52 protein-coding genes, 3 pseudogenes and 1 riboswitch (2 of these 56 running past the window's edge) are annotated in these 57,671 nt (G+C 55.6%); of the genes and pseudogenes, 31 read left to right on the forward strand and 24 right to left on the reverse strand.

All coding sequences use genetic code 11. From position 1 onward, the window contains the following. Positions 1-461 carry the 5' portion of a YnfC family lipoprotein gene (locus tag ECL_RS10745; RefSeq protein ID WP_077681884.1) on the reverse strand. The gene continues 250 nt to the left of window position 1, outside the view, so only the first 461 of its 711 coding nucleotides appear in the window; it begins with the start codon at positions 459-461; its stop codon lies off the left edge, out of view. Positions 462-566: 105 nt separating this feature from the next. On the opposite strand from ECL_RS10745, the gene ECL_RS10750 reads away from it, so the two are divergent. From ECL_RS10750 to dmsD, 5 genes are all read left to right on the forward strand, one after another. Then, positions 567-860 carry a DUF1161 domain-containing protein gene (locus ECL_RS10750; RefSeq protein ID WP_013096796.1) on the forward strand — a complete coding sequence of 98 codons (294 nt, stop codon included), beginning with the start codon at positions 567-569 and terminating at the stop codon, positions 858-860. 146 nt (positions 861-1,006) lie between these two features. After that, a complete protein-coding gene (gene ynfE / locus ECL_RS10755) occupies positions 1,007-3,445 on the forward strand; it encodes a selenate/tellurate reductase subunit YnfE (RefSeq protein WP_013096797.1) in 2,439 nt (812 codons plus the stop codon). 10 nt (positions 3,446-3,455) lie between these two features. Further along, positions 3,456-4,073: a DMSO/selenate family reductase complex B subunit gene (locus ECL_RS10760; RefSeq protein WP_013096798.1), complete on the forward strand. Its 618-nt coding sequence runs from the start codon at positions 3,456-3,458 to the stop codon at positions 4,071-4,073. 1 nt (position 4,074) lies between these two features. After that, a complete protein-coding gene (locus ECL_RS10765) occupies positions 4,075-4,929 on the forward strand; it encodes a dimethyl sulfoxide reductase anchor subunit family protein (protein ID WP_013096799.1) in 855 nt (284 codons plus the stop codon). A 42-nt stretch (positions 4,930-4,971) separates the two neighbouring features. Further along, the gene (dmsD, locus tag ECL_RS10770; RefSeq protein WP_013096800.1) at positions 4,972-5,586 is read left to right on the forward strand and encodes a Tat proofreading chaperone DmsD; all 615 of its coding nucleotides are present in this window, start codon (positions 4,972-4,974) and stop codon (positions 5,584-5,586) included. A 14-nt stretch (positions 5,587-5,600) separates the two neighbouring features. On the opposite strand, the gene atzF is transcribed toward dmsD, so the two are convergent. From atzF to ECL_RS10805, 7 genes are all read right to left on the reverse strand, one after another. After that, on the reverse strand, positions 5,601-7,400 hold the full coding sequence (atzF, locus tag ECL_RS10775) for an allophanate hydrolase (protein WP_013096801.1): 1,800 nt from the start codon (positions 7,398-7,400) through the stop codon (positions 5,601-5,603). Further along, positions 7,397-10,999, reverse strand: a complete 3,603-nt coding sequence (gene uca / locus ECL_RS10780) for an urea carboxylase (protein WP_013096802.1) — start codon at positions 10,997-10,999, stop codon at positions 7,397-7,399. The genes atzF and uca overlap by 4 nt, the downstream gene beginning before the upstream one ends. A gap of 151 nt (positions 11,000-11,150) precedes the next feature. Continuing rightward, a complete protein-coding gene (locus ECL_RS10785) occupies positions 11,151-11,783 on the reverse strand; it encodes an urea amidolyase associated protein UAAP2 (RefSeq protein WP_013096803.1) in 633 nt (210 codons plus the stop codon). A gap of 10 nt (positions 11,784-11,793) precedes the next feature. Further along, positions 11,794-12,501, reverse strand: coding sequence for an urea amidolyase associated protein UAAP1 (locus ECL_RS10790; RefSeq protein WP_044159424.1), 708 nt, complete (start codon positions 12,499-12,501; stop codon positions 11,794-11,796). Between the two features lie 11 nt (positions 12,502-12,512). Then, complete coding sequence (locus tag ECL_RS10795; protein ID WP_013096805.1) at positions 12,513-13,289, reverse strand: ABC transporter ATP-binding protein; 777 nt, start codon at positions 13,287-13,289, stop codon at positions 12,513-12,515. Next, positions 13,286-14,101 (reverse strand): ABC transporter permease, encoded by an 816-nt coding sequence (locus ECL_RS10800; RefSeq protein ID WP_013096806.1) that lies wholly within the window; start codon positions 14,099-14,101, stop codon positions 13,286-13,288. The genes ECL_RS10795 and ECL_RS10800 overlap by 4 nt, the downstream gene beginning before the upstream one ends. A gap of 17 nt (positions 14,102-14,118) precedes the next feature. Further along, positions 14,119-15,177, reverse strand: coding sequence for a putative urea ABC transporter substrate-binding protein (locus ECL_RS10805; RefSeq protein ID WP_013096807.1), 1,059 nt, complete (start codon positions 15,175-15,177; stop codon positions 14,119-14,121). Between the two features lie 57 nt (positions 15,178-15,234). Then, a riboswitch (guanidine-I (ykkC/yxkD leader) is annotated at positions 15,235-15,333 on the reverse strand. A gap of 225 nt (positions 15,334-15,558) precedes the next feature. On the opposite strand from ECL_RS10805, the gene ECL_RS10810 reads away from it, so the two are divergent. Then, positions 15,559-17,517 carry an SIR2 family protein gene (locus tag ECL_RS10810; RefSeq protein ID WP_013096808.1) on the forward strand — a complete coding sequence of 653 codons (1,959 nt, stop codon included), beginning with the start codon at positions 15,559-15,561 and terminating at the stop codon, positions 17,515-17,517. An 83-nt stretch (positions 17,518-17,600) separates the two neighbouring features. Here ECL_RS10810 and ECL_RS10815 read toward each other — a convergent pair whose 3' ends face one another. Then, positions 17,601-18,788 (reverse strand): OmpP1/FadL family transporter, encoded by a 1,188-nt coding sequence (locus ECL_RS10815; protein ID WP_013096809.1) that lies wholly within the window; start codon positions 18,786-18,788, stop codon positions 17,601-17,603. 403 nt (positions 18,789-19,191) lie between these two features. On the opposite strand from ECL_RS10815, the gene ECL_RS10820 reads away from it, so the two are divergent. The 3 genes from ECL_RS10820 to ECL_RS10830 all read left to right on the forward strand — a co-directional run bounded on the left by ECL_RS10820 (position 19,192) and on the right by ECL_RS10830 (position 22,715). Beyond that, complete coding sequence (locus ECL_RS10820) at positions 19,192-20,670, forward strand: DUF1254 domain-containing protein (protein WP_013096811.1); 1,479 nt, start codon at positions 19,192-19,194, stop codon at positions 20,668-20,670. 10 nt (positions 20,671-20,680) lie between these two features. Beyond that, positions 20,681-22,147: a DUF1254 domain-containing protein gene (locus tag ECL_RS10825; RefSeq protein WP_013096812.1), complete on the forward strand. Its 1,467-nt coding sequence runs from the start codon at positions 20,681-20,683 to the stop codon at positions 22,145-22,147. Positions 22,148-22,418: 271 nt separating this feature from the next. Continuing rightward, positions 22,419-22,715 carry a hypothetical protein gene (locus ECL_RS10830; RefSeq protein ID WP_072072177.1) on the forward strand — a complete coding sequence of 99 codons (297 nt, stop codon included), beginning with the start codon at positions 22,419-22,421 and terminating at the stop codon, positions 22,713-22,715. Positions 22,716-22,770: 55 nt separating this feature from the next. On the opposite strand, the pseudogene ECL_RS28050 reads toward ECL_RS10830, so the two are convergent. Then, positions 22,771-22,944: pseudogene (locus ECL_RS28050) on the reverse strand (DUF4225 domain-containing protein); the annotation flags it as partial. 431 nt (positions 22,945-23,375) lie between these two features. Between ECL_RS28050 and ECL_RS10835 the strand changes: the two are divergent. Then, positions 23,376-24,506 (forward strand): RES family NAD+ phosphorylase, encoded by a 1,131-nt coding sequence (locus ECL_RS10835; protein ID WP_013096816.1) that lies wholly within the window; start codon positions 23,376-23,378, stop codon positions 24,504-24,506. A gap of 262 nt (positions 24,507-24,768) precedes the next feature. Here the strand turns inward: ECL_RS10835 and ECL_RS10840 are convergent, their stop codons facing one another. Both ECL_RS10840 and ECL_RS10845 read right to left on the reverse strand, forming a co-directional pair. Next, entirely contained in the window at positions 24,769-25,152 is a 384-nt protein-coding gene (locus tag ECL_RS10840; protein ID WP_013096817.1) for a hypothetical protein, read from the reverse strand. 315 nt (positions 25,153-25,467) lie between these two features. Continuing rightward, the gene (locus ECL_RS10845; RefSeq protein WP_013096818.1) at positions 25,468-25,923 is read right to left on the reverse strand and encodes a hypothetical protein; all 456 of its coding nucleotides are present in this window, start codon (positions 25,921-25,923) and stop codon (positions 25,468-25,470) included. A 429-nt stretch (positions 25,924-26,352) separates the two neighbouring features. Here ECL_RS10845 and ECL_RS10850 point away from each other — a divergent pair, with 429 nt between their 5' ends. The 6 genes from ECL_RS10850 to osmV all read left to right on the forward strand — a co-directional run bounded on the left by ECL_RS10850 (position 26,353) and on the right by osmV (position 31,577). Beyond that, positions 26,353-26,976, forward strand: coding sequence for a glutathione S-transferase family protein (locus ECL_RS10850; RefSeq protein WP_013096819.1), 624 nt, complete (start codon positions 26,353-26,355; stop codon positions 26,974-26,976). A gap of 155 nt (positions 26,977-27,131) precedes the next feature. Continuing rightward, on the forward strand, positions 27,132-27,875 hold the full coding sequence (locus ECL_RS10855) for a YoaK family protein (RefSeq protein WP_014831711.1): 744 nt from the start codon (positions 27,132-27,134) through the stop codon (positions 27,873-27,875). A 269-nt stretch (positions 27,876-28,144) separates the two neighbouring features. Then, positions 28,145-28,855, forward strand: coding sequence for an osmoprotectant ABC transporter permease OsmY (gene osmY / locus ECL_RS10860; protein ID WP_013096821.1), 711 nt, complete (start codon positions 28,145-28,147; stop codon positions 28,853-28,855). Positions 28,856-28,873: 18 nt separating this feature from the next. Further along, positions 28,874-29,773: an osmoprotectant ABC transporter substrate-binding protein OsmX gene (gene osmX, locus ECL_RS10865; RefSeq protein ID WP_013096822.1), complete on the forward strand. Its 900-nt coding sequence runs from the start codon at positions 28,874-28,876 to the stop codon at positions 29,771-29,773. An 8-nt stretch (positions 29,774-29,781) separates the two neighbouring features. After that, the gene (osmW, locus tag ECL_RS10870) at positions 29,782-30,429 is read left to right on the forward strand and encodes an osmoprotectant ABC transporter permease OsmW (RefSeq protein WP_006808875.1); all 648 of its coding nucleotides are present in this window, start codon (positions 29,782-29,784) and stop codon (positions 30,427-30,429) included. Next, positions 30,429-31,577 (forward strand): osmoprotectant ABC transporter ATP-binding protein OsmV, encoded by a 1,149-nt coding sequence (osmV, locus tag ECL_RS10875; RefSeq protein ID WP_013096823.1) that lies wholly within the window; start codon positions 30,429-30,431, stop codon positions 31,575-31,577. Before osmW ends, osmV begins: the two co-directional genes overlap by 1 nt. A 42-nt stretch (positions 31,578-31,619) precedes the next feature. On the opposite strand, the gene ECL_RS10880 is transcribed toward osmV, so the two are convergent. Together ECL_RS10880 and ECL_RS10885 are read right to left on the reverse strand one after the other, a co-directional pair. Next, positions 31,620-32,087, reverse strand: coding sequence for a DUF6392 family protein (locus tag ECL_RS10880; RefSeq protein WP_044158498.1), 468 nt, complete (start codon positions 32,085-32,087; stop codon positions 31,620-31,622). Then, positions 32,084-33,781 (reverse strand): S-type pyocin domain-containing protein, encoded by a 1,698-nt coding sequence (locus tag ECL_RS10885; protein ID WP_013096824.1) that lies wholly within the window; start codon positions 33,779-33,781, stop codon positions 32,084-32,086. The genes ECL_RS10880 and ECL_RS10885 overlap by 4 nt, the downstream gene beginning before the upstream one ends. Before the next feature lie 255 nt (positions 33,782-34,036). Between ECL_RS10885 and clcB the strand changes: the two genes are divergently transcribed. Next, the gene (gene clcB, locus ECL_RS10890; protein ID WP_013096825.1) at positions 34,037-35,347 is read left to right on the forward strand and encodes a voltage-gated ClC-type chloride channel ClcB; all 1,311 of its coding nucleotides are present in this window, start codon (positions 34,037-34,039) and stop codon (positions 35,345-35,347) included. Here clcB and bioD read toward each other — a convergent pair. From bioD to ECL_RS10905, 3 genes are all read right to left on the reverse strand, one after another. Next, positions 35,282-35,977 (reverse strand): dethiobiotin synthase, encoded by a 696-nt coding sequence (bioD, locus tag ECL_RS10895; protein WP_013096826.1) that lies wholly within the window; start codon positions 35,975-35,977, stop codon positions 35,282-35,284. The two genes, clcB and bioD, sit on opposite strands and share 66 nt — an antisense overlap. Positions 35,978-36,107: 130 nt before the next feature. Continuing rightward, complete coding sequence (gene mlc, locus ECL_RS10900) at positions 36,108-37,328, reverse strand: sugar metabolism global transcriptional regulator Mlc (RefSeq protein WP_013096827.1); 1,221 nt, start codon at positions 37,326-37,328, stop codon at positions 36,108-36,110. A gap of 121 nt (positions 37,329-37,449) precedes the next feature. After that, a complete protein-coding gene (locus ECL_RS10905) occupies positions 37,450-38,355 on the reverse strand; it encodes a LysR family transcriptional regulator (protein ID WP_013096828.1) in 906 nt (301 codons plus the stop codon). A gap of 121 nt (positions 38,356-38,476) precedes the next feature. Here ECL_RS10905 and ECL_RS10910 point away from each other — a divergent pair, with 121 nt between their 5' ends. Next, complete coding sequence (locus ECL_RS10910; protein ID WP_013096829.1) at positions 38,477-39,730, forward strand: MFS transporter; 1,254 nt, start codon at positions 38,477-38,479, stop codon at positions 39,728-39,730. Between the two features lie 76 nt (positions 39,731-39,806). Here the strand turns inward: ECL_RS10910 and ECL_RS10915 are convergent, their stop codons facing one another. Both ECL_RS10915 and ECL_RS10920 read right to left on the reverse strand, forming a co-directional pair. Then, positions 39,807-41,198 carry an APC family permease gene (locus tag ECL_RS10915; protein WP_013096830.1) on the reverse strand — a complete coding sequence of 464 codons (1,392 nt, stop codon included), beginning with the start codon at positions 41,196-41,198 and terminating at the stop codon, positions 39,807-39,809. 356 nt (positions 41,199-41,554) lie between these two features. Further along, positions 41,555-42,973, reverse strand: a complete 1,419-nt coding sequence (locus ECL_RS10920) for a glutamine synthetase family protein (RefSeq protein ID WP_013096832.1) — start codon at positions 42,971-42,973, stop codon at positions 41,555-41,557. A 226-nt stretch (positions 42,974-43,199) separates the two neighbouring features. Between ECL_RS10920 and puuD the strand changes: the two are divergent. The 9 genes and pseudogenes from puuD (at position 43,200) to ECL_RS10960 (ending at position 52,033) form a co-directional block, all read left to right on the forward strand. After that, positions 43,200-43,953: pseudogene (puuD, locus tag ECL_RS10925) on the forward strand (gamma-glutamyl-gamma-aminobutyrate hydrolase). Positions 43,954-43,978: 25 nt separating this feature from the next. Further along, positions 43,979-44,536, forward strand: a complete 558-nt coding sequence (gene puuR, locus ECL_RS10930; RefSeq protein ID WP_013096835.1) for an HTH-type transcriptional regulator PuuR — start codon at positions 43,979-43,981, stop codon at positions 44,534-44,536. Between the two features lie 157 nt (positions 44,537-44,693). Continuing rightward, entirely contained in the window at positions 44,694-46,187 is a 1,494-nt protein-coding gene (gene puuC / locus ECL_RS10935; RefSeq protein ID WP_013096836.1) for an aldehyde dehydrogenase PuuC, read from the forward strand. Continuing rightward, positions 46,184-47,464, forward strand: a complete 1,281-nt coding sequence (locus ECL_RS10940; RefSeq protein WP_013096837.1) for an NAD(P)/FAD-dependent oxidoreductase — start codon at positions 46,184-46,186, stop codon at positions 47,462-47,464. The genes puuC and ECL_RS10940 overlap by 4 nt, the downstream gene beginning before the upstream one ends. Positions 47,465-47,489: 25 nt before the next feature. Then, positions 47,490-48,761: a 4-aminobutyrate transaminase gene (gene puuE / locus ECL_RS10945; RefSeq protein ID WP_029882801.1), complete on the forward strand. Its 1,272-nt coding sequence runs from the start codon at positions 47,490-47,492 to the stop codon at positions 48,759-48,761. Positions 48,762-48,911: 150 nt separating this feature from the next. After that, entirely contained in the window at positions 48,912-50,399 is a 1,488-nt protein-coding gene (locus ECL_RS10950; RefSeq protein ID WP_013096839.1) for a carboxypeptidase M32, read from the forward strand. 149 nt (positions 50,400-50,548) lie between these two features. After that, positions 50,549-50,938: an acid resistance repetitive basic protein Asr gene (gene asr, locus ECL_RS10955; protein WP_013096840.1), complete on the forward strand. Its 390-nt coding sequence runs from the start codon at positions 50,549-50,551 to the stop codon at positions 50,936-50,938. A 90-nt stretch (positions 50,939-51,028) separates the two neighbouring features. Then, on the forward strand, positions 51,029-51,112 hold the full coding sequence (gene ydgU / locus ECL_RS28055; protein ID WP_020688251.1) for a small membrane protein YdgU: 84 nt from the start codon (positions 51,029-51,031) through the stop codon (positions 51,110-51,112). Positions 51,113-51,214: 102 nt separating this feature from the next. Then, positions 51,215-52,033 (forward strand): trypsin-like serine peptidase, encoded by an 819-nt coding sequence (locus ECL_RS10960; RefSeq protein ID WP_013096841.1) that lies wholly within the window; start codon positions 51,215-51,217, stop codon positions 52,031-52,033. A gap of 28 nt (positions 52,034-52,061) precedes the next feature. Here the strand turns inward: ECL_RS10960 and mdtI are convergent, their stop codons facing one another. From mdtI to ECL_RS27990, 3 genes and pseudogenes are all read right to left on the reverse strand, one after another. Continuing rightward, positions 52,062-52,391, reverse strand: a complete 330-nt coding sequence (gene mdtI, locus ECL_RS10965; RefSeq protein WP_013096842.1) for a multidrug/spermidine efflux SMR transporter subunit MdtI — start codon at positions 52,389-52,391, stop codon at positions 52,062-52,064. Then, positions 52,378-52,740, reverse strand: coding sequence for a multidrug/spermidine efflux SMR transporter subunit MdtJ (mdtJ, locus tag ECL_RS10970; protein WP_029882799.1), 363 nt, complete (start codon positions 52,738-52,740; stop codon positions 52,378-52,380). The genes mdtI and mdtJ overlap by 14 nt, the downstream gene beginning before the upstream one ends. A gap of 116 nt (positions 52,741-52,856) precedes the next feature. After that, positions 52,857-53,027 (reverse strand): annotated as a pseudogene (locus ECL_RS27990) (protein YdgV). A gap of 131 nt (positions 53,028-53,158) precedes the next feature. On the opposite strand from ECL_RS27990, the gene ECL_RS10975 reads away from it, so the two are divergent. After that, positions 53,159-54,196 (forward strand): AI-2E family transporter, encoded by a 1,038-nt coding sequence (locus tag ECL_RS10975; RefSeq protein WP_013096844.1) that lies wholly within the window; start codon positions 53,159-53,161, stop codon positions 54,194-54,196. A 17-nt stretch (positions 54,197-54,213) separates the two neighbouring features. Here ECL_RS10975 and ECL_RS10980 read toward each other — a convergent pair whose 3' ends face one another. Continuing rightward, positions 54,214-55,239, reverse strand: a complete 1,026-nt coding sequence (locus tag ECL_RS10980) for an LLM class flavin-dependent oxidoreductase (RefSeq protein WP_013096845.1) — start codon at positions 55,237-55,239, stop codon at positions 54,214-54,216. Between the two features lie 178 nt (positions 55,240-55,417). Between ECL_RS10980 and yajD the strand changes: the two genes are divergently transcribed. Continuing rightward, positions 55,418-55,765 (forward strand): HNH nuclease YajD, encoded by a 348-nt coding sequence (yajD, locus tag ECL_RS10985; protein ID WP_006808895.1) that lies wholly within the window; start codon positions 55,418-55,420, stop codon positions 55,763-55,765. A 129-nt stretch (positions 55,766-55,894) separates the two neighbouring features. Here yajD and ECL_RS10990 read toward each other — a convergent pair whose 3' ends face one another. Next, positions 55,895-56,683 carry a MipA/OmpV family protein gene (locus tag ECL_RS10990; protein WP_013096846.1) on the reverse strand — a complete coding sequence of 263 codons (789 nt, stop codon included), beginning with the start codon at positions 56,681-56,683 and terminating at the stop codon, positions 55,895-55,897. Between the two features lie 90 nt (positions 56,684-56,773). Here ECL_RS10990 and ECL_RS10995 point away from each other — a divergent pair, with 90 nt between their 5' ends. Further along, positions 56,774-57,469 carry a response regulator gene (locus ECL_RS10995; protein ID WP_013096847.1) on the forward strand — a complete coding sequence of 232 codons (696 nt, stop codon included), beginning with the start codon at positions 56,774-56,776 and terminating at the stop codon, positions 57,467-57,469. After that, positions 57,466-57,671: the 5' end (the start) of a sensor histidine kinase gene (locus ECL_RS11000; RefSeq protein ID WP_013096848.1), read on the forward strand. The gene runs 991 nt beyond the window's last position; only the first 206 of its 1,197 coding nucleotides appear in the window; the start codon lies at positions 57,466-57,468; its stop codon lies beyond the right edge, outside the window. The genes ECL_RS10995 and ECL_RS11000 overlap by 4 nt, the downstream gene beginning before the upstream one ends.

Below are 57,671 nucleotides of genomic sequence, written 5' to 3' on the forward strand. Positions count from 1 at the left end.
AGCGGGTAGCCGTCCGCGTCATAGCGATATTTCACTTCCATCTCTTTACCGTGCGCCGCGACCACAAATCCGTTGTCATCGGTATCCCACGTTACACCGGCAGACGGCAGCTCGGCCAGCTGGCATTTGCCCTGCAGTTTCACTTTTCGCTGCTGGGTTTCTGCATCGATGTAGTAGTTGGCATCCAGCACCAGCGCAACGCCGGTATTCGCTTCAAGATCGAGCAGCTCAAGCGTATCAAAGCACCCTTCTGTCGACATCGTCCCGGTCACCCGTTTGGAGACCTCGCCCTTGTCGTTAAACAGCGTCTGGGTAAAGTCTTTGACCGGGCCGCGCAGCGGGTCAAAATCAAACTCATTCGAAAAACTCGCCATCTCAGGCGTGAACGACAGCGGCGCGGAATTGTTGTCGCACCCCACCAGTGTCGCGGCCAGTAGCGTTATCGCTGCGTATTTCTTCACATCATTTACCGATTCAGGGAGATTATTCCCAATCATATTAGCAAATACAGTTGTTTACACGAACCCTGCTAAAATTAATCTACACACAGAGAAAAGGAGCTACAGATGAAACGGTTACCCTGGATTACCGCCCTGCTGTTAATGAGTGCCTCTACCGCCGCGCTGGCGGCACCGGATTCCTGCGAACGCGTAAAAAGCGACATTCAGCAGAAAATCATCAACAACGGCGTGCCGGAATCTGGCTTTACGCTGAACATCGTACCCAACGATCAGGCCGATCGTCCGGATGCGCAGGTTGTTGGGCATTGTGCCAATGATACCTTCAAAATTTTGTACACTCGCACAGGCAGCGGCGCTGCTGCTGGCGCGCAGGAGAGTCCGCAAGGCGAACCGCAGTGATTTTTAACCACTTTCCTTGCGCCAATCCCCCTTGAATTGATGAGGATTAATATTTAATACCTCCAAATAAGTAACACTCACCCCATCATTAGCCCGGTTGTAATCACGGGCGAAAATAATAGTCAATTAAAATGATGGGGTGAGTCATGTCCGATGTCGAACATCACGGTGGAATCAGCCGCCGAACACTCGTTAAGCCCACCGCGATAGGTTCTCTGGCGCTTGCCGCCGGTGGTATCTCGTTGCCGTTTGGATTGAAAAGCGCCGCTGCTGCGGTGCAAAACGCCGTACAGCCTGCTGAAGATAAAGTGGTCTGGGGAGCCTGCTCGGTGAACTGCGGCAGCCGCTGCGCGCTGCGTCTGCATGTCCGTGACGACGAAGTTTACTGGGTGGAAACGGATAATACCGGGGAGGATATCTACGGCAATCATCAGGTGCGCGCCTGTCTTCGCGGACGCTCCATCCGCCGTCGCATTAATCACCCTGACCGCCTTAACTACCCGATGAAGCGCGTGGGCAAACGCGGTGAAGGTAAATTTGAGCGCATCTCCTGGGATGAAGCGCTGGATACCCTGACCCGCAGCCTGAAAAATGTAGTGGAAAAATACGGCAACGAAGCGGTGTACATTAACTACTCCTCCGGCATTGTCGGCGGCAATATCACCCGCTCTTCCCCTTACGCCTCGCTGGTGGCGCGCCTGATGAACTGTTACGGCGGCTTCCTGAGCCACTATGGCACCTACAGTACCGCGCAAATTTCCTGCGCGATGCCGTACACCTACGGCAGCAATGATGGCAACAGCACCTCCGACATTGAAAACACTAAACTGGTGGTGATGTTCGGCAATAATCCGGCGGAAACGCGTATGAGCGGCGGCGGGATCACCTACTACCTCGAACAGGCGCGTGAACGCTCAAATGCGCGGATGATCGTCATCGACCCGCGTTATACCGACACCGCTGCCGGACGTGAAGATGAATGGATCCCGATTCGCCCGGGTACCGATGCCGCACTGGTAGCCGGACTTGCATGGGTATTAATCAACGAAAATCTGGTTGACCAGCCGTTCCTCGATAAATACTGCGTTGGCTATGACGAAAAAACGCTGCCGGAAGGCGCGCCTGCTAATGGGCACTACAAAGCGTATATTCTCGGCCAGGGCGACGATAATACGCCAAAAACCCCGGAGTGGGCCTCGCGCATTACAGGTATTCCTGCGGATCGCATCGTCAAGCTGGCGCGCGAGATTGGCTCGGCAAAACCCGCCTATATTTGCCAGGGCTGGGGACCGCAGCGCCAGGCTAACGGTGAACTGACGTCGCGCGCCATCGCCATGCTGCCGATCTTAACCGGCAACGTGGGTATCAACGGCGGTAACAGCGGCGCGCGCGAATCGACCTATACCATCACCATCGAACGGATGCCGCTGCCGGAAAACCCGGTAAAAACGCAGATCTCCTGCTTTAGCTGGACAGATGCCATCGCCCGCGGCCCGGAAATGACCGCCCTGCGCGACGGTGTGCGTGGCAAGGATAAGCTGGATGTGCCGATCAAGTTCATCTGGAACTATGCCGGTAATACCATCATCAACCAGCACTCCGACATCAACAAAACCCACGATATTCTGCAGGACGAAAGCAAGTGCGAAACCATCGTGGTGATCGACAACTTTATGACTTCTTCGGCGAAATACGCCGACATCCTGCTGCCGGACCTCATGACCGTCGAGCAGGAAGACATCATCCCGAACGATTATGCGGGCAATATGGGCTATCTGATTTTCCTGCAGCCCGTCACCGCGCCGAAGTTTGAGCGTAAGCCCATCTACTGGATCATGAGCGAAGTGGCGAAACGCCTCGGGCCGGACATCCATCAGAAATTCACCGAAGGCCGGACACAGTCGCAGTGGCTGCAGTATCTGTACGCCAAAATGCTGGCGAAAGATCCGCAGCTTCCGTCCTATGACGAACTGAAAAAAATGGGCATTTATAAGCGCAAAGATCCCAACGGACACTTCGTGGCGTATAAAAAATTCCGCGATGATCCGGATGCCCATCCGCTCAAAACCCCGTCAGGCAAGATTGAAATTTACTCCAGCAAGCTGGCAGAGATTGCCGCCACCTGGGAGCTGGAAAAAGATGAAACCATCAGCCCACTGCCGGTGTACGCCTCAACGTTTGACGGCTGGGATGCCCCGGAACGTAAAACATACCCGCTGCAGCTGTTTGGCTTCCACTTCAAGGCGCGCACCCACTCCAGCTACGGCAACGTGGATGTGCTTAAAGCCGCCTGTCGTCAGGAGGTATGGCTCAATCCGGTTGATGCGGCACAACGCGGTATTCAAAACGGCGATATGGTGCGCGTGTTTAACGACCGCGGTGAAGTGCGCATTGCCGCAAAAGTCACCCCGCGCATCATGCCCGGCGTCAGCGCGATGGGCCAGGGGGCCTGGCACGACGCCAACATGAACGGCGATCGGATCGACCATGGCTCATGCATCAACACGTTGACCACCCATCGCCCGTCACCGCTGGCGAAAGGCAACCCGCAGCACACCAATCTGGTGCAGATCGAGAAGGCGTAAGGAGTAACCGATGACAACCCAGTATGGATTTTTTATTGACTCCAGCCGTTGCACCGGGTGCAAAACCTGCGAGCTGGCCTGCAAGGATTACAAAGACCTGACCCCGGACGTCAGCTTCCGCCGGATCTACGAATATGCGGGCGGCGACTGGCAGGAGGATAACGGCGTCTGGCATCAGAACGTCTTTGCCTATTACCTGTCGATTGCCTGTAACCACTGTGAAGATCCGGCCTGCACCAAAGTGTGCCCGAGCGGGGCGATGCACAAGCGTGACGACGGGTTTGTGGTGGTGAATGAGGATGTCTGCATCGGCTGCCGCTACTGCCATATGGCCTGTCCGTACGGTGCGCCGCAGTACAACGCCGCCAAAGGCCACATGACCAAGTGCGACGGCTGCCATGACCGCGTCGCAGAGGGCAAAAAGCCGATTTGCGTGGAGTCCTGTCCGCTGCGCGCGCTGGACTTCGGCCCGATTGACGAGCTGCGTAAAAAACACGGCCAGCTTGCGGCCGTCGCGCCGCTGCCGTCCGCGCACTTCACGAAGCCAAGCATTGTGATTAAACCTAACGCCAACAGCCGCCCGACGGGAGATACCTCCGGCTATCTGGCAAACCCGAAGGAGGTGTGAGATGGGAAGTGGATGGCATGAATGGCCGCTGGTGATCTTCACCGTTTTTGGGCAGTGCGTGGCCGGGGCGTTGCTCGTCAGCGGTCTGGCATGGATGAGGGAGAGTGACGAGGCGGTCAAAGCCCGCATCGTGCGCAGCATGTTCTTTTTATGGCTGGTCATGGGCGTTGGCTTTATCGCATCGGTGATGCACCTGGGCTCCCCGCTCAGGGCGTTTAACTCCCTGAACCGTGTTGGCGCGTCGGCGCTCAGCAACGAGATCGCGGCAGGCTCGGTCTTCTTTGCCGTCGGTGGCTTCTGGTGGCTGGTGTCGGTTATCGGTAAAATGCCGCCCGCATTGGGTAAAGTATGGATGGTGGTGAGCCAGATCCTGGGGATTGTGTTTGTCTGGGCCATGACCCGCGTGTATCAGATCGATACGGTTCCGACCTGGTACACCGGCTACACCACGCTGGCCTTTTTCCTGACGATGGCGCTGGGCGGCCCGCTGTTTGCCGCCCTGCTGCTTCGCGCCGCTGGCACCGCCTTCAGAGGCACGTGTGCCGCATCGGTGAGCGTACTGGCGCTGCTGCTGAGCGTGGCGGTGATTGTGCTGCAGAGTAACGAACTGGCGACGCTACACAGCTCCGTACAACAGGCCAGCGCCCTGCTGCCGGACTATGGCGCATGGCAAGTTGGCCGTATCATACTGGTCGCCGCCGGATTAGGCTGCTGGCTGTGCCCGCTCATCCGGCGCCAGGAGCCGAAAACCCTTGCGCTCTTTGCAGGCCTGGCGCTGGTTGTCGTGGGTGAACTGATCGGCCGCGGTCTGTTCTATGGTCTGCACATGACGGTAGGTATGGCAATTGCCGGTTAACACAGGCGCGCGGGTTCGCCCGCGCGAGCAAGGAAGTTTGTAATGATAGATGTCTCACAGCGTGAAGCGTTCGCGTTCAGCGCCCGGGTACTGGGCGCACTGTTTTATTATTCACCCGACAGCGAGCACGTTGCGCCGCTGGTCAACGCCCTGACCGCTGGCGACTGGGTTACGGACTGGCCGCTGCCGCAGGCGGCGCTGCAGCCCATCGCCGACACCTTTACGGTATCTGCCGATGAGCCCGTCACTGACGCCTGGCAACGGCTGTTTATTGGCCCCTATGCGCTGCCCGCACCGCCGTGGGGTTCCGTATGGCTGGATCGTGAATCCGTGCTGTTTGGGGATTCAACCCTCGCCCTGCGTCAGTGGATGCGGGAAAACCAGATTGCCTTTGAGATGCAGCAGAACGAACCGGAAGATCATTTTGGTACGTTGCTGCTGCTGGCCGCGTGGCTCACTGAGAACGGACGCGAGACGGAACGCGACCAGCTTCTGGCGTGGCACCTGCTGCCGTGGAGCACCCGTTTTCTCTCCGTGTTTGTTGAAAACGCCGGGCACCCGTTCTATAGCGCACTGGGAAAACTCGCGCAGCTGACGCTTGCGGACTGGCAATCTACCTTACTGATCCCGGTCGCAGAAAAACCGCTCTACCGTTAACCGCGCTGGCTTGCTCACGCATGATGAGCAAGCCAGGCTCGCCAGCCACCGAATCGCGTAATCTCCTGTGCTCCCTCTAATCCTGCCTCCTCGCAGATAAACCCGGTCAGCCAGCGCCCGTCCTGAAGTTCGACTTTTCCCAGCCCCAGCGGTGCGGGGATCCCGGCCAGAAACGATCCCATTTCGCTGTGCGGAAGTGCCCACACCTCTACGGCTATTGCGGAACCCTGTTCTGTTGCCCGCACCATGCCCGGTCGTTTGCCGTCTGCCAGGGCAAAGAGCCGATAATGCGGGGCGCTGGTGGTGGCTTCTACATACGTCGCCCCGCGCTGGCGCAGTTGATGATTCAGCGCCAGCCCGTCCAGGTGCGCGCCGCACACCACCAGATACATCCGGTCATCGGTGGCGGTCGAAACAGGTGCATCCCCTTGTATCTCGCGTTCTCCAGGCAGAGGTAATTTCTGGTGACGTTGTAACGCATCGGCCAGACTGAGCAGATACTGGTCGGTAAACGCGCGGCCAAACAGCGTTATGCCGGAAGGCAAGCCGTTGGCCATAAACCCTGCCGGGACCGCCACGGCAGCGTAATCAAGCAGGTTCATAAAGTTGGTGTAAAGCCCAAGCTCAGAGTTGCGTTTGACCGGTTCCTCCGCCAGCTCGGCCAGACTCACCGGGCGCGGATAAGTGGGAGTTAACACGCACTCAAGCCCCGCCAGTATGGCATCGCACTCGCTTTTATAGGCCTGAAGCTGGTACTGCGCTTCAAACGCCGCTACCGCACTCATAGCAGGCGCTTTTTGCAGCACATTGCGGATCACCGGCAGCACCGCGTCCGGCTGTTGCTCAATCAACGCGCCCGCCACGTGGTAGCGCTCGGCCACCCACGGGCCGTCATAGAGCAGTTTTGCTGCCGCCAGGAACGGCGAAAAGTCGATGGTCACCGGCACGCCGCCAAGGGCGATCAGCCTCTCCTTTGCGGTGTGATACAGCGCCTCACTCTCTGCGCAGCCGAGAAACTCCAGCGTGTCCGGCACGCCAAAGCGAAAACCGGCTGCCGGTACGCCAAATGCCTGCGCTCCGTTCCAGGACGGGTTAGCACGGCTGTAGTCATCGTGCGCGTCTTTCGTCGCCGTCAGCGCCAGCAGTTGGCTGGCCTCCGCTGCCGTGCTGGTGAAGAACGTTACGCAGTCCAGCGTGCGGCAGGCGGGCACCACACCCGCTGTCGAGATCAGCCCTTTGGTCGCCTTCAGCCCGACCAGATTATTGAGAGAGGCCGGAACGCGCCCGCTCCCGGCGGTATCGGTGCCCAGGGCAAAGCTCGCCAGCCCCAGCGCCACAGCCAGCGACGAGCCCGCGCTTGAGCCACCGGACGGATACTCCGGATGCACACTGTTGCGACACGCACCAAATGGTGAGCGCGTGCCGTTTAAGCCGGTCGCGAACTGGTCGAGATTGGTTTTCCCCAGCGGGACCGCCCCCAGCGCGATCAGCTGCGACACTATCGTCGCATCCTGCTCTGCCCGGTACGCAAAGGCCGGACAGGCGGCGGTGGTCTCAATACCCGCCAGATCGATATTGTCTTTAATGGCAAACGGCACGCCATAGAGCGGCAACGATGCCGGATCCACGCCGTCCAGCGCGGCCAGATACGGCTCCAGCTCGTCGGGCGTCAGAAGATAAATAAAGGCGTTAAATTCCGGGTTCAGCGCCAGCGCGCGCTCGCGCAGGGCAAGGATAACCGCGCGAGGACGGAGCTGACCGGAACGGTATGCCTGCGCCAGAACATCAAGGCGTAAATCAAAAAGGTGCTTCATGCTGTTTTCTCCAGGACCACCACACACTGACCCACGCGCACCGATGAACCCGGCTGCACGCGCACCAGGCTGACCACCCCGTCCTGGGTTGCGACCAGCGGGATTTCCATCTTCATGGACTCCAGTACCACCAGCACATCGCCTTCGCGCACGGTGTTACCGACTTCAACGTTTACCTGCCACAGGTTGCCCGACACCGGGCTGTCAATCCCGGCCTGTCCGGGTGCCAGCGGCGCGTCTTCGCCGTCCGTTACCAGCACCTCGCTGCTGTCAAAATGGGCCTGACCGTTGGCGGCCCAGCGCTCACGCTCGGCGTCAAACGCGGCCTGCTGATGCGCGCGGAATGCCTCAATCTCCGGCGCCTCGTCGGCCAGGAATTGCTGATACTCCGCCAGCTTCAGCGTGGTGTGTTCGATGCGCAGCGGATAACGTCCCAGCGGGAAATCCCGGCGGATGGTGAGCAACTCTTCGGCAGAGACCGGATAAAAGCGGATCTGGTCGAAGAAGCGCAGTAGCCAGGGCTTGCCGTCAAAATCCTCCACGGCGTGATAGCGATTCCACATCTGTAGCGTGCGTCCGACAAACTGATACCCGCCCGGCCCCTCCATGCCGTAGACGCAAAGGTAGGCCCCGCCAATACCCACCGAGTTTTCCGCCGTCCAGGTGCGTGCCGGGTTGTATTTGGTGGTCACCAGACGATGACGCGGATCGAGCGGTGTCGCGACCGGCGCGCCCAGGTAGACATCTCCCAGCCCCATTACCAGATAGCGAGCATCGAACACCGTTTTATAGACCTCATCGATATTCGCCAGATCGTTGATACGACGGATAAACTCCAGGTTGCTCGGACACCATGGCGCATCCCGGCGCACGGTGGTCATGTATTTGTCGATGGCCTTCTGGCACGCGGGATCGTCCCAGGAGAGCGGCAGCCAGACCACGCGCGACGGCACGTCCAGCGACGCCTGCCCGCATACGTCCTGCCATAGCCCGGCCACCGTCTCCAGCAGCGCTTCCAGACTCAGCGTTTCCGGCTGATAGTGAATCTGCAGGGAGCGGATCCCCGGCGTGAGGTCGATAATCCCCGTCAGCGCGCGCGTTTCCAGCGCCTGCATCAGCGCGTGGGCGCGAAAACGCAACACCAGATCCAGTTCGGGGTCGCCTATCTCCAGCAGCAGATGGGTATCGCCGGATAACCTCGCCACCAGCCGTTTATCGTCCTCCCCCACCTCCAGCACCACCGGCGAGCTCAGCCCGACAGGTTGCCACGGCATGACCTGCGGCGTCAGGCTGGCGATTTGCGCCGCCTGCCCCTGCGCCAGCCGTCGGGCGGTGGAAACGTCCACCGGCATAAAGCGCACTTTATCGCCCGCTTTCAGCTGGCCAACCGCGTGTAGATCCGCCTCAATGACGGTGACCGGGCAGACAAATCCCCCCAGGCTTGGGCCGTCGGGGCCGAGGATCACCGGCATATCGCCGGTGAAATCCACCGCGCCAATGGCGTACGGGTTGTCGTGGATGTTCGAGGGGTGCAGCCCCGCTTCGCCGCCGCTGTCACGTACCCATTCCGGTTTCGGGCCGATCAGACGCACGCCCGTGCGGCTGGAGTTAAAATGTACCTCCCACTCGGTGGCAAAAAAGGTCGCCATATAGCCCGGCGTAAAATACTCCGGCGCACCATGCGGACCGTAAATCACCCGCAGCTCACGCACCCCATCCAGGCTGGTGCGCAGGGCCTGCGGCAGCTCCCCGTCCGCGACAGGTTCGGTCAATGGGGACAGATGCAGCACGTCACCTGTGCGCAGTGCCCGTCCGGCGTGACCGCCAAACTGCCCGAGGGTGAAGGTGCTTTTGCTGCCCAGATAATCCGGTACCTCAAACCCGCCGCGCAGGCAGAGATAGCTGCGTACGCCGTCCCCCTGAATATCGCCCATACGCAGCGTGCTTCCCGCCCGGACGCGGAAAACGCGGTTGTTTGCCAGCGGCTCGCCGTCCAGCGTCAGCGCAATGGCTGCGCCGGTCACCGCCAGCTGCGCGTCGCAGTTGAATTTCAGCGTCGGGCCGCTGAGGGTGATCTCCAGCGCGGCGGCCCCCTCCTCATTGCCCAGCAGACGGTTGCCGAGACGCAGCGCCAGGCTGTCCATCGGCCCGGAGGGCGGCACCCCGACGGCCCAGTAGCCCGTGCGCCCCGGATAATCCTGCACCGTGGTTTGCGTCCCGGCGCTGAGCACCTCCAGCGTGAAGGCCTGATAGTCCAGCGTCTCTAAACAGCGGGTCCACGGCTCGCCACGGGCGAACGGCGGGAAGGTTAAAATCTGCTGCAAATAGCTGCGGTTGGTTTCCACGCCGTAGAGACGCGTCTCTCCCAGCGCGGTGTGCAGGACGCGGATCGCCGCCTCGCGCGTGGGCTGCCAGGCGATGATTTTTGCCAGCATCGGGTCAAAAAACGGCGGTACGTCGCAGCCGGACTCCACCCAGCTGTCGATGCGCAATGTGCGACGGTCGCTTTCCGGGAACACCACTTCGGTGAGTAGCCCTGGCGACGGCTGGAACTGACGGCCCGGATCTTCGGCGTAGACCCGCGCCTGAATGGCGTGTCCTTGTGGTTGCAGGCTGGCACGCAGCTCCGCCAGCGGCGGCAGCGTTCCGGCCGCCAGGTCAATCATCCAGCGAACCAGGTCAACACCCCACACCTGCTCGGTGACGCCGTGCTCTACCTGCAGACGGGTGTTCACTTCAAGGAAGTAAAAGCGGGCCGCGTCGCTGTCGTAGACAAACTCCACGGTACCCGCGCTGCGGTAGTTGACCGCCTGGCCGAGTTTTATCGCCGCCTCGCACAGCGCGGCCTCCATGCCGTCCGGCAGGTTGGGCGCGGGCGTCTCTTCCAGCACCTTCTGGTTACGCCGCTGTACCGAGCAGTCGCGCACGCCGAGGGCAATCACCTCGCCTTTACCGTCACCAAACAGCTGGACTTCCAGGTGACGCGCCCGCTCAATGTATTTTTCGATAAACACGCCCGCGTCGCTAAAGTTATTCTTGCCCAGGCGCACCACGGCATCGAAGGCGTCGCGCAGCTCTTCCGCGTGGTAACAGACGCGCATGCCGATCCCGCCACCACCCGCGGTGCTTTTCAGCATTACCGGGTAGCCCACTTCCGCCGCAGCGTGAACGGCCTCATCGACGTTAGCCAGCAGTCCGGTGCCTTCGAGCATCGGCACGCCGTGCGCTTTCGCCAGCGCACGGGCGGTATGTTTCAGGCCAAACAGGCGCAACTGTTCCGGCGTGGGGCCGACAAACGCAATGCCTGCGGCTTCGCAGGCTTCGGCAAATGCGGCGTTTTCCGACAGAAAACCGTAGCCCGGATGAATGGCCAGCGCACCGCTGGCTCTGGCGGCCGCGATGATCTTTTCGCTCACCAGATAGGTGTTCGCCGCCGGGCCCTCGCCCAGGCTCAGCGCCTCATCCGCTTCCCGGATATGCAGGCTGCTGAGATCGGCTTCGGAGTAGACCGCCACGCCGCGGATCTTCATGGCGCGCAGGGTGCGCAGAATGCGGCAGGCAATCGCCCCGCGGTTTGCAATCAGGAGTGTCGTCAACATAGGTCAGACTCAATCGTGGCGGGTCGTCCCGCCGAAAATCGGCTCACCCATGGTCGTCCATGGGGAAAAAGCGGTTACGGCAGAATGCGTCCGGCGCGGACTGCAAACAGGCGATAAATGGCCTGGCGCAGGCGCTGCCAGCGGGTGGATGTCAGTTCCATACCAGCACCTCTGCTGGCGTCGGGTTCCAGCCGTTGCACGGGTTGTTAAGCTGAGGACAGTTGGAGATCAGCACGATGACGTTGCACTCGGCGCGCAGCTCGACATATTTTCCCGGCGCGGAGATACCGTCCTCAAAGGTCAGCCCGCCCTGCGGAGTCACCGGCACGTTCATGAAGAAGTTAATGTTGGCGGCAATATCGCGCTTTTGCAGGCGGCCATCGTGCAGGCAGGCGCAGAGGAAGTTATCCCGGCAGCTGTGCATATGGCGTTTATCGAGAGCATAACGCACGGTATTGCTCTCCTGCGCGCAGGCGCCGCCGAGGGTATCGTGACGCCCGCAGGTATCAGCCACGATGGTCAGCAGCGGGTTACCGAGGTTGGAGTACAGCACGCTGCCGTGGGTGAGATAAGCGTTGTTCTGGCGGCGCAGCGTGCGCTGTGCGTCGTAGCGCTCACGCGGGTTGTCCGCATTGTAAAACAGCGTGTCCACCGCCTGGTTGCCCTCCAGGTCGAGCAGGCGTAGCGTCTGGCCTTTCTTCACTTCAAACAGATACGGTTCCCCCGCCGGGATAACGTGGCGGAAGCTGGCATGCTGGGGATGTTTTTCGCTGGCAACGGTCATACACGGCTCCTTACAGGGCGAAACGTTGAGTGTTAGTGATGGCGCGTTCGTTTTCCGGGCGCGTCAGGAGGGCGTTAATCGCCCCCTCTTCATCCTCCGCCTGCCGCCAGCTCAGCTGTACCGGGCGCGGGGCGTACTCCCGGGAGGGATCCATCGGGTGCGGTAGCGCGGTCATGACAATCAGCGTGTCCATCGGCGCGAACAGCTCAACGTAGCTGCCCGGCTGCGAATGTCCGCTGTGGAAGCGGAACTGGCCGTTGTCCTCCACGGTGACCTTGCTGAAGAAATTGACCACCATCAGCAGATCTTCCAGGTTGAGATCCCACTTGCCCATCTCCACCAGCAGGTTGTCCGTACCGTTACGGTAGAAACCGTTGCGCAGTTCCTGGTAACGCCCCTGACCGTATTTTTCCGCCACTTCGGCGGCATTCAGCACGCCGCCAAACGGGTCGTGCCAGCCGCAGGTGTCGGCGGTAATGCCCGCCAGTACGCGGCCCATGTCGGAGTAAAAGCAGTGTCCGGCGGTGAGGCGCGCGGTGTGCTGGCCTTTCAGCGTGTCGGGCAGGTTCAGCCGCTCGCTTTTCTCGTGCGGGTTGAGCATCAGCAGGCTGACGTTGGCACTGCCTTGCGTATCTGTCATGCGCAGGATCTGCCCGCGCTTCAGGACAAACGAGAGGTGTCCCCCGCCGGGAAGCGTCTCTTCACGTAAAATCGTCATGGTATTCACTGTTACCCCCTTAAGGCATAAACGTTGTCGGGCGTGGTTCCGCTCAGGGCGGAGAGCCGCGTCTCGTTGAGCGGAATGTCGTAGGTAATGCGCGCGCCGTAGGCATTCGGTGCCTGCGGGTCGAGGCGCACTTTGTCGAACACCAGTAGCCGGGTGCCGAGGTTGAAGCCTTCAGACAGATCGTGGGTGACCATAAAGACGGTCATGCGGGTTTCGCCCCACAGCTGCAGCAACAGGGCGTGCATGTCTTTTCTGATCCCCGGATCCAGCGCACCAAACGGCTCATCGAGCAGCAGCACGCGCGGCTGCATGATGAATGCCTGAGCAATGGCCAGGCGCTGCTGCATGCCGCCGGAGAGCTGGGCGGGATATTTATCCAGCGCGTGCCCGAGGCCGACTTTTTCCAGCATCTCCGCCGACCGTTCACGCACGGCGCGTTTTTTGCCCCCAAACAGCCGCCCGAACAGCGGCGATTGCGGCAGTTCAAGACCGATGGCGACGTTATCCAGCACGCTGAGGTGCGGGAAAACGGAGTAGCGCTGAAACACCACCCCGCGGCTGCTGTCCGGCTCGGCGCGCAGCGGTTTGCCATCGAGGGTGATCACTCCCCGGCTGGGCGCTTCCTGACCAAGCAGCAGACGCAGGAAGGTAGATTTTCCGCAGCCGGACGCCCCCACCATTGAGCAGAACTCGCCCTCTTTCACCTGCAGGTTCAGGCGTTCCAGCACCACATGGTCGCCGTACTCCTGCCAGATATTGTTGATGGTGATAAAGCTCATGCCTTCCCTCCTTCCGCCCAGGGAAAACAGGTTTTGTGCAACTGACGCAGGGCGAGATCCATCAGCCACGCCAGCAGGGTGATCCACAGGACGTACGGGATAATCACATCCATCGCCATGTAGCGTCGTACGAGGAAAATGCGGTATCCCAGCCCGGCGGTAGAGGAGATAGCCTCCGCCGAGATAAGAAACAGCCATGCCGACCCGAGCAGCAGGCGCAGCGAGGTCAGCAGCCTGGAGAGTAATTGCGGAAGCACCACGCGCAGCACCAGCGTCCAGCTACTGGCCCCCAGCGTCTGCGCTTTGATGAGGATCTCCGGTGGGATTTCACAGGCGCGGTGCTCCAGATCGCGCGCCAGCATCGGGGTGATGCCGATGACAATCAGCATCACCTTCGACAGCTCATCCAGCCCGAAAACGATAAACAGCACCGGGAGTATTGCCAGCGGCGGGATCATCGACAGCACCGTCATCAGCGGCGAGAGCGATGCACGCCACAGCGGAAACACGCCCGAGGTCACGCCAATGCACAGGCCGATCAGTGAGGCGATCGCCAGCCCCGCCAGCAGACGCGCGAGGCTCACCAGGGTATCGACCCAGAACAGGTATTCACCGCTGCGTTTATCCGGGGTCAACGCCATCCGGGATAGCGCGTCCAGCATTTGCTGCAGGCCGGGCAGCAGCTTGTCCTGCGGGTTGGCCTCCAGCCTGACCGCTGAGCCAAAAAAGTAGGCGGCCAGCAGCAGGACAAAAGGCAGCATCACGAGCATCAGCCGCATGCCGGGTGTGGGATGGCGATTAATTTGTCGCATGGAGACTCCGTCCGTTATCACAGCGTGCCGGCAGCGGCCATTTTCACGAAGCTGTCGTCAAAGCGCAGTTTCACGTTGCTGGCATCGCCCACCGTGACATTGCCCGGGAAGCGCATACCGATAAAATCGGCGCTCTGCGCGCCCTCGCCCAGCAGCCCTTTGTCGAAGGAGAACGACGCCACGCGCTGCATGGTTTTCGCCAGATCCGGCGACGTGACAAACGCCATGTTGTCCTGCGGGGTATAGAACAGATGGGTGGTTTTGAGCTGCGCCTGATACCCGGCGAGATCGGTCCCGGAGGCGGCGGCCATCGCATTCAGCGCGCTGGCATCCTGCGCTTTCATCAGCCCCATCATCTCGAACCAGGCGCCGGTGAGCGCTTTGCCCAGCGCCGGGTTGTCTTTCAGGGTCTCGGTGTTGACCACCATCATGTCGATAAGCTCACCCGGTACCTGCGAGGAGCTGAACACTTCGGTGGTGTTTGGCGTGCCTTTGATGACGGAAAGCTGCGGGTTCCACGCCACCGCAGCCTGCACACTGGCGGTCCCGAACGCAGAGACGATATCTGCGTCCGAGGTATTCACCACGGTGACGTCTTTCTCTGCGAGCCCGGCTTTTTCCAGACCGCGCACCAGCAGATAGTGGGACACGGAGAGCTCAGGCAGGTAGACCTTCATCCCTTTCAGATCTTTCAGGGTTTTGCCCTTACCTTTCATCACTACCCCGTCGTTGCCTTCCGAGTAGCTACCGAGGATCAGCGCCGTGGTGTCCACCCCGCCTGCGGCCGGTATGGTCAGCGCATCCATATTGGTCATGGTGCAGCCGTCAAACTGCCCTGCGGTGTACTGGTTGATGGATTCGATATAGTCGTTGAGCTGCACAACGTTGATTTTGATGCCGTATTTGCTGGCCCATTTATCGATGATTTTGCTACTGCTGATGGTGCCCCAGGGCATCCACCCGGCGTAGATGGTCCAGCAGACGTTGAACTCTTTTTTCACAGCGGCGAACGTGGGGAGACTGACCAGCATTGCCAGCGACAGTACAAGAGAGCGGAGTAATGGCGTTTTTTTCATGCTTGACCTCTGAGTGGCACAAAATTAGGGGGCAGCGCGACACCGTCTGGTGCTGCTGTCTCCCGGGCTTTTGTCCCGCCGTGTAACCTCTCAGAGGTCGCCAGCTCTTGGACCAGCCATTCACCGTGGTGAACCGGAACCCTAGCCAGCTATTGTTCAAATTGTGGTGTGCTGCCCTTTCACGGTTGATTAAGCAAGGGGTGTGCCAGGATGGTTTTGCTTTGTTTTTTAGTAGGTTGTGGATTGCTGCGGGTTGGGTTTCACTGTTTTGGGGAGCGGTTTGGGGGATGTGCACTGCGGTGGGGCGTTCTGGGGCGGCGATTTGAATTGCCGGATAAATTAATGCATTAATAATATTTCTGCGTGGACGAAGGAAAAACGATGGAGATGGACGACTGGTGGTTTGGCTGGAAGGGTTTCACTCCCGAACGCCCCTGTCCTGGCAAAGTTGTGTTGATGGTTGGCGCGGGGATCTCCATTGATTCCCCTTCACGGCTCCCAGGAGGATACGAACTCACGGAAGCCCTGCTTGACCACTTGCTTGACAGCAACGCGGCTGACGAAATTAAAACGGTATTTGGTCAATGTGAGCAGTGGATGGGGCGAAGCCTGCCACGTCTGGAGCATGTTCTTGATAAAGCGTTTGAACCTTCAACCATTGAAGGCGTCGAGCGTAGCGGTGCCGCCCGGGAACTGCTGCGTATCTTTTCCCAACGTCCCCCAAATGCGAATCATCATCTGATTGCCGATTACCTGATTAAGCACCGTGGCTGGTGTATCACCACTAATTTTGATGACTGTATCGAGCAGGCTGGTTGTCATCAGATCCCTGTGCATGTGATTGACCCCGCGACCAAAACCCTGGACATCCTGCACCGGGAATACGGTGAAGACTGGGGTATCATCAAAGTGCACGGCACAATTGAACACGGCTGTACAGGACTTGGCGCAACACTTGCCGACCTGGAGCATGGGCTACCCGAAGCCTTCAAAATACGCCTCGAACAGGTAACAAATCAGGCCGATTTAATGGTTGTCGCAGGCTACAGTGGTACCGACCATTTCGACATTAATCACTGGATCCGCGATCGCTGGAATGGGAAGCGCTCGACGCGATTAGTCTGGATTGACCACCGCCCCAGCGTTGAAGAAGAGTTCTGGCGACTCAAAGAACATGAAAATCGCGAGCCGAGAGTCTACTGGCAATACGCTTTCGGCGGTATGAAGATTCAGCACGGACCCACGTTAGCATTACTGTCATCCCTGCTGGGGACCCCTCGTAAAACGGTTAAAGATACCGAAGAGAATGGCGACTGGTGGCGTACGGCCCTGGCAGATTATTACTCCCCTACCAAGAAAGAAAAGTACCTTACCGGCACTCGTCTGGCCAGCTCTATCGGTCTTGGCCAACTAGCCGAGGAACAGCTCCGTTATTTGAAACGCCAACTGGAAGACGACGATATGTTGGTGCCTTTCGAAGCAGAGATTTACTACTCCCGTGGGTTTATTGCCGGGGCGTTATGGTTACAAAACTATCTAAAATCATCGCACGAAAAAAACAGAAAAGTGAACAGCACCGCCCTGATCCGAGCTGAAGGAAAACCTGTAAAAGCGCTTCTGTTTTATTTTGTGCGGTGGTTAAAAAGCTCACGCAGACTCTCACTTGATGAGCAAATAGACGCGTTTGCCTGTCTGCTTGATATCCACGAGCGGAGGCAACAATGGCGACTCTGGCAAAGTAAACCGTTTCGACGTCTGGGCGAAAAGGGATGTAGCGTATTCCGGCGGTATTACATGAAGCTTGAGAACAATAAATTGCCGCTGTATCTGCATGGAAGGATGCAAATGCAGTCCATTCGCCTGGGCACGCTGTTTTACGATGAAGAGGCTTTTTCCTTTGGCGATGTCTGGAATTTACTCTACCGCGAGAATAGTCCGCCGAGTTTTTTTACCCCGTACGGTCCTGCAATCCCAGGTTTTTATCTGATTGAACGCAGCACTGCGCGTGAAGAAGACCGCATTGCCGACCTGGTGCTGGCGAATATTAATTACGTCAATACCCTCCTTTCCGCTCTGCGGCGTCGCTGGCCTAAGGGTAGCGAAAGTGTATTTAAGGAAAGACAGCGAAGAGATGGATATGTTGATTCAGGAGACTATGCGGTGACGTATATCGTGCAGCTGTTAAACGATAGCTCGCAGATGGTTAGTGCTTTGAATGCACCGCATTTACACATCCTGATTGCCAGAGCCTGGATCAGGGCGGACAGTATTTTAGGCGGTATCGAATACTGGAAACAGCAGCGGCTTTATCTCGGCAGTCCGCGTTCGCTAACGACATAAAGAGGCGGTATTACACCTGACCTCTTTTGCTGCAAAGCGGACAGAGGGTGCCCAGTCCCCCATCACTCAAGGATGTTGCAACGTTAAAATTGATAGCTGTAATTGACACTCGCAAACCACAGGTGCGGATCGTCATAGCTTCCTCTTAGGTATTCTGGCGACTGGACGCGGGAAGACTGCATGTGTAAGTACGATAAGGCGAACCCAATATTGCTTTGCGGTGTTATTTGATACTGCGCACCGGTCGCAAAACGCCACTCATCGCCGGTAGGTAATGAAAGCGCAACATCATTTTGTGACTCATAGACCGTACTGTCGAACGCCACCCCGGCATTGATTCGCCACTGTTCTGTTGGACGATATTGCAACCCAAGCGCGGCATGCCAGGAGTCTTTGAGGCGATTTTTATGAGCGGTTTGCTGTCCGGCAACCGTAATCTGTGGACTCCCAAACTGACTCCAGTCCTGCCATCCAAGGTCACCCATTATTGACCACGTTTGGGATATATCATGCACCAGGCTAAACATGATTTGTTGAGGCGCCCTGACCTGCGCAGAAATCGGGAGTTCATATTCCACGTTGGGTAAATTCGGGAAACGGGCTTTCGCATCAATATTAAAATCATAGTCCGCTTTACTGTTCCAGGTGATACCCGCACGCGTTTGATCGGTAAGCGCCATTAATAACCCCAGACGGTAGCTCATTACCCAGTCATTATCTTTCTCTTTTACGTCGTTATCGTCGACATTACGCGTTAGCGAAAGGAATCCATAATTTACGTTAACGGATCCCCCCACGGAAACACGGTCGCTGAGCTTATAAGCCAGGGACGGGCTTAATGTCATTGCAACCATTGTACTTTTTTTAATAAGGCGATCGCCGGCCCAGTTACCAAAATCAATTCCCAGACCATAATTGCCATATAAACCTACACCGGCATATAGTCTGTCATTGACTTTTTGCGAATAAAAGGCGCTTGCATTAGGGAATAAATTCATCACATTACCGGGACTTTTGTGACCAGACGCATTATCCAGGTCATAGGAAATATCACCATCCATGGCCTGTAAACCCCCGGTAAACATATGATCGGGAAGCCGCGTCATGCCCGCCGGGTTGGTCACGATTGTGGACGCGTCCTGAGCACGTGCAGCCTGGCCCGCACCGGCAAGCGCGGCATCTTCGGTTCCAATCTCATAGAAATAGAGTGCGCTGGCCTGCGTTGCGGGTGAAAGAAACGTTATCAAATAAAACAACGCCGTTTTTCTCATATGCTATTTTCCTGTTATCGAATGATAATTTTACTTCCGCGTTCTTTTTTGCCATCACCCTGCTACCGTCAGGCTGTATTACCCTTTTTAACGACGTGGTATATACATTAAATACACAGCAACGTTCCGCACTCTCATTATTTTTCAGGCAGACGCAATCCTGTTGAGCATAGACCAGCCTTCCCGTTCCGCAATGTCGCATAACGTTACCCTGCCTGGAGAAAAAAAGAAAACCCGATCGTTGCGTAAATTTATTATTAAACAACTCTTAAGGTTACATTTTTGAAAAGTTAACTATTCTTAAATGGCATTTGACATGTATCAGTGCCAGACGAGGATGTGCTTAAGCGTTTCAAAGGCATATGCCGCTGGTTTCTTCTGCTCACTCAATCAGGAAACGCTTATGAAGGTTCATGTGATAGCCTCTGCAGTTTTGCTGGCATTGACTTTTTCCCACCACGCTGTTGCTGCCGATGCCCCGCTCTCTCCATTGATGAAACAACTGAATAACGGCAACTGGCTGGCTCAGGACGAGGCACAATCGCTCAGCGATGAACTGTATTATCAGGACGCTATCCAGGCCTACATTCAAACCCTGCCCCTTCTGAACACCATTGGGCTACGCGACGGTTCTGAAGCGGCGTTTGGTAAAGGCTATAACGTTCTCCCTATCTGGAAAGAGCGCATGGATAGCCGGGCGGTGGTTCCAACGCCAAACGGAGATGTCATCTATTCGATGAGTTACCTTGATCTGAAAGAAACGGGCCCATTGGTGATTAAAGCCCCGGCGAACGTCATCGGTATGTTTACCGATTTCTTCCAGAAAACCATTACCGATGTGGGTGCCATCGGCCCGGATCGGGCTCGCGGTGGGCTGTATCTGTTATTACCCCCTGATTATGAGGGCCCTGTGCCGCAGGGTTATTACGCCTTTAAATCATCGACTTACAATGTGTTTCTCTTCTTCAGAACCATTATGGGCAAAGGCGACGGTAAACCTGACCCCATCCCGGCGGTTAAAAATGCCGAAACGACGCGCATTTATCCCCTCTGGGATGTTGAGAAAGACGTGAAGCCGATGCAGTTCCCGGATGCCAGCGGTAAACGCGTCAATATGATGTATCCAACCGATGCCAGTTATTGGCAAAAGCTGAAAGCCTTCGTGGATTATGAGCCGTTAACAGCGATTCCAGAGGAAACGCGTAGCGCGTTGTTAAGCATCGGGATTGTTAAAGGAAAGCCATTCGCCCCAACGGCGAAGCAGCAGGAAATGCTCAACAAAGCGGTTACGACTGCGCCGCGAATGATACTGGCTCGCCGACAGGTGGGGCGTGACGATCAGCGTCAGCTCTACTACAAAGACCGCCAGTGGGAGAACTCCTGGGCGGGGGCAACCGCAGAGTGGATGCAGTACGGAACGCTGGATGCCAACCAACGTGCGGCTTTCTTCCAGATCGCCTATTCCAGCGCCGCAGCTATGGTCATGCATACAACCGGTGCCGGCTCAAAATATCCCTATGCGGTAAAAGATAATACCGGCAAGTTCCTTGATGGAAGCAACACCTATAAGTTGCATTTACCACCGAATCCACCCGCTGCGCTGTTCTGGGCGGTCACCGCCTACAATATTACCGACGGTACCATGCCTGAAACGGACCAGTTGTTACCTTCTACAAACGGCTACTACAACATCCCGAAAAACAGCGACGGTTCCATTGATCTCTGGTTCGGCCCGAACAAGCCGGATGGCGTAGACGATGCCGCTTTTATCAAAACCGTGCCTAATCGTAATTTCCTTGTGGCGTTGCGTCTCTACGGCACAGAAGACGGTTTTTACGATCAAACCTGGGTACCAGACGATCTGGTTCAGACAAACAAATAAGGACCTTACGATGAGTAAATTAAAAACACTGGCACTTTTTACTGCCCTGGCCCTGAGTGCCAACGTTTTTGCCGAGAGCGCACCACTCACTATTCAGCATCCCACGCGTTTCGATCAGCTTAATCAACCCTCTTTAGACGTGCAGATGCCAGAGGCCTACGTGAAGGCAATAGCGCAGCAGGCTTATATCTGGGGCTGGCCGATGGTCAATCAGTTCAACCGACGCGCGACAATTACGAAGGCGCCCGAGCCCGCATTGAATGGCGGTATGGTGCCGGTTGCACCAATGGGGCAGCTCAGTATGCTGACGGATTACATCAAGCCTGAAGAAACCTTCGTAACCTGTCCGAATCAGGACGTGGCTTACGGTCTGGGCTTCTTTGAGTTGGATAAAGAACCGGTTGTGCTACAGGTGCCAGACTTTGGCGACCGCTTCTGGGTTTACGCCATTTATGATGCACGAACCGATCAAATTGGTAACGTCGGTAAGCCCTATGGCACTAAACCTGGCTTTTATTTGTTAGTCGGACCTGACTGGAAAGGCGAAACGCCGAAAGGCATTAACGGCATCATCCGCTCTTCAACGGAAATGGCAAACGTGATACCGCGTATCCAGATGGATGACACGGCCGAAGACAGAGCGGCGATTCAGGCACCGATCAAAGAGGTCATGACTTATCCGTTAAGTCAGTTTGACGGCAAAATGAAAACCTACGACTATTCGAAATTACCGTCTATCGGTGAAAAAGCCGATCCCAACGCAGGTGAAACGAAGTGGGTTATACCCGAAAAGTTCTTCGATCAGCTTGAGAATGTGTTGAATAAAGTGCCACCGTTACCGGGTGAAGAAGCCATGTACGCCCAATACCGTCACCTTGTCGAAATGGGTAAGAAAAACCCTGAAATCCGCAAGTGGATGGATGAAACAGCAGTCGAGACGGATAAAACGGTTATCGCCGAGTTTTTCAAATGGAAACATAACGGTGTACCGGCGGGTAATGGCTGGAACCGCTCAAAAAATAACGCTGAATTTGGGGTCGATTATTACAACCGGACCGGCACTTCAAAATCGAATATGTTCGATAATAAGCCGAACGAAACGCAATATTTCTACACGGATAATGACGCTGCCGGTGCCCAGCTCTCTGGTGCACATAACTACACCGTCACCTTCCCGAAAGGTCAGCTTCCGCCAGTGAAAGGCTTCTGGTCTTTAACCCTCTATAACAGTAAACACCTTTTCAGCCCTAACGAACTGAATCGCTACTCGCTGGGGACAAAAAATAAAAATCTGAAATTTAATGATGACGGCTCTCTGACGCTGTATGTGAGCAAAAACCGGCCTTCAGAGGATAAACTCAATAACTGGTTACCTGCACCAGACGGTACATTCTCACTGTACATTCGAGCGTACTGGGGCGAACAAGCCATTCTGGATGGCACCTGGCAACCGCCTAAAATTGAAACCACGAATTGATCGCAATGACATCGACAAAGGGGCTCATCGGAGCCCCTTTATCCTTTCTTTAAGCGGCTAATGATCTTTTGCTGTACACAACGAGCTGGCATCTTCAGGCTGCGCAGCGGAGAATTGTGGTTGTTTGTGGCTTAGCTGAGTTTAATGGCAAAGATTCCGGATAACGGTGGTTCGTTTCAGATAGACAGAAACCGTTTTGGCTGGAATGCATGAATGTTGCTCAGTATGATTGCGGGCAGCATCGCCAGTTAAGATTTGCTGAGAGGACAATATGGATGTTACTGAAGAGGCTTTGTTGAGTTCTGGCTTTACGCGATCTGACTTGCAGAAGATTAAGAACAACATTGAAAGCTATGGTGGAACATTGGGGGAAGCGATTCAGGATCTGGCTAATCGATTCAGGGTTGTTTTATGGATAACATCATCTTGCCTGATGGTTTTTATCATTCTTGTGTTGTTTTCATCGAAAGAAAATATAATTAGCGGTGGAATATCAATACTCATCACTGTCTTCATCGTTACATTTATTCAGCCGCCAGTGTTGTCTTACAAATCCTGGCAGTTCTGAAGAAAACATAAAGGTTAACAATCAGCGTCCTGGACGACCCATCGTATCCACCTTGCTCCTTTTCTACGACCTGTTTTATCTCCTCGACAAATTCGATACGCGTCAGGGCGTCATGTAAATAAAATGCTGACAATCGATTTGCTGTTTCGAACAGTTTTCGGGCTTCCAGATTCACCATCGTATCTGAACATGTTCTGTTACAGCCCCTGTTAAGCAGAGCAATATCCATAATGCATCTCTTTCCATAAGTGTCTAATTATTTTACGTGCAGGATGATCAGGGGCAATAGTAAAAGCCTTGTCAGAATCTGATTTTACCCGAGTGAATCTGGGTAGAGGGTGAAGTCGCATGCACTCAATTTCGGCTTAATGATGCGTGATGGCAGATCTTCGCTCCTGACGGACCAGTTATATCAGGCACCTGTCCGCTTTGTGCCAAGACAGACGTTGCTGGTAACATTATTTATTCTTTAAGATGAAGCTGGTGCCCTATCATTATTTGTGATTTTTAAAAATACTTTGATGGATACAACGCCCTCTGAAAAAGAGTTTAACAAATTCAACCTGTTTATACCTCTCATCAGGGGAGTAAATACCTTTCTCTTGCTTAAAATGCTGAATTGCATGTAAAATAACCACTCCTCATTTTATGGGTATTAAAATGGAAAAATTGATTTGCATTTCATGTATCAAAAACACAGGCTTGAAGTTTTTAGCTGAAAAATTAAGAAACTCAAATGACAAACGTTTCTTCGACACCTGCGGCCATACTGGTGGATTCCTTAATGAGGATAATGTAGATCAACTTGCTCATGAGTTTTTCGTGAATGGTTCAATTCCACCGAGTTCAGGAGGAAATGCGCCTGTGTATAACATTAAAACTACAGGAATGAATGAACTCACTTTCGGGTCAGAACTAGACCATGACATTGAACTGCTGAGTCAATATAAGCCGTTACCTCTTTACCATTATGGTCCTCCGCTTTATAAAATAGGGGCAACTACAAACTATCAAGAGTTAGTTATTGACGAAGTTAGTGAGTGGAGACGCAAAGAGATTTGGGAAAGTATAATAAGTGCATGTAAAACTGTGACACTTAAACCTGGCTCAACGATTTTCAGAGCGAGAAAAGGAAACTCACTACCATCGGCACTTGAAAATGAGTTTGATTCAAATCCCAATCCAACGGAGGGGCGTTTTAATAAATCTGGAGAAAAAGTTTTTTATGGTGCTTTTGAGATTGAAACTTGCTTGCATGAGATACGTGTAGCTCTGACCGATTGGATAGCGCTCGCAACTTTTCAAGTGATAAAAGAACTCCGATTGCTTGATATTACAGACATAACCGAGTTACCTTCTACACCTTTCGAAAGCATAGAGATCTTTATTAGAAAGATAGTTTATAGCGGAGAATCTGAGTATCCATTATGTCAGGAGCTTGCAAATGAAATTAAAAGTCGCGGTTATGATGGTTTAATTGCTTCCAGCTTCTTTAAGCAGGCACATAAGAACGATCTAAAGAACATTATTTTGTTTGGTCAGCCAGCCAAGGATGGAAAAATATCAATAACATCCACGAACAAAATTAATCTAAACTTTATTTCGTATGAATTTTCATTTGGGCCAATGAGAGATAATAAAAGATTGGACATAAAGGCTCTCGGATTGCTGACGAAACAATATAAAGATAAACTAAGATTACTCGAATCTGGAGAGTTAGAATTCGATGAATTCCAAAGATTTATGGATTACTACATGCATGAGTTTATGACCACCATGGAAAATTCATAACCATAGATACCAAGTTTGTTCAATCCCGCCTCCCGCAAATTATGATTTGATGAAACAGGATGCTGGGCAAAGCTTCTCTGGGTAAGAAAATTTGAGACATCCGCTCTTCACACACAGAGGACCTTCAGCTCAGTCATCTTGTCGGCTTCGAACCAAAAGCGGCAGTGCTAATAGCAGATGGAGTGGATCAACTGAAAGCAGATCAAATTGACATTCTTGACGCATGATGCAAATACCCCGCAAGGGCGGGGTATGAACGAAGCTACAATCTTTTAATCAGGTTCTCAATATTAGCTGGTTCAAAATAATGCTGGTTAACTTTACCATTTATGAGGAAACCATCTTTTAATAGAACTTCAAGCTCATTCTCTGCCTCTTTGTTGAAGATACCTGGATATATTCTCTTGTATGCCTGAAAGGTACCTTTTATATTCCTGCATGCATTCTCTGCAATTTCGAATGAGATCTCGTTCCCTGCGTTGAAGACCGGTATGAAGATCTCAAGAATATCGTTCTTTAACTTCTGTTTAAGTTTCCTTTTCTCAACGATATTTGAATAACAGATACCTAAAAAGAAGGTGAAGATACCAGGAACCCAATTGTTAACGAAAACTTCAACAATTCCTTTAATAGACAAAGTGTCCACTACCTTACTCCTGAGTTAAGATTGAGGTTCATAAAGCGCAAACTCCGTACAAGGCGGGTATTAGACTGCAGATTACCTGCTCCCCGTTGATTATAATACCCCGATTCAGAATTACCTTCATCATGATCCTGAGCACGAATATGCTCCCGTCATAATCGGATATGAGACAATCTCGAACTACCGTTCATCACTCATAGCAGCCATTTACCCGCCCCAATCTCGAAAGCAATAACACCCCCCTCAAAAACCTCAAAGGGGCCCACCCAGCCCCTTTCCCACACCACCCTCTAAGCAGCTAACAAAGCCTGCCCGCACTCAGTGCGACACAATTCGCGGCTCCTTCACAAACTCCGCCAGAAGCCAAATCATATCGTGCAGCAGCCCCGTAAGCTCTTTCGCAACGTTCGCGGGTAATGTCCCCCCTTTAACGGCTTGGGTAAGTGCCAGCGCATAGTCAATCTGGGTAGCGGTGTCATGCCAGCAGTCCGGCACGCAGGAGGTCATTTTCTCTCCCACAATCAACTGTTCAATAAGGTTCGGCGGGAGATCGGCATCACAGAGTTCGCGCAGTCGATGAAGCGCTTGCAGCAGGCGCTCGCAGAGTGCAGAGCTAATGACGCTATCATCGCTTTCGACCAGCACGGTCACCAGCGCGGCGCAGTTGTCCGCAACGTCAAAGAGGTCGGCGTCAACCGGAAGGGGTCGGGTAATAAGCTGTTGAATAATATTTTCGTCAGATTGCGGGAAAATCAGGGTCTGGATAGTCGCCATATTAGGGCATCCTCTACATGTAATTTTATTCACTACCTTGTGAGTTCCTACGCTCGGGGGTAGCACTGACGGAGGTAGGAATACCGCCCACATAGAAAACGGCCAGCCTTACGGCTGCTCCGCCAGCGCCACCGAGATTGTAACGGGATAAACGCTGCCACGACATACTAAATATCGCTATATGGAATACGGGTTCCTACACCCGATTGCGGATGTGCCGCAACGCCGTCACTTTACGGCCCAGGTAACCGGAATAAAAGCATTAACCCTCATTTTCACCGGGTTACTTTTAGGTTTGCGAGGCTCCTTCCAAAAGACGGTATCGCTCCCCCAATCCAGCGCACTCACCACCCAATTTTGCCCCGACCTCTTTCACAAAACTGATGTATTGTTTTTAAACCATTCATTCCAGTGCAGGACACCTGACACATGATCACCATCCTTGGCAAAACCACCTCCATCAACGTGCGTAAAGTCCTCTGGACCTGCGAAGAAGCCGGAATTGCATATCAGCAGGAAGATTACGGCAGCGGATTTGCCTCGACGGAAACGGACGCCTTCCGCGCCCTGAACCCCAACGCCATGGTGCCGGTGTTGATCGACGGCGATTTTGTGCTGTGGGAATCGAATTCAATCTGCCGCTACCTGGTGCGCAAAGCCGGACGCGATGACCTGCTGCCATCGCAGCCGCAGGCCTGCGCTAACGTCGAGCGCTGGATGGACTGGCAGGCAACCGAATTCAACAACGCGTGGCGCTATGTCTTTCCGGCGCTGGGCCGCAAAAACCCGGACTATAACGATCCCGCGCGGATTGCCGCCGGGATAAAAGAGTGGAACCACTGCATCGGCATTCTGGAGCAGCAGTTGCAGCGCACCGGCGCCTTTACTGCGGGCGAAACGTTTACGCTTGCAGATGTGGTGCTGGGGCTGTCGGTGAACCGCTGGAAGATGACGCCTTTTGACAAACCCGCGGTGCCTGCCATTGATGCCTGGTTTGAACGTCTTAATCAGCGCCCGGCATTTTTGCGACACGGAAATAACGGTATGGTCTGAATGCCCCACGGCCCTATATTCAGCAAGGATATTTTATTTAATTACAAAACCCTGCATGTCGTCAGAGGGAATAATAATTAAGCCATATCCTGGACTGTCCGTTGTATCGCTTTGCTAGCCTGACGTTTCAGGCAAAGCTCACCCCGGAGGTATTCTTGCTGATTAAACTCAAAAAAGAACGAACGCATCAGGAGGATCGCCGGTTAGCCCTCTGGCTGGCGACATCCGCCGGCTTGCTCAACGCCATCGCCCTTGGGGCATTTGGCTTTTTCCCCTCTCACATGACCGGCAATACCTCACAATTATCCAGCGAAGTCTCTTCCACCGATCTGAACGATATTATTTTCTTTGGCTCCATTATTCTGGCGTTTGTCACGGGTGCCATTCTTGCGCGCATTATTGTTATCTGGGGCATTATCCATAATATCCGCCTGGTTTTTTGCCAGATCCTGTTTGTCGAAGGGTTATTACTGACCGGTATTTCGGTTTACGAGATGTATTTCCATGCCCTCACCAGCAACCGCACGATTATTATCTTTCTCTGTGGTCTGATGGGGATCCACAATTCCACCTCCACCCAGCTCTCCAGCGGCCGGGTGAGATCGACGCACATCACCGGCACGCTGACGGACGCGGGAATATCGCTGGCCTCGGTAGTCGTGGCGATGCTGCGCCGGGACTACTCCAAAGATACTGCGGCGCAGAAAAGCCAGCTTAAAACCCACTTAACCACCCTGTTCTCGTTTATTACGGGCGGTATCGCGGGGTTACTCCTGTTCCGGTGGATTGGCTTTAATGCGATGCTGGCGCTGGGTGTCATACTGGCGCTGGTATCCGTTTGTTCCATGATTACCATCGCGGTGCGCGTGCGCAAAGTTCGCGCAGCCCTCGGCCGATAGTCAAAACGCAGAGGGCAGAATGTCGCGACAGTTGTGACACCGTCACTTTCATTAAGTCGCTTTAGGACTATTCTGCCCTCTCACAGCCAGCCCTTACCTCATAAGGCTTAATCAAGGTTGTCACTAGTTTCATAGGGTTACTGATTTTCCCCCTTCGCTGGAACCCTTCCCAAACGCTTGCTATAGGTCAACTACCCCTGCCGAAACATGGCATAACAACAGGCAACCGCTGGTTGCGATAACGCATGCGCACAGGGAGACACACCGCAATGCATCCATTACTCAAACGCTCGCTGCTGTTTGTCGGCGCCATAATCGTGGTTCTGGCCCTCCTCACCTGGGGCATTGGGCTGGAGACGATCAAGGCGCGTCAGGTTGACCTGATCTACCTCGGGCAACAGCATTTAATCCTCGTATTTTCCTCGATGTTCTTCGCACTGCTGGTTGGCATTCCGGCGGGTATCCTGCTCAGCCGCCCGGCGGCGCGTGGGGTAGCCGAATACGTGATGCAAATCTTCAACGTCGGCAACACCCTGCCGCCGCTGGCCGTTCTGGCGCTGGCGATGGTGGTGATTGGCATTGGCGATACGCCAGCCATCATCGCCCTGTTTCTTGCCTCGCTGCTGCCGATTGTGCGCAATACCTACGCGGGGCTGTGCTCGGTGCCGTCGTCATTACTGGAAGCGGCAAACGGGATTGGGATGACCAAATGGCAGCGTCTGCGCCAGGTGGAGTTACCTAACGCCTGGCCGGTGATGCTCTCCGGCATCCGCATCGCCACCGCCATTAATGTGGGTACAGCTCCGCTGGCCTTCCTGATTGGCGCCAGCAGCTACGGCGAGCTGATTTTCCCCGGCATCTACCTGAACGACTTCCCGACGCTGATCCTGGGCGCGGCGGCCACCGCGCTGTTTGCCCTGATCCTCGACACCTTGCTGGCTGCGCTGGGTCGCGTGATGAGTCCCCATCTCGCTCGATAACAATAACAAGGAGCTTTCATGAGACTAATATCCAGCCTGACGGCGCTGTGTGCCGCGGCGCTCTTCACCAGCCAGGCGATAGCCGCCCCGCTGATTCTGGCGACCAAGAGCTTTACCGAGCAGCATATTCTCTCGGCCATGACCGTGCAGTACCTGCAAAAGAAAGGGTTCCAGGTGCAGCCGCAAACCAATATTGCGACCGTTATCTCCCGTAACGCGATGATCAACAAACAGATTGATATGACCTGGGAGTACACTGGTACATCGTTGATCATCTTTAACCACATCAACAAACGCATGTCGCCGCAGGAGTCTTACGAGACGGTTAAGCGTCTGGACGCGAAGCACGGTCTGGTCTGGCTCAAACCCGCCGATATGAACAACACCTATGCCTTCGCCATGCAGCGTAAACGCGCCGAAGCGGAACATATCAACACCATGTCTGAGATGGTGGCGAAGATTGAGCAGGTGCGTAAAACCAACCCGGATAAAAACTGGCTGCTGGGACTGGATCTTGAGTTTGCCGGGCGCAGCGATGGGATGAAGCCGCTGCAGAAGGCCTACAACATGGCGCTGGACCGTCCGCAGATCCGCCAGATGGATCCCGGTCTGGTATATAACGCGGTGCGCGACGGTTTTGTTGATGCCGGGCTGATCTACACCACCGACGGCCGCGTGAAAGGTTTCGACCTCAAAGTACTGGAAGATGATAAAGGCTTCTTCCCGAGCTATGCCGTCACCCCGGTGGTGCGTAAAGACACGCTGGAGGCGAACCCGGGGCTGGAAGAGGCGCTTAACACCCTCTCCGCCCAGCTCAACAACGACGTTATCACCGAGCTGAACAAGAAGGTGGATATCGATCATCAGTCACCGCAGCAGGTCGCCCGTGATTTCCTGCGTAGCAAAAAGCTGTTGTAGGAGGCGCTATGGAGACGATTCACTACATTCTGGATAACTGGGATTACCTCTTAACCCTGACGCTGCAGCATCTGTGGCTGGTGGCGCTGGCGGTTGGCCTGGCCATTATTATCGGCGTTCCGCTCGGCATTTTAATTGTCCGTCACAAATGGCTGGCGACACCGGTGCTGGGCATCGCGACCATCGTGCTGACCATTCCGTCCATCGCACTGTTTGGCCTAATGATCCCGCTGTTTTCGCTGATCGGTCAGGGCATTGGTGCCCTGCCCGCCATTACCGCGGTGTTTCTCTACTCGCTGCTGCCGATTGTACGCAACACCCATACCGCGCTGGACAGCCTGCCGCCGGGTCTGCGTGAGGCCGGACGCGGCATCGGCATGACCTTCTGGCAGCGGCTGCGCTGGGTTGAAATTCCCATGGCGCTACCGGTGATTTTCGGCGGCATCCGCACCGCCGTGGTGATGAACATCGGCGTAATGGCGATTGCCGCCGTGATTGGCGCGGGCGGCCTGGGCCTGCTGTTGCTTAACGGCATCGGCGGGAGCGATATCCGCATGTTGATTGCGGGGGCACTGATGATTTGTCTTTTAGCGATTGTGCTCGACTGGCTGCTGCACCGTCTGCAGGTGGTACTGACTCCGAAGGGGATTCGATAATGATAAAACTGGAAAACCTCACCAAACATTTTTCACAGAAGCATGGCCAGACCTTTAAGGCCGTGGACAACGTCAACCTGAACGTGCCCGAAGGGGAAATGTGCGTCCTGCTCGGCCCGTCCGGCTGCGGGAAAACCACCACCCTTAAGATGATCAACCGCCTGATTACGCCAAGCAGCGGCACGATCCTGATTAACGGTGAAGACACCAGCGGGATGGATACGGTGACGCTGCGCCGCAACATCGGCTACGTGATTCAGCAAATTGGCCTGTTCCCGAACATGACCATCGAAGAGAACATTACCGTGGTGCCGCGCATGCTGGGCTGGGATAAAGCCCGGTGTAAAACCCGTGCCGAAGAGCTGATGGATATGGTGGCGCTGGATCCGCGTAAGTTTCTTCACCGCTATCCGCGCGAGATGTCCGGCGGCCAGCAGCAACGTATCGGCGTGATCCGCGCGCTGGCGGCCGATCCGCCGGTACTGCTGATGGATGAGCCCTTCGGCGCGGTGGACCCCATCAACCGTGAAGTGATCCAGAACCAGTTTCTGGAGATGCAGCGCAAGCTGAAGAAAACCGTGATGCTGGTCAGCCACGATATCGATGAAGCCCTGAAGCTGGGCGATCGTATCGCCGTTTTCCGTCAGGGGAAGATTGTCCAGTGCGCCAGCCCGGACGAGCTGCTGGCGAAGCCGGCGAACGAGTTTGTCGGCTCGTTTGTGGGTCAGGACCGCACTCTGAAGCGCCTGCTGCTGGTGTCGGCAGGCGACGTCACCGACCAGCAGCCTACTTTCACTGTACGCGGCTCTACCCCGCTTCCAGAGGCCTTTGCCACCATGGATGATCACGATATCCGCGCCATCACCGTGGTGGACGAGCACGGTAAACCGCTGGGGTTTGTGAAACGCCGGGAAGCGCGCAACGCCAGCGGCACCTGTGCCGATATCCTGCATCCGTTCCGCATGACCGGCAAAGCGGAAGATAACCTGCGCGTGGTGCTCTCCCGCCTGTATGAAAGCAACACCAGCTGGATGCCGATTGTGGATGAAGAGGGTCGCTATAACGGTGAGATTTCGCAGGACTATATCGCGGAGTACCTCAGCTCAGGGCGTACGCGCAGGGCGCTGAATATTCACAGTGAGAATTGAGAATTATACCAGAAAAGCCCCTTTCGGGGCTTGTATAGAGCATTACCAGCGAAGCTCTGACGTTAGCATATAGGTTATAGACCTCACGCTATCCTCTACGTCATAGTTAATCTGCATGCTCGTGGGAATATCGTGATCCTTTACCTCATAGAGGTCTGTCCAACCATAATCCCTATTCATTACAGTGTAAGGCGGCGCGCTTCGTAGCGGCTCTCCAAGATTTTCATTAACCCATTTGCGTGACATAGACGCCTGCAAGGGTGCTGGTAGTTCATTAGGAAATGTCCAACTGGACGCAGGTTCGTGCTGAATTCTGAGTGTGACAGATTTCAAAATCCGCCCCTCTCGCCAGAAAGAAAGAAAAATCCCTTCCTGAGCCATTTCAAGGTTGATGGTCGGTGTTCCAGAAGATCCCTTCGGGGCAGTCTTATACGGAATTAAATCCTTATCAAGCATATATTGATAAGACTTACCAAGACTATTTATCAGCGCTTCAACGTTTACCGTCATTTGTACAGCCCCGCTTCACTATTTATTTTATGCATTTTCACCCTTGCTGCTTCGATCTGAATTTCGGTCGCGCCATGATCTTTCAATGCCGGTTTTATGGCATCCAGATTGCGATCCACTGCTGCCCTGAGGTTCCTGGAGTCAAGATCAATTTGTGTAGGCGTATTACGTCCACCATATGTCTCGCTTATTTTGTGATGCATATCTTTCGGGATCACGATGGCAGCAACTTTATCAGTCAGCGCAAGTATCTCGTCATCATCTAGCAACGGATAATTAGCTCTCAGATATGCATCAACAGCAGCTCTGGACGGCATGTGATCCGCCTCATACATCCCCTGCCGCGAACGGCGTTTAAAGTCACTGTATAGCTCGACTTCCAGAAACTCCACCGGTGGTTTGCTCAGGTAGATATAAATCGGCGGCAGGTCAGGGAACGGCAGGATCAGAATGTAATCCGCGAAACGCTTTTCTTCCTGTGCCGGGCTGGTGGTCGCCGTTATGCCGGTGTTAACGGGCAGCGGGTCAACAACGACCGGGTTCGACAGCACTGGCCGCGCCTGGTCGCCGGTGTTCCACGGCTTTTTCTCGTCTGTTCGGTCAGGCGTCCACACGATGGTGATGCGCGGTTCTTCCTCCGTGGTGAAGGTGTACGCCTGCGCGCTACTGTCGTACTCCATTTTTCTGACGCGCACACTGTCCCGGCCAGGCGGCGTGTGCCAGCCATGCGGCACCGGGTTCCCCCGGCTGTTGCTCTCCCACGTATAGCGCACCCTGCTCGGGGCTTCACGCATCTGCGCCAGGCGCATACGGTCAATAAAGTCCTGTTCGCCGTCGTTCAGCCTGCCGGGCATCATTCCCACCAGCAGCCCGGCCACGGGTGCGCCCGCTCCGGCGGCAGCTATTTCACCCAGCCCGGCGGCACCACGCACCGCCCATGTGCCGTAGGTCAGCGCCCTGCCGCTTATCAGCTCCAGCAGGCTTGCGCCCGCTGTGGCCGTCTGCGCGCGCGTAGCTGCAGTTGCGGCGGCAACAGCGGCCTGATAATCCATCTCCTCCTGGTTGCCGTTCCACCAGCGATAAAGGGCGCTGCGCTTTTTCGGTCTGGGGATATCCTCTGGCTTTTTCTTTCTGGCGGTCTGCGCGTGCTGCGGGGTGTCTGAATCGGTTGCCGGGTCGCTGGCCGGCATGGCCAGGAAAAATGCCATATCGGCAAAATTAGTATGGGGTTCGCGCTCGTCACCGGCATCATTGCAGCCATCCCCCCGCAGGCAGGATTTTGCAAATACCCGGTTGCGCTCCCTTTCCTCCTCTCTGCGGTTTTCTTCAGCCTGCTTTTCTGCTGCCAGCCTGGCGGCGTGTTGTTCCCTGGCAACATCAACCGGGTCTCGGCCACGTCCCAGCCACTGACCTGCGGGAGCAATTACCCGATTTGAACCTGGTGGGCAATCACAGTGTACTTTTGAACCGTGAACGGCGACGGGTACGCCGTGAAATGTCACCCGTTCCTCACCTGATACAATCACGCCCTTCCTGCCACATTTAGGACAGGGAGTGGTTTTATCACCTACCCTGAGAATTCTGCGTCCAAATTCGGTGCTGTCCGTAATAGACGCAATACACCTGGCACCGGTAGTCGTTTTATCATTCTCAAGCGCCTGTCCCCGACCAAAATTATCGGTACGGTAACCCATGCGTTACGCTCCGGTAATTAGTAAATTGATTACTCATAAAGAATTCCCTTTTCCTTTTCGTTAATAAAAAAGGAATTTTACTATGAATATGAGTTAACCAGATTTATTCCGCACATTTGGTTAATATTTAACAACCAAATAAATCACCACTAAAAATAAACAACTTAAATATTTAGAACACCCCTATAAACACTCATTTGCATACTGGTTGAGTTCCTATCACAATAGAATACCGATCTCGTTTACTCGCGACCCATGCAACGTCTTCATACTTACCCCGATATCCGCGCGATGTTTCGCCGGCTTCTGATTGCCACCGTCACGGGCGTACTGGCCGCGCTGGCCGTTGCCGTGTTTCGCCACAGCATGTATCTGCTGGAGTGGCTGTTTCTCAGTAACGACAGCGGCAGCCTGGTGAATGCCGCGGCGGCGTTGTCCCCCTGGCGTCGCATGCTCACGCCTGCTCTTGGCGGCCTGGCAGCCGGATTGTTGCTGTGGGGGTGGCAGCGGCTGACGGCGCAACGCCCGCATGCGCCTACGGATTATATGGAAGCGCTGGAAACGGGTGACGGGCAGTTCGATTACGGTGCCAGCCTGGTCAAATCCCTGGCGTCACTGCTGGTGGTTTCCAGCGGAAGCGCCATCGGGCGTGAAGGCGCGATGATCCTGCTCGCTGCCCTCGCCGCCTCCTTGTTTGCGCAGCGCTTTACGCCGAAGTCCGAATGGAAATTATGGATAGCCTGCGGGGCTGCGGCGGGAATGGCCAGCGCCTACCACGCGCCGCTAGCCGGAAGCCTGTTTATTGCGGAAATCCTGTTCGGCACGCTGATGCTGGCCTCGCTCGGCCCGGTAGTCATTGCGGCCGTCGTCGCGCTGCTGACGACGCGTCTGTTAAGCCCTGGCGCTACCACGCTGTATGAGGTGCATCTCAGCGAAACGCTCACTGCGGGCGATTACGGATTGATCGTTATCATCGGTCTGCTGGCGGGCGTCTGCGGCCCGCTGCTGATGTGGCTGATGACGGTTAGCCACGCCCTGTTTCTGCGTCTCAAACTCTCACCACCCTGGCAGCTGGCGCTCGGGGGGCTGATCGTCGGGATGTTGTCGCTTCTTACGCCCAAAGTGTGGGGTAACGGCTATAGCGTGGTGCAGGCCTTTCTGCTCTCACCGCCGCTGCTGTCCGTTATTGCGGGCGTGTTTATCTGTAAGCTGCTGGCGGTCCTGGCAAGCAGCGGTTCGGGCGCACCGGGCGGGGTCTTCACGCCGACGCTGTTTGTCGGGCTGGCGACAGGAATGCTGTTTGCGCAGCTTTTTGCGCTGTGGCTACCGGGTTCTGAAACGGCGATTTTGCTGGGACTGGCGGGGATGGCGACGTTGCTCGCTGCCACGACGCATGCGCCTATTATGTCGGCGCTGATGGTGTGTGAAATGACCGGGCAGTATTTTCTGCTACCCGGCCTGCTGATTGCCTGCGTTGTTGCGTCCGTGCTCTCGCGAACGTTACGCCACGACTCGATCTACGGCCAGCACACTGCCGAGAGCAGAGAGATCGATGTACTGCGCTAGTTCGCGCTGCTCGGCGCGCGGCAAATAAGGCAGTTCGCCCACCAGAGGGCCGGGCAGTTTTTTGCTCAGCACGTCGATGATTTCTGCATAGTGCGCAAGGCCCGGGTTGATACGGTTTGCCACCCAGCCCACTAACGGCAGGCCATCATTGGCGATCGCCTGCGCCGTGAGCAGCGCATGGTTGATACACCCCTCCTGGATGCCCACCACCATCACCACCGGCAGTTGCTCCTGCACCACCCACTCGGAAAGCGGACGCAAATCGTTCATCAGGCTGCGCCAGCCGCCCGTGCCTTCAACCACAACGTGATCAACCTTCTCGCTCAGGTTCGCCAGCCCATCCGACAGCAGGGTGTAATTTATCAGCCCGCTGTGCGCCACGCTGCTCTCCTCTTCGCTCAGGGCAATAGGATTGACCGCGTCATAAGGCAGCTCCAGGGATGAGACGCTTTGTAAAACCAGGGCATCTTTATTACGCAGCCCCTCTGGCGTCTCTTTACTGCCTTTTGCGACCGGTTTGTACCCTGCAACACGTTTACCGCTTGCTGCCAGCGCCTGTAGCAACGCGCGCGATACAACAGTCTTGCCGACAGAGGTATCTGTACCAGTAACAAAGAAACGCTTAAGCATGACTCATTCCACCTCTTGGGTATGCTTCGAAAATATAAACCAGGTAAATAATTCAGTGGGGGAAGTCTACGGGAAGCGTGCGCTATCCGGCTTGAGATAGCGCAATTTTTAGTAAGTCTGTGGAAAAGAGTTAGCCCTGCAGCAGGCGGATCAGTAAGGAGCCGTTATACATTGCATCTTTTACCAGCGCGGCGCCGGCCATGGTGCCCTGGTTCGAAAACTGCGTGCTTTCGACCACAATGTTTTTGCTGTAAGCGGGCAGCGCCTGTTGATTAATGCAGGCCGAGATCGCCGGGAAGAGGATATCCGCCGCCTGGCTGAGCGGGGAGCCGATCAGGATTTTTTGCGGGTTAAACAGATTCACCATAATGGCGAGAATGCGCCCGACGTTATTCCCTACGCCAGTAATGATGTCCTTAGCCAGCAGATCGCCCTGCCGCGCCGCTGTGCACAAGGAATCTACCGTCAGGGGTTGCCCGTGCAACGAGGAGCTCATGGACTGGCTGAGCCTCACCTGCGCCAGCTCCAGCACGCTTTCCACGCTGGCAATGGTCTCCAGGCAGCCGTGGTTGCCGCAGTAGCAGCGTTTCCCGTAGGGATCGACCTGCGTGTGGCCGATCTCCACCAGGCTACTGCTGCCCGCATGCAACAGGCGTCCGTCGGTGATGACGCCCGCCCCGACGTTATGGTCGATCACCACCTGAATGACATCCCGCGCCCCGCGTGACGCGCCAAACAGCGCCTCCGCCATAGTCCAGGCGCTGATGTCATGCTGAATGTAGACCGGTACGCCGGTATGGTTTTTCAGGACCTCACCCAGCGGCATCTCTTTAACGTCTTCATAAAACGGCATGCGGTGCACAATGCCGTTCTCGGTATCAATAATGCCCGGCATGGTGATGGCAATCGCCGTTAAGCGTTCAAGTTTCTGCTGGTGACGAATAAAGAAGTGATCGATATGTGTGACAATCGCCTCAAGAAGCGGTTGATCTGCGTTAAGCGGCAGCTCCAGCCGGTCTTCTACCACCAGCTTGCTGCTGAGATCGCGCAGCGCAAGAAAGATCTCACCCCGGCTGATGCGCAGCGACAGGTAATGCCACGCTTCCGTCTCCACCACCAGCCCGACCGCCGGACGACCCCGGCTCCCCGGCTCCTGAATCTCCGTCTCCTGAACCAGGTGGGCTTCCAGCATTTCGCGAACAATCTTGGTAATACTGGCGGGAGCCAGTTGGGCCAGGCGCGACAAATCGATACGCGAAACCGGACCAAGCTGATCAATCAGGCGATATACCGCGCCAGCGTTGGTCTGCTTAATCTGATCAATATGCCCTGGCTGACTATCAGCAACCACCTCGTACTCCCTTATTTTCGAGCTTCGAAATAAACTTTGGGCTATGGTGAAGCACTTGCATGGCCGTCGTCAAATATTTACTTAGCCATGTGATTTACTGCACATTTTTGCCCATTTTTCCCTATAAATATCGCCCGGCAGAGGCGGTGATAAGCTGCTTTTTAAAACGCTGTGCCGCATTGCTCTGTTCATGATGTCTGGACCACACCAGCCACATCTCCGATACCGCGTCGTCTTCGGCAAGCGGAACCCAGCACATTTCACGCAATTGTACCCGTTTAAAAGAGGCCGGGAGAATAGAAACCCCCAACCCGGCGGCGACCAGGCCTATTATTGTCATCGCCTCTCCTACCTCCTGGGTAATGACCGGGGCGAGATCGTAGCGGCGCATCAGGCCCAGAATATCGTCATACAGACCGGTTCCCACCTGCGGGTCGAAAAAGACAAACGGCTCTTTCGCCAGCTCCGCCAGCGTGACGGCAGGCTTCGACGCCAGGGGGTGATCGCGCGGGATCATCGCCATCAGCGGCTCGCGCAGGATCACCTGCCACGCCAGCGAGTCCGGCAGTTGAGTGTTGCGCATCAGCCCTAAATCCAGCGCCCCTTCATTCAGCGGAGCTATTTGTTCCCGGGTATTAATTTCGCGCGTCTGAATATGCACGTCCGGGAAGTCACGGCGAAACGACGACAGGGTTTGCGAGACGGCGCTGATAAACGGGGCTGACGAGGTAAACCCGATGCGCAATTCACCGGCTTCCCCCAGGTAGAGCCGCTCTGCGCGGGCGGCGGCGTCGTCAACCATGCTCAGAATTTGTTGGCTGTCGGCCAGAAATTGCCTGCCTGCCGCCGTCAGGCTCACGCTACGGTTGGTGCGGGCGAGAAGACGGGCGCCAATCTGCTGCTCCAGGATCTGAATTTGCTGACTAAGCGGCGGCTGCGAGATGTTCAGGCGCGCGGCGGCGCGGCCAAAATGGAGTTCTTCTGCCACCGCGACAAAGTAGCGTAAATGACGCAGTTCGATATTCATATTTTATATGTATCATTTGAGATTATTAATATATTAGACAGAATATTTACATTTTCCTACCCTGAAGAGGTGGTCATACCCGTCACCAGAAACCACGGGGATGTTTAAGCAAGGAACATGTGTGAGTCGTACATCTACCGTTGATATCGAACCGGCACGCGATATCGATGATTTACCCGCAGCTTCTCAGCCGGCGCAGTTTATTAAACGTGGTACCTCCCAATTTATGCGCGTCACGCTGGCGCTGTTCTCAGCCGGTCTGGCAACCTTTGCCCTGCTCTACTGCGTTCAGCCTATCCTTCCCGTGCTGTCACATGAGTTTGGCGTCTCACCGGCCAGCAGCAGTATTTCTCTCTCTATTTCAACCGGGATGCTGGCTGTCGGCCTGCTTTTTACCGGCCCTCTCTCTGATGCCATTGGGCGTAAACAGGTGATGGTGACCGCGCTGATGCTGGCGTCGGTTTGTACGTTGCTCTCCACCATGATGACCAGCTGGCACGGGATCCTGATGATGCGCGCGCTCATCGGGTTATCCCTGAGCGGCGTGGCGGCGGTCGGGATGACCTATCTCAGCGAAGAGATCCACCCGAGCTTTGTCGCGTTCTCCATGGGGCTGTACATCAGCGGGAACTCCATTGGCGGTATGAGCGGACGCCTGCTGAGCGGCGTGTTTACAGACTTCTTTAACTGGCGCATTGCGCTGGCGGTGATTGGCTGCTTTGCACTGGCCTCTGCGCTGATGTTCTGGAAAATTCTGCCGGAATCACGCCACTTCCGCCCCACCTCCCTGCGTCCGAAAACGCTGTTTATCAACTTCCGCCTGCACTGGCGGGATAAAGGGCTGCCGCGGCTGTTCCTGACCGGCTTCCTGCTGATGGGATCGTTCGTCACGCTGTTTAACTATATTGGCTATCGTCTGATGCTTTCGCCGTGGCATCTGAGCCAGGCGGTGGTGGGCCTGCTCTCCGTGGCGTATCTGACCGGGACCTGGAGCTCGCCAAAAGCCGGAGCGATGACCGCCCGCTATGGCCGTGGGCCGGTGATGCTGGTCTCAACCGCCGTGATGTTGCTGGGCCTTTTGCTGACGCTCTTCTCGTCCCTGTGGCTGATTTTCACCGGAATGCTGCTCTTCTCTGCCGGTTTCTTCGCCGCGCATTCCGTCGCCAGCAGCTGGATTGGCCCGCGTGCCCGTCGCGCCAAAGGCCAGGCATCCTCTTTGTATCTGTTTAGCTATTATCTTGGCTCCAGCTTCGCCGGGACGCTGGGCGGCGTATTCTGGCACAACTACGGCTGGAACGGCGTGGGCGGGTTTATCGCGCTGATGCTCTGCGGGGCACTGCTGGTAGGCGCCAGTCTTCATAAACGTCTGAGATAATCCGCATGCGGGCTGATATCCGGTAAGACGAGCGATCCAGATAAACGGCACCAGCGTACTGGTGCCGTTTTTACATTCAGGAATCCCAGGCCTGCTCTATCTTAGCGGCTTCAAACTGCGGAGGCGGTTTTCGGAAACGGCGCGTCAGCCATGTCAGATAAAGGACCCCCAGTGCCGCCCAGATGAGGCCAAGCGTCAGGGACGTCGCTTCGAGGTTTATCCACAGCACGCCGACCGTTACGGCACCAATGAGTGGCAGCAGGAGATAGTGGAACCGATCTTTCCACGTTTTGTTCAGCCCCTTACGCCGCCAGAAATGGTTGTACACCGAGAGATTAACAAACGTAAACGCCACCAGCGCGCCAAAGTTGATCAGCGCCGTCGCGGTCACGAGGTCAAAGTACAGGGCCGACAGCGCCACTATCCCTACCATAATGACGTTCAGGGCCGGAGTACGCCATTTCGGATGCACGTAGCCAAACACCCGCTCCGGAAAGACGTTGTCACGCCCCATCACATACAATAAGCGTGAGACGCTGGCGTGTGAAGCCAGGCCTGAAGCGAGCGTATTCACAAACGTGGTACACAGAAACACCGACTGGAAGAGCTTGCCACCCACGTACAGCGCAATTTCCGGCAGCGCGGCGTCCGGGTTCTTGAAGCGCGCAATCGTCGGGAAGAAGAGTTGCATGAAAAACGAGGCAACAATGAATATCAGCCCGCCATACAGTGCGGTCAGGAAAATGGCTTTGGGAATAACCCGCGCCGCGTTTGGCGTCTCTTCCGACAGCGTGGTGACCGCGTCAAACCCGAGGAAAGAGAAGCAGACGATAGTCGCGCCGGTAATAATCGGGATCAGATGTGCGTTCTCGCTGATAAACGGCTGCAACGACCAGACGGTGCCCACGCCCTCCCCCTTGTGCAGGCCATGCACCACGAGTATGACAAACACCACCATGATGGCGATCTGCACCAGCACAAACAGGGTGTTAAAGTTGGCGACCAAATTAACACTCTTCAGGTTCGCCAGCGTCAGGATCGTCACAAACCCTACCACCCACACCCACGGCGGGACTTCCGGGAACAATGCGGAAAGGTAGATTTTCGCCAGCAGCACGTTGATCATCGGCAGGAAGAGATAGTCCAGCAGCGATGACCAGCCGACCATAAAACCCAGATGGGGTCCGATCGATTTCTGCGTGTAGGTGTACGCAGAGCCCGCTTCCGGGAACTGTCGTACCAGTTTGCCGTAGCTGATGGCGGTAAACATGACGCCCGCCAGCGCCAGGAGATACGAGGCGGGCACGTGGCCATTGCTGATACCGGACACAATGCCGAAGGTATCAAACACGGTCATGGGGGTGAGGTAAGCCAGCCCCATCATCACCACCTGCCAGAGCTTGAGGGAACTGCGCAGCCGGGTTCTTCCGGCCATGCCCGGCGAATCAAGAGATGTGTTAGTCGCCATAGACCATCCCCCCCATGCTTACCGTGGTTTGCAATCGCGTTGACCTTAACGCAAACCTGCTTAGCAAAGGGGGAAGTTGTAAAGAACATACGCGATCGTACCAGCGCAGCGTCTCTCGCTCGCACTCAAAGCAGGCGCCTGACTGGCCCCCTTCGCCCTGCGGATAGTTGAACATCTGCATCATTTCCTACCTCGTCACACAGTGTCGTTAAGAAAGTCCCTGTGCCGCCTGCGCTCCATAACGCGACTCCCGGGAGATAGCTGGCGTGCCAGCGAACAGTTCGGCCAGGCTCCGCGCAGGCCGTTTGGTGATACGTATGCAATGAAACAAAGCGGCCCCTGACCGGGGCACGTCATCAGGCGTTTTTCAGCATCCACTCGATTTCAGTTTCGGTAATCAGGCGTTCGAACTGCAGTAACTCATCATTTTTGCAGGCGTGATAGACGTGGCAGAAACGTTCGCCCAGTCGCTCGCGAAGGTGATCGTTTTGCATAAACTCCCACAGCGCATCGCTCTGACGAATCGGGAACGGCAATCCGTCCTGCTCCAGACCATTGCCTTCAACTTCTTCCTGCAGGGGTAAATCGTTATCCAGCCCGTGTAAAATGCCGGCAAAAATCGCCGCCATCACCAGATACGGATTCGCGTCTGCTCCCGCCACCCGGTATTCGACCCGATGGTTATGGCGATCGCCGCAGGGGATACGCAGGGCAACCGTGCGATTATTGTGTCCCCATGACGCCTGCGTCGGCACGTACATTCCCGGCTGGAAACGGCGGTAGGAGTTGACGTTCGGCGCCAGCAGCGCCATGGACGCTGGCATCAGATCGATCATCCCGGCCAGCGCGCGTTTCAGCAGCGCGGAATCCTCACCGCTGGCGTCTGCGAACACGTTTTCGCCTCTGTTGTTTTGCATGCTGATGTGGATATGCATCCCGCTGCCCGCATGTTCTTCATACGGCTTTGCCATAAACGTGGCGTGCATCTTGTGTTTTTCCGCCATCTGCCTGACGAGACGTTTTAACGCCAGCGCATCATCGCAGGCATCCAGCACGTTTTCCGTATGGTGCAGGTTAATCTCAAACTGGCCCGGGGAGGCTTCAGCCACTGCCCCGTCGGCGGGGATCAACTGCAGCTGCGCCAGTTCGTCAATGTCATTCAGCACGTCAGCAAAGTGGTTGAGATTATCAACCGAGTAGACCTGACTCTGCGTGTTACGCACGTCGGTGCCCGGCGCGCAGGGTGGTTGCAGATAGCCGTCGGCATCGCGTTTACGGTCAAGTAAATAGAACTCCAGCTCTACCGCTACCACGGGGAACAGACCGCGCTGGCGCAGCTGCTGCCAGAGTCGGTTGAGTACGTTCCGCGGCTCAACGTCAAAGGGAGCGCCATCTTCATCGACCATGGTGAGCTGCACCTGACCAATGTACTCCGGGTCGGCGGCGGAGGGTGTCAGGGTGCCCGGCACCGGCACACAGATACAGTCCGGCTCGCCCAACTCCTGCCCCAGCCCTGCCTCTTCCACAACGTTACCCAGAATGTCCATGGCGAAAACCGATGCCGGGAAATAGCAGCCTTTTTCAAGTTTGCTCAGTCCGGCAACCGGGATGCGTTTGCCGCGAAAACAGCCGTTCAGGTCGGTCAGGAGGACATCAATAAACTGGGTGTCAGGATACTTTTCTAAATAGCGCTTCACTTCCTGCGTAAAGGCGCTGCCCCGCCTCTCATCCGTGTGCTGCACAAAGTTCTCAACTTCTACGATATTGGTTTCCATGATTTACCACCGTTTTTGGGATTTGCGTTCGCTGCTCTGGACTGTCAAATATAATGTCCACACTATCGAATCTGTATGCAAACAAATTGTTTGTCAAATGTTAAATTAAGTTTGCAAAAGGCAGATCTCGTTGCTAGATTGAGAAAATATTGAACGAAAAGGCCGTTTCACAGGCGAGAATGGCCTAAATTTAGTCCACTTTGTGAGGGCGATCATGGAAAATATAATGAACAAGCCAGTTATTGGCGTGGTGATGTGCAGAAACAGGCTTAAGGGTCACGAGACCCAGACCCTGCAAGAAAAGTACCTGAATGCCATTATTAACGCGGGGGGCTTACCTGTTGCCTTACCGCATGCGCTGGCAGAGCCAGAGCTTATTACCGCTCTGCTGCCAACCCTGGACGGAATTTACCTGCCGGGCAGCCCAAGTAACGTGCAGCCGCACCTTTATGGTGAAAACGGCGATGAGCCTGACGCCGATCCCGGGCGAGATCTTCTGAGTATGGCGCTGATTGCTGCCGCGCTCGAAAGGCGCATCCCCATTTTCGCCATCTGCCGGGGGCTGCAGGAAATGGTTGTTGCCACGGGAGGGACGCTGTATCGCCGCCTGTTCGAGCAGAACGACCTGCTTGAGCACCGGGAAGATCCTGAACTGCCGGTTGAGCTACAATACGCCCCTTCTCATGAAGTTCAGGTTCAGGAGGGAGGACTGCTGTCTCAATTAATACCAGGCTGTAACACATTTTGGGTAAACTCGTTACACGGGGCAAGGTGCACGAACGTTAGGACCACGGCTTCGCGTGGAGGCCCGCTCGACGGACGGGCTCGTCGAAGCGGTCAGCGTTCATGACCACCCTTTTGCCCTCGGCGTGCAATGGCACCCCGAATGGAACAGCAGCGAGTACGCCCTGTCACGCATGTTGTTTGAAGGTTTTATCACCGCCTGTCAAAGCCACATTGCCGAGAAGCAACGGCTTTGACCACTACCGTAAAGGAAATGCAACTATGAGCGATGACGGACTGGCGCCAGGGAAACGTCTGTCTGAGATCCGTCAGCAATTGGGTCTCTCGCAGCGGCGTGCCGCCGAACTGTCTGGGTTAACACACAGTGCCATCAGCACCATTGAGCAGGACAAAGTCAGTCCTGCCATCAGTACGCTGCAAAAGCTGCTGAAAGTTTATGGGCTGTCGCTCTCGGAATTCTTTTCGGAACCGGAAAAACCTGATGAACCGCAGGTGGTTATTAATCAGGAAGACCTTATCGAAATAGGCAGTCAGGGGGTTTCGATGAAGCTGGTTCATAACGGAAATCCGAACCGTACGCTGGCGATGATTTTTGAAACTTACCAGCCAGGAACCACGACCGGAGAGAGGATCAAACACCAGGGTGAGGAGATCGGTACGATACTGGAAGGTGAAATAGTGCTGACCATTAATGGCCAGCCTTATCACCTGGTTGCGGGGCAAAGCTATGCCATTAATACCGGCATACCGCACAGCTTCAGCAACACCTCGGCAGGCATCTGCCGCATTATCAGTGCCCACACCCCCACCACGTTCTAATTACCACTCAGTCCCGGCGTAAGTGCGCTTACGCCGGGACAAATAAAAACGATCAATGTCGGCATTCAACGGGTTAATTCCCGGGATGCCTCACGGCTTCGTATTGCCTGAAACGGCCATGACCTTATTTATCTGATTGCGAAAGAAAGGAGTGAATATGCATTTTCAGCACCTGACTTACTGGCAGGATAAAGCAAAAAACAGCGCCATTGAGACCCGGTTATTTATTAACGGTGCCTATTGTGACGCCGCCGATAATGCCACGTTTGAAACCGTCAATCCCGCGACACAACAGACGCTGGCGAACGTGGCCCGGGGCAAGCAGGCGGACGTGGACCGTGCAGTTCAGGCGGCGCGTGAGGTATTTGAGCGCGGTGACTGGTCGCAGGCGTCTCCGGCGCAGCGCAAGGCCGTGCTCAATAAGCTTGCCGATTTAATGGAACGCCACGGCGAAGAGCTGGCCTTACTGGAAACACTGGACACCGGTAAACCCATCCGCCACAGCCTGCGCGACGATATTCCCGGCGCGGCTCGTGCCATTCGCTGGTACGCCGAAGCGGCGGATAAAGTCTACGGCGAAGTGGCGCCTACGGGGCCGGGCGAACTGGCGATGATCGTGCGCGAGCCGATCGGGGTGGTTGCGGCCATCGTTCCCTGGAACTTCCCGCTGCTGCTGGCCTGCTGGAAGCTGGGCCCGGCACTGGTCGCGGGCAACAGCGTGGTATTGAAACCGTCGGAGAAATCGCCACTCACCGCCCTGCGGCTGGCCGGGCTGGCGAAAGAGGCGGGCCTGCCGGACGGCGTGCTGAATGTGATAAGCGGTTACGGCCACGAAGCGGGCCAGGCGCTGGCACTGCATCCAGAAGTCGAGGTGCTGACCTTTACCGGCTCTACCCGTACCGGCAAGCAGCTGTTGAAGGACGCGGGAGAAAGCAACATGAAGCGCGTCTGGCTGGAGGCGGGCGGCAAGAGCGCCAACATTATCTTTGCCGACTGTCCGGACCTGGACAAAGCCGTGAGCGCAACCGCCGCCGGGATTTTTTATAACCAGGGGCAAGTCTGTATCGCCGGTACCCGCCTGCTGCTCGAAGACAGCATCGCCGACGACTTTCTGGCAAAGCTAAAAGCGCAGGCCCGTCACTGGCAGCCGGGCGATCCGCTCAACCCTGACAGCACGATGGGCATGCTCATCGACGCTGCACATGCCTATACCGTCCACACGTTTATTCGCGAGGGAACCCGAAAAGGGACGCTGCTGCTGGACGGGCGGGAACAAGCATGGCCTTGTGCAGTCGGTCCCACCATTTTTGTCGACATCGATCCTGCCTCCCCGCTGTGTCGGGAAGAGATTTTCGGGCCGGTGCTGGTCGTCACCCGTTTTAAAACCGAAGAAGAAGCCTTAACGCTGGCCAACGACAGTGAATATGGGCTTGGCGCGGCGGTATGGACCCGCGATCTTTCCCGCGCGCACCGCATGAGCCGCCGTCTGAAAGCAGGCTCGGTCTTCGTCAATAACTATAACGACGGCGATATGACCGTACCCTTTGGCGGCTATAAGCAGAGCGGCAACGGTCGCGATAAGTCCCTGCACGCGCTGGAAAAATTTACCGAACTGAAAACCATCTGGATTGCCCTGGAGTCTCAATCATGACCGAACATACCACCAGCTACTACGCGGCCAGCGCGAACGCTTACGAACCTTTCCCGACGCTTAACGAGTCGATCAGCTGTGACGTGTGCGTGGTGGGCGGCGGCTATACCGGCCTCTCCTCCGCGCTGCATCTCGCCGAAATGGGCTACGACGTGGTGCTCCTTGAAGGGGCGCGCATCGGCTTTGGAGCCAGCGGACGCAACGGCGGCCAGCTGGTTAACTCTTACAGCCGCGATATCGACGTGATTGAGAAAAACTACGGACCCGATGCCGCCAGAGTCCTCGGGAGCATGATGTTTGAAGGCGGGGAGATCATCCGGGAGCGTATCCAGCGCTATCAAATCCAGTGCGACTATCGTCCCGGCGGACTGTTTGTGGCGCTAAACCATAAGCAACTTGAGACGCTGGAGGAGCAAAAAGCCAACTGGGAACGCTACGGCAACACACAGCTGGAGTTGCTGGACGCCAGTGCCATCCGCCGGGAGGTCGACAGCGAACGCTATACCGGCGCGCTGCTGGACCGCAGCGGGGGGCATATTCACCCACTGAACCTGGCGATCGGCGAAGCGGACGCGATTCGCCTGAACGGCGGGCGGGTGTATGAACAGTCCCCGGTGACCGCCATTCAGCACACCAGCCCGGCTGTGGTAAGCACACAGCATGGCCAGGTGACGGCCCGCTACGTGATCGTCGCCGGGAATGCCTACCTGGGCGACAAGATAGAACCGGAACTGGCAAAACGCAGCATGCCTTGCGGCACTCAGGTTGTGACCACCGCCCCGCTGCCGGAAGCGGTCGTCCGCACGCTGATCCCCAATAACTACTGCGTGGAAGATTGTAACTACCTGCTGGATTACTACCGTCTTACCGCCGACAACCGCCTGCTGTACGGCGGTGGCGTCGTCTATGGCGCGCGCGATCCGGACGATGTCGAGCGTCTGGTGATGCCAAAGCTGCTGAAAACCTTCCCACAGCTGGCTGGCGTCAAAATCGACTACCGCTGGACGGGCAACTTCCTGCTGACCCTGTCGCGCATGCCGCAGTTTGGTCGTCTGGATAAAAACATCTATTACATGCAGGGCTACAGCGGCCACGGCGTCACCTGCACCCACCTGGCCGGACGGCTGATTTCGGAACTGTTGCGCGGTGACGCTGAGCGCTTTGATGCGTTTGCCAACCTTCCGCACTACCCCTTCCCGGGCGGTCGCAGCCTGCGGATTCCATTCACGGCGATGGGCGCGGCGTATTACAGCCTGCGCGATCGTCTTGGCGTATGAGCGTTTCGACAAAAGGGTATCTGACATGAGTAACCAGGAATTTCATCAGCGTAGACTTTCTGCCACCCCGCGCGGCGTAGGCGTAATGTGTGATTTCTTTGCCCGCACGGCGGAGAATGCCACGCTTACCGACGTGGAAGGCAACGACTATATTGATTTCGCCGCCGGGATCGCGGTACTGAATACCGGCCATCGTCATCCTGAACTGGTGGCCGCAGTGGAAAAACAGCTTCACCAGTTCACCCACACGGCCTACCAGATTGTGCCGTATGAAAGCTACGTTTCATTAGCCGAAAAACTTAACGAGCTGGCTCCGGTGCAGAGCCCGGCCAAAACGGCATTCTTCACAACGGGCGCGGAAGCGGTGGAAAATGCCATTAAAATCGCCCGGGCCCACACCGGCAGACCGGGCGTGATTGCCTTCGGAGGAGGCTTTCACGGCCGAACCTATATGACCATGGCATTAACCGGCAAGGTCGCGCCTTATAAGCTGGGATTTGGCCCCTTCCCGGGGTCGGTTTATCACGTGCCCTATCCCTCGGAGCTGCACGGCATCACGACGCAGGATGCCATCACGGCGATAGAACGTCTGTTCAAAGCAGACATTGAGGCGAAACAGGTAGCGGCGATTATTTTTGAACCCATTCAGGGTGAAGGCGGATTCAACGTCGCCCCGCCAGATCTGGTGGCCGCCATCCGCCGTATCTGTGATGAACACGGGATCGTGATGATTGCCGACGAAGTACAGAGCGGTTTCGCCCGTACGGGGAAACTGTTTGCCATGGAACACTACGCGGACAAGCCCGACCTGATGACGATGGCGAAAAGCCTGGCAGGCGGAATGCCGCTGTCCGGCGTGGTGGGTCGCGCCGAAATCATGGACGCGCCGGCGCCCGGCGGTCTGGGGGGGACCTATGCAGGCAACCCGCTGGCGGTGGCCGCCGCGCACGCGGTGCTGAATATTATCGACAACGAGTCACTGTGCGCCCGCGCCCGGCATCTGGGCGATCGACTGAAAGCCACCCTGGAAGAGATTCAGGGCACCTTCCCTGCGCTCGTGGCGATAAGGGGAAGAGGATCGATGATTGCGGCGGAGTTTTTTGATCCCGAGAGCCGTGCACCCTCGGCCGCCATCGCGCAGGCGATCCAGCAAAAGGCACTCGCCCAGGGCCTGCTGTTATTGATCTGCGGCCAGTACGGCAACGTGATCCGCTTCCTTTATCCGCTGACCATTCCGGATGCCCAGTTCACCCAGGCGCTGGCGATCTTGCAACAGGTTATGCGTGATAAGACCTAAGTAACCACCGAAAACCGTCTCCCGGCATTCCGGAGACGGTTTCAACGGAGGAGATCGGCTTAGATTTCCTCCGTGTGGGAAATGCTGGGGAATTTGGTCTGTTTCATTGTATGCTCCCTGAAACACATCCCTGGCAAGAGGAAATAAGAATTGCAAAAAACATCCGTCTATCAGTCACTTGTGAAAACCTTCCAGCGTCTCTCCCGCTTCTCGCATCTCTCCTCCATCGCCAGTTGGGACATGTTCACCATGATGCCGCCCGGTGGCAGCGCCGCGCGCGGTGAAGCGCTGGCGGAGATGAGCGTCCTGCAACATCAGATCCTGACCGACAAAAAAGTGGGTGAATGGCTGGCTGCAGCGGCAGGTGAAGATTTGAATGACGTCGAACAGGCCAACCTGCGTGAAATGACGCGTCAATATCAGCAGGCCTCGCTGCTGCCGGAATCGCTGGTGGAAGCCAAATCGCTGGCGGGCAGCAAATGTGAGCACGCCTGGCGTACCCAGCGTCCGGCCAATGACTGGCAAGGCTTTTCCGCCAATCTGAAAGAGGTGGTAAAACTCAGCCGTGAAGAGGCGCGTCTGCGCGCGGAGGCAAAAGGTTGCTCACCTTACGATGCGCTGCTGGATATTTTTGAGCCAGACATGACCAGCGCGCGTCTGGACGTGCTCTTTGCCGACATGAAGTCGTGGCTGCCGGATCTGCTGGCAAACGTGGTCGACAAGCAGGCCAGGCAGACATTCGTTCCGCCTCAGGGCCCCTTCCCGACGGCAACGCAGCGTGAGCTGGGGCTGGAAGCCATGAAGATGCTCGGCTTCGATTTCAACGGCGGTCGTCTGGACGTGAGCGCGCACCCGTTCTGCGGCGGCGTGCCGGAAGATGTGCGCATTACCACGCGGTATGACGAAGATGAACTCCTCAGCGCCCTGTTTGGCGTGATCCACGAAACCGGACACGCGCGCTACGAACAGAACCTGCCGCGCGCGTGGGCCGGTCAGCCCGTTGCCCTGGCGCGTTCAACGGCAATCCACGAATCCCAGAGTCTGTTCTTTGAGATGCAGCTTGGCCGCAGCGAGGCGTTCCTGAAACATCTCCTCCCTGCCGTTCATGCCCGTTTTGGCAGCCAGGCGGCGTTTAGCGAAGAGAACTTTATCGCCTGGAACCAGCGCGTGAAGCCGGGCTATATCCGCGTCGATGCTGACGAGGTGAGCTACCCGACACACGTGGTGCTGCGCTATGAGATTGAGCGGGCGCTGATCAATGGCGATATCGAGGTGGAGGACATCCCGGCCCTGTGGGATGAGAAAATGCAGGCGTGGCTCGGGTTATCCACCAAAGACAACTACCGCAACGGCTGTATGCAGGATATCCACTGGACCGACGGCGGATTCGGTTACTTCCCGTCTTATACGCTGGGGGCGATGTACGCCGCGCAACTGTTCCATGCCGCGAAAACGGCGCTGCCAGGTCTGCAGGCCTCTATCGCTGAAGGGGATCTGTCGGCCCTGTTTGACTGGCTGCGCCAGAACGTCTGGCAACACGGCAGCCGGTTTACCACATCACAGCTGATCACCCAGGCGACGGGAGAAGATCTGAATATCCGCTACTTCCGTGAACACCTGACCTCGCGTTACCTGTAATGACCCACGCCGGGGAAAGCCCCCGGCGTTGTACAAACTGTTACACGCCGATACCAATCACTCACGGAAACCCCGAATTTACAGGGATATAGTTATTTCAACGGCCCCGCAGTGGGGTTAAATGAAAAACCAAATTCGAGGGTATGAACATGAATAAAGTATTAGCTCTGGTTGTTGCCGCTGCTATGGGTCTGTCTTCTGCTGCGTTCGCTGCTGAGACTACTGCAACTGCTCCAGCTGCCGCTGCACCTGCTGCAACCACCGCTGCACCGGCAAAAACGGTACACCACAAGAAACATCACAAAGCTGCTAAACCTGCTGCTGAGCAAAAAGCGCAGGCGGCTAAAAAGCACCACAAAAAAGCCGTAAAACAAGACGCCGCTAAACCTGCTGTTGAGCAGAAAGCACAGGCCGCCAAAAAGCACCACAAAAAAGCGACTAAACCCGCTGTAGAGCAGAAAGCTCAGGCCGCTAAAAAGCATCACAAAAAAGCAGTAAAACACGAAGCTGCTAAACCAGCTGCTCAGCCAGCTGCGTAAGAGTACAAGCTAAACCGTGCCCTTCGGGGCACGTTGGTAAACCGGCGCTGAACCTTTCAATACAGCGCCGTTTTTTTATCCGGAGGGCGTATGCTGCGACGCTATCGGTTTGAGTTGATCCTTATCCTGCTTATTTTATGCGCGCTCATCGCAAGCCAGTTTTATCTTTCCTGATCGTAGCACGCTGATTTTACTCCCACTTTAGCGCTGTCCCGTCTATAGTATTTTCATAGGGTTCACTTTTAATAATCATAATTACCCCCACCAGAGTGTGATATGCGTAAATCTGTTGTGTTATTACTGGGAACGTTTGCTCTTTTTTCTGGATTCGCGCATGCGGATGATGGCGATGATGACACCATTAGCGCGAAAGAGCTTAAAACGCTGTTTTTCGGTCATGATGATCGTACGCGTGTCGCCGATCCTACCCAGGCCCCGTGGGATGCCATCGGGCAACTGGAAACCGCCAGCGGTAACTTATGCACCGCCACGCTGATTACCCCTCAGCTTGCCCTGACCGCAGGCCATTGCCTGTTGACGCCGCCGGACGGCAAACCCGACAAAGCCGTGGTACTGCGATTTGTGTCTCAGAAAGGGATGTGGCGCTATGAAATTCACGGGATTGAAGGCCGGGTTGACCCTTCGCTGGGTAAGCGCCTGAAACCGGACGGCGACGGCTGGATAGTCCCGCCCGCTGCGGCCTCCTGGGATTTCGGTCTCATCATTTTGCGCTACCCGCCTTCTGGAATCACTCCTCTGCCCCTGTTTGATGGCGATAAAGCCGCGCTGACCGCCGCGCTGAAAGCCGTCGATCGCAAGGTGACGCAATCCGGTTATCCGGTCGATCATCTGGATACGCTGTATACCCACACCGACTGCATTGTGACCGGCTGGGCGCAAAACAGCGTGCTCTCTCACCAGTGCGATACGTTACCGGGCGACAGTGGCTCACCGCTGATGCTGAAAACGGATAACGGCTGGCAGTTGATTGGTGTGCAAAGTTCGGCCCCGGCGGCCAAAGACCGATGGCGCGCGGATAACCGTGCTCTCTCGGTGACCGGTTTTCGCGACAAGCTGGAAGCGCTGGCACAATAACAGGCCAGCGCCGCCTCGCCTGACGTCATCAGGCGAGTTTTATCATAATCATACCGGCCAGCAGCAATACCAGGCCGATCCAGCCTTTATTATTTAACCGTTGGCCGAAGAGCACCCACCCTGCTGCCAGGGTCGCGGCAATACCAAACCCGCCCCACAGGGCATAGGCCACAGACAGATCGATACCTTTGACCGCCTGAGACAGGGCGCTAAACGCCCCCAGCACAGCGGCAATCGACATCAGACCGTAAACTTTACGGCGAAAACCATCAGAGAATTTCAGAAACACGTTCGCCAGAATTTCCAGAACAATGGCGAACCCCAGCCAGGCCGCGTGGATCCATTCAAACTGCTGCATGGGTCTGCTCCTTCTGCGGTTTTGTCGGTTTACGTGTACCCGATTTAATCAGCACAATCCCGACTACCAGCGTCGTCAATCCGGCGATCTTCATTGTTGATAAGGTTTCGTCAAATAACAAAACGCTGAACAGCGTAATCAACAAAATACCGATACCTTCCCAGAGGGCATAAGCCACCCCCAGCGCGATTTTCTTCACAGCAAACGAGAGGAAAATATAGGAAAGCGAAATCATCACCAGCATTAAAATAAAACCGGTATTGCCATCGCTGACGCTTGCCCATTTCATAGACAGCGTGCCGGTAATTTCAGCGAGAATAGCCAGGGCTAATAAAATCCAGTAAAACATGTTTTTCTCCTGCTTGAGAATATAATCCATCGCGGCTCGCTGCGAACAGCAAACCCAAAAAAGGAAATTAAATCAGATAGCTAAGCGCATGGCGCCAGCTCAGGCAGAAGACGTGACTATAGCGCGTTGCGCCAGTGTTGCTCACCGGACAGAAGGAAGAAAGAGGTGGAGAATACAGCAGTATGGTTTGAAGAATACGTCCTGAACAAATTGTCCATAAAATTACAATTATCCGCGGTGTTGCTTCTCGTCTTTGCGGATCAAAATTGTCCTCGGTAGTTAAACACGCTAAATTTGTACCATAAGCTAGGATTTTACTCAAAGTCTTTTCAATTCTTTACCGAGGCCGTTTGACTTCGGTTAGTTTATTAAACGCCTTTCGCCTTTATTATAAATAAAAAAATACGCAGGAATTGCCATGGCTAAACCCATCATTACCCTGAACGGCCTCAAGATTGTCATCATGCTCGGTATGCTGGTGATCATCCTGACGGGCGTTCGTTTTGCCGCCGATATTATCGTGCCTTTTATTCTGGCGCTGTTTATTGCAGTGATCCTTAACCCGCTGGTTCAGCGCATGGTGCGGATACGCATACCGCGCGTGCTGGCGATCACCCTGCTCATCAGCATCATTATTATCGCGATGGTGCTGCTGGTCGCTTATCTGGGCACATCCCTGAATGAACTAGCGCGCACGCTGCCGAAATACCGCTCGTCGCTGGTGATACCGCTGTTGCAGATTGAACCCTGGCTGCAGCGCGCGGGCATTGAGGTCTCCGTGGAGGAACTGCTGAAGTATATCGACCCCAACGCAGCCATGACCCTCGTCACCAGCCTGCTGGCGCAACTCTCCAACGCCATGACCTCTATTTTCCTGCTGTTTTTAACCGTGGTGTTTATGCTGCTGGAGGTGCCGCAACTGCCTGCCAAACTACAGCATATAATGGTTCGGCCGGTGGAAGGCATGGGCGCGATTCAGCGTGCACTGGACAGTGTTTCCCGCTATCTGGTGCTGAAAACGGCGATCAGTCTCGTCACCGGGTGCGTTGTCTGGGGCATGCTGGTTGCGCTGGATGTGCGGTTTGCGTTCGTCTGGGGACTGCTCGCCTTTGCGCTTAACTATATTCCCAACATCGGTTCCGTGCTGGCGGCCATCCCGCCTGTTCTGCAGGTGCTGGTTTTCAGTGGTTTGTATGATGCCCTGATTCTGCTGGCCGGTTATCTGGTGATTAACCTGGTCTTCGGAAACATTCTTGAACCGCGCATGATGGGACGCGGGCTTGGGCTTTCGACCCTGGTGGTGTTTTTGTCCCTGATATTCTGGGGTTGGCTGCTCGGCCCCGTTGGCATGCTGCTCTCCGTGCCGCTGACCATCATCGTCAAGATTGCGCTTGAGCAGACGGCGGGCGGGCAAAGTATCGCCGTACTGCTGAGCGATATGAGCCACAGAGGCTGAGCAACCCGTCAGTTAACTTACTCGCGCCAGCCCATTGCTGGCGCCACATGTTTGAGGATCGACTCAATCACATGCGCGTTGTAGTCCACGCCAAGCTGATTCGGTACGGTCAGTAACAGGGTATCCGCTTCGGCTATCGCGTCGTCCTGCTTCAATTGTTCAACCAGCTTGTCGGGCTCTGCCGCATAGCTGCGCCCGAAAATCGCCCGCGTTTTTTCATCCAGATAGCCCACGCTATCGCTGTCGTTGCGGCTGGCCCCGAAATACATCCGGTCACGATCGTCCATCAGGGCAAAGATACTGCGGCTCACCGACACGCGCGGCTGACGGGTATGGCCCGCCTCAGCCCAGGCCTGACGATACGCGCGGATCTGTTTTGCCTGCTGAATATGGAACGGCTCGCCGGTTTCATCGTCTTTCAGCGTTGAGCTTTGCAGGTTCATGCCCAGTTTTGCGGCCCAGACCGCCGTTGCATTTGAACCGGCGCCCCACCAGATGCGGTCGCGTAAACCTTCGGAATGAGGCTCCAGGCGCAGCAGGCCCGGCGGGTTCGGGAACATCGGTTGCGGGTTTGGTTTCGCAAACCCTTCTCCGCGCAGCATCTCAAGCAGCACCTCGGTATGACGACGCGCCATATCCGATTCGTTTTCCCCTTCCTGCGGGACATAGCCAAAGTGACGCCAGCCATCAATCACCTGCTCCGGCGAGCCGCGGCTAATTCCCAGCTGCAAACGCCCGCCAGAGATCAGATCCGCCGCCCCGGCATCCTCCGCCATGTACATTGGGTTTTCATACCGCATGTCGATCACGCCGGTACCGATTTCGATGTTTTTGGTTTTTGCGCCTATCGCCGCAAGCAAGGGGAACGGCGAACTGAGCTGGCGGGCAAAGTGGTGCACACGGAAATAAGCGCCATCGGCACCCAGCTCTTCAGCGGCCACGGCCAGGTCGATGGACTGCAGCAGCGTGTCCGCTGCGGTTCGGGTACCGGACTGTGGCGACGGCGTCCAGTGACCAAATGATAAAAATCCGATCTTTTTCATAAGGGGTAATCCTGAGAATGTGTTGCGTTTCTTCTACTCTACGCATTACCGGGCAACAATAAATGCCGTTTATTTAACGGAAAGCGTCAAATAAATTGACTGACCTGAGCAGATCGCTATTGCGTTCCATAATGGGATATAATTTCGCTCACTCTTTTCCTGGCAGGTAAAACCGGCAATGGCTCTGATCCCTAAAAACTACGCGCGGCTGGAAAGCGGCTACCGTGAAAAAGCATTAAAAATTTATCCATGGGTCTGTGGGCGCTGCTCACGGGAATTTGTCTATTCCAACCTTCGGGAACTGACGGTTCACCATATCGATCACGACCATACCAATAACCCGGAAGATGGCAGTAACTGGGAGCTGTTATGCCTGTTTTGCCACGATCATGAACACTCGAAGTACACCGAAGCGGATCAGTACGGCACCACCGTTGTCGCGGGAGAAGACGCGCAAAAAGATGTGGGTGTGGCCACCTTTAATCCGTTTGCTGATTTGAAAGCGATGATGAACAAGAAGAAATAATCTTCCAGGAATTTTCTCGCTCCGGCCAGCTCTGTTCACCCGTATACATAGACGTACCAGGTAATGACATAGATGGCCGTAATGATTACCCCGGCTACGCCGAGGAAGATCGCATCTCTCACCTCTACACTAGAATGTCCAGGTGATGGCGGCGGTGACAGCGCCTTCGTTACGTCGCGATACGATCGGACTGTTATTTGCATGCTCCCCAAGCCAGGTGTAGTCGGCACTCAGTACCGTGCCCCAATGGGTATCGAACTGATGACTCCATGTCAGGCTGCTGTCTATACCGTAGAATCCACCGGGCGCTGAATAACGGCTATAACCGGAGCGCTGACTCTGCTGCTGACTGACCCCATACCAGGTATTGAGGTAACGGCTGTCGCCAAACAGGGATGCAGACTGAAAAGCAATCGTGTCCTGACTGGTTTGTAGAGGGAGCAGCGTAACAGAGGCCTGGTAGTTTACCCCCTGACTGTCCGTTACAGGCAGGGTCGCTTTGCCTTCCACACTCAGCCAGGAAGTGATTTGCCAGCCGACCGCCAGCCCGGTATTCAGGCTGGTATCGATCTCTCCCATCCCTTTCAGATTATTCGCTCCCTCGCGCCAGCTGGCGTTTTCGTCCGCCCTCCCCAGGTCGTAACCCAGCGTATGTTCAAGGTACACGCCGCTGTCATTTTGCAGGTCATATCCAATGCCTTTCTGCGCATCAATAAAGAATGCACCTTTGCGCACCTGTAAAACAGGAACCCCTTGCCATACCTGCTTGTCAGAGCCTGAATAACGAGGCGCATAGCGTCCTCCTGCCCCAATCGTCAAATAGTCGGAAGACGTTTGTGCCTCATCGGCGTGTACGCCGGATGCTGCCGTCATCAGAAACGGAACGGTCATATACAGGGCTTTTTTTCTCGCTATCATACTGGTCTCCACTTCTACGTTGTGCGCAGTATGATTTGGCTAAATCAATGAATAGTCGGGATAGTGTTAAGAAACGGTCAAGGTGAACAGATGTTGTCCAGAAGAGTGCTGATTATTGAAGATGATGCCGATGCGGCTGGCGTACTTGAAGCCTATTTACGCCGTGAAAATTACGATGTGAACGTCACGGGGGACGGGCTGGCCGGGCTGGAGATGGCGCAACGCTGGAAACCCGATCTTGTCTTGCTGGATGTCATGCTTCCCGGACTCAACGGAACTGAGGTGCTGGCCAGCCTGCGTCGCAAAAGCGATGTGCCCGTTATCATGGTGACGGCTATGGGCGATACGCCCGATCGCATCGGCGCGTTGAGATACGGGGCTGATGACTATGTCGTTAAACCCTATCATCCAGGTGAAGTCGTGGCACGGGTGCAGGCGGTGCTGCGCCGGAGCAATAAAAACACGCGCGAAGAAGAGATCCTTCGCTGGCAGACGCTGGAGGTGGATGTCACGGCCATTGTGGCGAGCATCATCAATGATGACAACACGCCGCGGGTTCTGGATCTGACCCCAACGGAATTTTCGCTACTGACCACGCTGATGCGTTCACCTTCGCGTCCTTTTTCCCGTCAATATTTACTGGAGCACTGTTTGCCGGAAAGCGAGGCCCTGGAGCGGGTGGTGGATACCCATATTTATAACCTGCGTAAAAAACTCGAAGCCGCGGGTCTTTCCGGCGTGCTGGTTAACGTTCGCGGCGTGGGTTACAGGTTCAGACAGCCATGATAAAGACCCGTCATTCCTCCCTCTGGCGCTGGATTTGCGCGCGCATCCTGGCGCTGGCGATTGGCAGCGTGATTGTTATAGCAGCCTGTATGTGGCTGCGTTACGCCGTGCAGAACTACTGGATAATGGGCAAAATGCCCGCAGCGGTCCGGCAGGAGTTTCTCACGCTCAGCCAGAATCCGCAGTCAAACCCGGCCCGCTT

This window comes from Enterobacter cloacae subsp. cloacae ATCC 13047 (assembly GCF_000025565.1).
Lineage (GTDB): Bacteria > Pseudomonadota > Gammaproteobacteria > Enterobacterales > Enterobacteriaceae > Enterobacter > Enterobacter cloacae.

Excerpts from the sequence above, each read along its gene's own strand:
- ECL_RS10750 (WP_013096796.1), top strand. The coding sequence starts at position 567 with ATGAAACGGTTACCCTGGATTACCGCCCTGCTGTTAATGAGTGCCTCT.
- ynfE (WP_013096797.1), top strand. The coding sequence starts at position 1,007 with ATGTCCGATGTCGAACATCACGGTGGAATCAGCCGCCGAACACTCGTT.
- ECL_RS10760 (WP_013096798.1), top strand. The coding sequence starts at position 3,456 with ATGACAACCCAGTATGGATTTTTTATTGACTCCAGCCGTTGCACCGGG.
- ECL_RS10765 (WP_013096799.1), top strand. The coding sequence starts at position 4,075 with ATGGGAAGTGGATGGCATGAATGGCCGCTGGTGATCTTCACCGTTTTT.
- dmsD (WP_013096800.1), top strand. The coding sequence starts at position 4,972 with ATGATAGATGTCTCACAGCGTGAAGCGTTCGCGTTCAGCGCCCGGGTA.
- atzF (WP_013096801.1), bottom strand. The coding sequence starts at position 7,400 with ATGAAGCACCTTTTTGATTTACGCCTTGATGTTCTGGCGCAGGCATAC.
- uca (WP_013096802.1), bottom strand. The coding sequence starts at position 10,999 with ATGTTGACGACACTCCTGATTGCAAACCGCGGGGCGATTGCCTGCCGC.
- ECL_RS10785 (WP_013096803.1), bottom strand. The coding sequence starts at position 11,783 with ATGACCGTTGCCAGCGAAAAACATCCCCAGCATGCCAGCTTCCGCCAC.
- ECL_RS10790 (WP_044159424.1), bottom strand. The coding sequence starts at position 12,501 with ATGACGATTTTACGTGAAGAGACGCTTCCCGGCGGGGGACACCTCTCG.
- ECL_RS10795 (WP_013096805.1), bottom strand. The coding sequence starts at position 13,289 with ATGAGCTTTATCACCATCAACAATATCTGGCAGGAGTACGGCGACCAT.
- ECL_RS10800 (WP_013096806.1), bottom strand. The coding sequence starts at position 14,101 with ATGCGACAAATTAATCGCCATCCCACACCCGGCATGCGGCTGATGCTC.
- ECL_RS10805 (WP_013096807.1), bottom strand. The coding sequence starts at position 15,177 with ATGAAAAAAACGCCATTACTCCGCTCTCTTGTACTGTCGCTGGCAATG.
- ECL_RS10810 (WP_013096808.1), top strand. The coding sequence starts at position 15,559 with ATGGAGATGGACGACTGGTGGTTTGGCTGGAAGGGTTTCACTCCCGAA.
- ECL_RS10815 (WP_013096809.1), bottom strand. The coding sequence starts at position 18,788 with ATGAGAAAAACGGCGTTGTTTTATTTGATAACGTTTCTTTCACCCGCA.
- ECL_RS10820 (WP_013096811.1), top strand. The coding sequence starts at position 19,192 with ATGAAGGTTCATGTGATAGCCTCTGCAGTTTTGCTGGCATTGACTTTT.
- ECL_RS10825 (WP_013096812.1), top strand. The coding sequence starts at position 20,681 with ATGAGTAAATTAAAAACACTGGCACTTTTTACTGCCCTGGCCCTGAGT.
- ECL_RS10830 (WP_072072177.1), top strand. The coding sequence starts at position 22,419 with ATGGATGTTACTGAAGAGGCTTTGTTGAGTTCTGGCTTTACGCGATCT.
- ECL_RS10835 (WP_013096816.1), top strand. The coding sequence starts at position 23,376 with ATGGAAAAATTGATTTGCATTTCATGTATCAAAAACACAGGCTTGAAG.
- ECL_RS10845 (WP_013096818.1), bottom strand. The coding sequence starts at position 25,923 with ATGGCGACTATCCAGACCCTGATTTTCCCGCAATCTGACGAAAATATT.
- ECL_RS10850 (WP_013096819.1), top strand. The coding sequence starts at position 26,353 with ATGATCACCATCCTTGGCAAAACCACCTCCATCAACGTGCGTAAAGTC.
- osmY (WP_013096821.1), top strand. The coding sequence starts at position 28,145 with ATGCATCCATTACTCAAACGCTCGCTGCTGTTTGTCGGCGCCATAATC.
- osmX (WP_013096822.1), top strand. The coding sequence starts at position 28,874 with ATGAGACTAATATCCAGCCTGACGGCGCTGTGTGCCGCGGCGCTCTTC.
- osmW (WP_006808875.1), top strand. The coding sequence starts at position 29,782 with ATGGAGACGATTCACTACATTCTGGATAACTGGGATTACCTCTTAACC.
- osmV (WP_013096823.1), top strand. The coding sequence starts at position 30,429 with ATGATAAAACTGGAAAACCTCACCAAACATTTTTCACAGAAGCATGGC.
- ECL_RS10880 (WP_044158498.1), bottom strand. The coding sequence starts at position 32,087 with ATGACGGTAAACGTTGAAGCGCTGATAAATAGTCTTGGTAAGTCTTAT.
- ECL_RS10885 (WP_013096824.1), bottom strand. The coding sequence starts at position 33,781 with ATGGGTTACCGTACCGATAATTTTGGTCGGGGACAGGCGCTTGAGAAT.
- clcB (WP_013096825.1), top strand. The coding sequence starts at position 34,037 with ATGCAACGTCTTCATACTTACCCCGATATCCGCGCGATGTTTCGCCGG.
- bioD (WP_013096826.1), bottom strand. The coding sequence starts at position 35,977 with ATGCTTAAGCGTTTCTTTGTTACTGGTACAGATACCTCTGTCGGCAAG.
- ECL_RS10905 (WP_013096828.1), bottom strand. The coding sequence starts at position 38,355 with ATGAATATCGAACTGCGTCATTTACGCTACTTTGTCGCGGTGGCAGAA.
- ECL_RS10915 (WP_013096830.1), bottom strand. The coding sequence starts at position 41,198 with ATGGCGACTAACACATCTCTTGATTCGCCGGGCATGGCCGGAAGAACC.
- ECL_RS10920 (WP_013096832.1), bottom strand. The coding sequence starts at position 42,973 with ATGGAAACCAATATCGTAGAAGTTGAGAACTTTGTGCAGCACACGGAT.
- puuR (WP_013096835.1), top strand. The coding sequence starts at position 43,979 with ATGAGCGATGACGGACTGGCGCCAGGGAAACGTCTGTCTGAGATCCGT.
- puuC (WP_013096836.1), top strand. The coding sequence starts at position 44,694 with ATGCATTTTCAGCACCTGACTTACTGGCAGGATAAAGCAAAAAACAGC.
- ECL_RS10940 (WP_013096837.1), top strand. The coding sequence starts at position 46,184 with ATGACCGAACATACCACCAGCTACTACGCGGCCAGCGCGAACGCTTAC.
- puuE (WP_029882801.1), top strand. The coding sequence starts at position 47,490 with ATGAGTAACCAGGAATTTCATCAGCGTAGACTTTCTGCCACCCCGCGC.
- asr (WP_013096840.1), top strand. The coding sequence starts at position 50,549 with ATGAATAAAGTATTAGCTCTGGTTGTTGCCGCTGCTATGGGTCTGTCT.
- ydgU (WP_020688251.1), top strand. The coding sequence starts at position 51,029 with ATGCTGCGACGCTATCGGTTTGAGTTGATCCTTATCCTGCTTATTTTA.
- ECL_RS10960 (WP_013096841.1), top strand. The coding sequence starts at position 51,215 with ATGCGTAAATCTGTTGTGTTATTACTGGGAACGTTTGCTCTTTTTTCT.
- mdtI (WP_013096842.1), bottom strand. The coding sequence starts at position 52,391 with ATGCAGCAGTTTGAATGGATCCACGCGGCCTGGCTGGGGTTCGCCATT.
- mdtJ (WP_029882799.1), bottom strand. The coding sequence starts at position 52,740 with ATGTTTTACTGGATTTTATTAGCCCTGGCTATTCTCGCTGAAATTACC.
- ECL_RS10975 (WP_013096844.1), top strand. The coding sequence starts at position 53,159 with ATGGCTAAACCCATCATTACCCTGAACGGCCTCAAGATTGTCATCATG.
- ECL_RS10980 (WP_013096845.1), bottom strand. The coding sequence starts at position 55,239 with ATGAAAAAGATCGGATTTTTATCATTTGGTCACTGGACGCCGTCGCCA.
- yajD (WP_006808895.1), top strand. The coding sequence starts at position 55,418 with ATGGCTCTGATCCCTAAAAACTACGCGCGGCTGGAAAGCGGCTACCGT.
- ECL_RS10990 (WP_013096846.1), bottom strand. The coding sequence starts at position 56,683 with ATGATAGCGAGAAAAAAAGCCCTGTATATGACCGTTCCGTTTCTGATG.
- ECL_RS10995 (WP_013096847.1), top strand. The coding sequence starts at position 56,774 with ATGTTGTCCAGAAGAGTGCTGATTATTGAAGATGATGCCGATGCGGCT.